General features: G+C 43.9%; 65 protein-coding genes (2 of these 65 running past the window's edge). 42 read left to right on the forward strand and 23 right to left on the reverse strand.

Annotated elements, in window-relative coordinates; all coding sequences use genetic code 11:
* Positions 1-512: the 5' end (the start) of an FIST C-terminal domain-containing protein gene (locus tag V7O63_RS08265; protein ID WP_340817967.1), read on the reverse strand. 628 nt of this gene lie to the left of the window's left edge; only the first 512 of its 1,140 coding nucleotides appear in the window; its start codon is at positions 510-512; the stop codon falls past the left edge of the window.
* Between the two features lie 234 nt (positions 513-746).
* Here V7O63_RS08265 and V7O63_RS08270 point away from each other — a divergent pair, with 234 nt between their 5' ends.
* The 11 genes from V7O63_RS08270 (at position 747) to ftsY (ending at position 7,103) form a co-directional block, all read left to right on the forward strand.
* Positions 747-1,106 carry a hypothetical protein gene (locus V7O63_RS08270; RefSeq protein ID WP_340817968.1) on the forward strand — a complete coding sequence of 120 codons (360 nt, stop codon included), beginning with the start codon at positions 747-749 and terminating at the stop codon, positions 1,104-1,106.
* Positions 1,107-1,151: 45 nt separating this feature from the next.
* Positions 1,152-2,423 (forward strand): adenylosuccinate synthase, encoded by a 1,272-nt coding sequence (locus V7O63_RS08275; RefSeq protein WP_340817969.1) that lies wholly within the window; start codon positions 1,152-1,154, stop codon positions 2,421-2,423.
* 159 nt (positions 2,424-2,582) lie between these two features.
* Positions 2,583-3,032, forward strand: a complete 450-nt coding sequence (locus V7O63_RS08280; protein ID WP_340817970.1) for a 30S ribosomal protein S19e — start codon at positions 2,583-2,585, stop codon at positions 3,030-3,032.
* Positions 3,033-3,104: 72 nt separating this feature from the next.
* Positions 3,105-3,467: a DNA-binding protein gene (locus tag V7O63_RS08285; RefSeq protein WP_340817971.1), complete on the forward strand. Its 363-nt coding sequence runs from the start codon at positions 3,105-3,107 to the stop codon at positions 3,465-3,467.
* An 8-nt stretch (positions 3,468-3,475) separates the two neighbouring features.
* Positions 3,476-4,087, forward strand: coding sequence for an alpha hydrolase (locus tag V7O63_RS08290; RefSeq protein ID WP_340817972.1), 612 nt, complete (start codon positions 3,476-3,478; stop codon positions 4,085-4,087).
* A gap of 30 nt (positions 4,088-4,117) precedes the next feature.
* On the forward strand, positions 4,118-4,273 hold the full coding sequence (locus V7O63_RS08295; RefSeq protein ID WP_340817973.1) for a 50S ribosomal protein L39e: 156 nt from the start codon (positions 4,118-4,120) through the stop codon (positions 4,271-4,273).
* A 13-nt stretch (positions 4,274-4,286) separates the two neighbouring features.
* The gene (locus V7O63_RS08300) at positions 4,287-4,553 is read left to right on the forward strand and encodes a 50S ribosomal protein L31e (RefSeq protein WP_340817974.1); all 267 of its coding nucleotides are present in this window, start codon (positions 4,287-4,289) and stop codon (positions 4,551-4,553) included.
* 38 nt (positions 4,554-4,591) lie between these two features.
* A complete protein-coding gene (locus V7O63_RS08305; protein ID WP_340817975.1) occupies positions 4,592-5,248 on the forward strand; it encodes a translation initiation factor IF-6 in 657 nt (218 codons plus the stop codon).
* Positions 5,249-5,271: 23 nt separating this feature from the next.
* The gene (gene rpl18a / locus V7O63_RS08310; RefSeq protein ID WP_340817976.1) at positions 5,272-5,448 is read left to right on the forward strand and encodes a 50S ribosomal protein L18Ae; all 177 of its coding nucleotides are present in this window, start codon (positions 5,272-5,274) and stop codon (positions 5,446-5,448) included.
* A 3-nt stretch (positions 5,449-5,451) separates the two neighbouring features.
* Complete coding sequence (gene pfdA, locus V7O63_RS08315) at positions 5,452-5,892, forward strand: prefoldin subunit alpha (RefSeq protein WP_340817977.1); 441 nt, start codon at positions 5,452-5,454, stop codon at positions 5,890-5,892.
* A gap of 62 nt (positions 5,893-5,954) precedes the next feature.
* Positions 5,955-7,103, forward strand: coding sequence for a signal recognition particle-docking protein FtsY (gene ftsY, locus V7O63_RS08320; protein WP_340817978.1), 1,149 nt, complete (start codon positions 5,955-5,957; stop codon positions 7,101-7,103).
* Between the two features lie 51 nt (positions 7,104-7,154).
* Here ftsY and trpA read toward each other — a convergent pair whose 3' ends face one another.
* The 4 genes from trpA to V7O63_RS08340 all read right to left on the reverse strand — a co-directional run bounded on the left by trpA (position 7,155) and on the right by V7O63_RS08340 (position 10,735).
* A complete protein-coding gene (trpA, locus tag V7O63_RS08325) occupies positions 7,155-7,934 on the reverse strand; it encodes a tryptophan synthase subunit alpha (protein ID WP_340817979.1) in 780 nt (259 codons plus the stop codon).
* Complete coding sequence (gene trpB / locus V7O63_RS08330) at positions 7,931-9,145, reverse strand: tryptophan synthase subunit beta (protein WP_340817980.1); 1,215 nt, start codon at positions 9,143-9,145, stop codon at positions 7,931-7,933. Before trpB ends, trpA begins: the two co-directional genes overlap by 4 nt.
* Positions 9,146-9,168: 23 nt before the next feature.
* Positions 9,169-9,963 (reverse strand): indole-3-glycerol-phosphate synthase, encoded by a 795-nt coding sequence (locus V7O63_RS08335; protein WP_340817981.1) that lies wholly within the window; start codon positions 9,961-9,963, stop codon positions 9,169-9,171.
* Positions 9,964-10,063: 100 nt separating this feature from the next.
* The gene (locus V7O63_RS08340; protein WP_340817982.1) at positions 10,064-10,735 is read right to left on the reverse strand and encodes a hypothetical protein; all 672 of its coding nucleotides are present in this window, start codon (positions 10,733-10,735) and stop codon (positions 10,064-10,066) included.
* A 319-nt stretch (positions 10,736-11,054) separates the two neighbouring features.
* Between V7O63_RS08340 and V7O63_RS08345 the strand changes: the two genes are divergently transcribed.
* Together V7O63_RS08345 and V7O63_RS08350 are read left to right on the forward strand one after the other, a co-directional pair.
* Positions 11,055-11,861 (forward strand): archaellin/type IV pilin N-terminal domain-containing protein, encoded by an 807-nt coding sequence (locus V7O63_RS08345; protein ID WP_340817983.1) that lies wholly within the window; start codon positions 11,055-11,057, stop codon positions 11,859-11,861.
* Positions 11,862-11,912: 51 nt separating this feature from the next.
* Positions 11,913-12,695, forward strand: coding sequence for an archaellin/type IV pilin N-terminal domain-containing protein (locus V7O63_RS08350; RefSeq protein WP_340817984.1), 783 nt, complete (start codon positions 11,913-11,915; stop codon positions 12,693-12,695).
* 486 nt (positions 12,696-13,181) lie between these two features.
* On the opposite strand, the gene V7O63_RS08355 is transcribed toward V7O63_RS08350, so the two are convergent.
* Complete coding sequence (locus tag V7O63_RS08355) at positions 13,182-13,544, reverse strand: hypothetical protein (RefSeq protein ID WP_340817985.1); 363 nt, start codon at positions 13,542-13,544, stop codon at positions 13,182-13,184.
* Entirely contained in the window at positions 13,537-14,337 is an 801-nt protein-coding gene (locus tag V7O63_RS08360) for a hypothetical protein (RefSeq protein ID WP_340817986.1), read from the reverse strand. Before V7O63_RS08360 ends, V7O63_RS08355 begins: the two co-directional genes overlap by 8 nt.
* Before the next feature lie 166 nt (positions 14,338-14,503).
* On the opposite strand from V7O63_RS08360, the gene V7O63_RS08365 reads away from it, so the two are divergent.
* The 15 genes from V7O63_RS08365 to V7O63_RS08435 all read left to right on the forward strand — a co-directional run bounded on the left by V7O63_RS08365 (position 14,504) and on the right by V7O63_RS08435 (position 29,340).
* A complete protein-coding gene (locus V7O63_RS08365) occupies positions 14,504-15,310 on the forward strand; it encodes an archaellin/type IV pilin N-terminal domain-containing protein (protein ID WP_340817988.1) in 807 nt (268 codons plus the stop codon).
* Positions 15,311-15,362: 52 nt separating this feature from the next.
* Positions 15,363-16,142 (forward strand): archaellin/type IV pilin N-terminal domain-containing protein, encoded by a 780-nt coding sequence (locus V7O63_RS08370; RefSeq protein ID WP_340817989.1) that lies wholly within the window; start codon positions 15,363-15,365, stop codon positions 16,140-16,142.
* Positions 16,143-16,206: 64 nt separating this feature from the next.
* A complete protein-coding gene (locus V7O63_RS08375; RefSeq protein ID WP_340817991.1) occupies positions 16,207-16,896 on the forward strand; it encodes a hypothetical protein in 690 nt (229 codons plus the stop codon).
* A 132-nt stretch (positions 16,897-17,028) separates the two neighbouring features.
* Entirely contained in the window at positions 17,029-17,982 is a 954-nt protein-coding gene (locus V7O63_RS08380) for a hypothetical protein (protein ID WP_340817992.1), read from the forward strand.
* Positions 17,983-18,073: 91 nt separating this feature from the next.
* The gene (locus V7O63_RS08385) at positions 18,074-20,095 is read left to right on the forward strand and encodes a histone deacetylase (RefSeq protein WP_340817993.1); all 2,022 of its coding nucleotides are present in this window, start codon (positions 18,074-18,076) and stop codon (positions 20,093-20,095) included.
* Positions 20,092-21,168: a histone deacetylase gene (locus V7O63_RS08390; RefSeq protein ID WP_340817994.1), complete on the forward strand. Its 1,077-nt coding sequence runs from the start codon at positions 20,092-20,094 to the stop codon at positions 21,166-21,168. The genes V7O63_RS08385 and V7O63_RS08390 overlap by 4 nt, the downstream gene beginning before the upstream one ends.
* A gap of 30 nt (positions 21,169-21,198) precedes the next feature.
* Positions 21,199-22,101 (forward strand): hypothetical protein, encoded by a 903-nt coding sequence (locus V7O63_RS08395; protein ID WP_340817995.1) that lies wholly within the window; start codon positions 21,199-21,201, stop codon positions 22,099-22,101.
* A gap of 271 nt (positions 22,102-22,372) precedes the next feature.
* Positions 22,373-22,903, forward strand: a complete 531-nt coding sequence (locus V7O63_RS08400; RefSeq protein WP_340817996.1) for a hypothetical protein — start codon at positions 22,373-22,375, stop codon at positions 22,901-22,903.
* A 33-nt stretch (positions 22,904-22,936) separates the two neighbouring features.
* Positions 22,937-23,854, forward strand: coding sequence for a hypothetical protein (locus V7O63_RS08405; protein ID WP_340817997.1), 918 nt, complete (start codon positions 22,937-22,939; stop codon positions 23,852-23,854).
* Between the two features lie 8 nt (positions 23,855-23,862).
* On the forward strand, positions 23,863-24,228 hold the full coding sequence (locus tag V7O63_RS08410) for a hypothetical protein (RefSeq protein WP_340817998.1): 366 nt from the start codon (positions 23,863-23,865) through the stop codon (positions 24,226-24,228).
* Positions 24,225-25,322, forward strand: coding sequence for an ATPase domain-containing protein (locus V7O63_RS08415; RefSeq protein WP_340817999.1), 1,098 nt, complete (start codon positions 24,225-24,227; stop codon positions 25,320-25,322). The genes V7O63_RS08410 and V7O63_RS08415 overlap by 4 nt, the downstream gene beginning before the upstream one ends.
* Before the next feature lie 18 nt (positions 25,323-25,340).
* On the forward strand, positions 25,341-26,111 hold the full coding sequence (locus tag V7O63_RS08420; protein WP_340818000.1) for a hypothetical protein: 771 nt from the start codon (positions 25,341-25,343) through the stop codon (positions 26,109-26,111).
* A gap of 12 nt (positions 26,112-26,123) precedes the next feature.
* The gene (locus V7O63_RS08425; RefSeq protein WP_340818001.1) at positions 26,124-27,956 is read left to right on the forward strand and encodes a hypothetical protein; all 1,833 of its coding nucleotides are present in this window, start codon (positions 26,124-26,126) and stop codon (positions 27,954-27,956) included.
* A gap of 17 nt (positions 27,957-27,973) precedes the next feature.
* The gene (locus V7O63_RS08430; protein WP_340818002.1) at positions 27,974-28,735 is read left to right on the forward strand and encodes a GNAT family N-acetyltransferase; all 762 of its coding nucleotides are present in this window, start codon (positions 27,974-27,976) and stop codon (positions 28,733-28,735) included.
* A gap of 23 nt (positions 28,736-28,758) precedes the next feature.
* Complete coding sequence (locus V7O63_RS08435) at positions 28,759-29,340, forward strand: hypothetical protein (protein WP_340818003.1); 582 nt, start codon at positions 28,759-28,761, stop codon at positions 29,338-29,340.
* Positions 29,341-29,378: 38 nt separating this feature from the next.
* Here the strand turns inward: V7O63_RS08435 and V7O63_RS08440 are convergent, their stop codons facing one another.
* Positions 29,379-30,056 (reverse strand): ATPase domain-containing protein, encoded by a 678-nt coding sequence (locus V7O63_RS08440; protein WP_340818004.1) that lies wholly within the window; start codon positions 30,054-30,056, stop codon positions 29,379-29,381.
* Positions 30,057-30,228: 172 nt separating this feature from the next.
* Between V7O63_RS08440 and V7O63_RS08445 the strand changes: the two genes are divergently transcribed.
* Together V7O63_RS08445 and V7O63_RS08450 are read left to right on the forward strand one after the other, a co-directional pair.
* Positions 30,229-30,642 (forward strand): helix-turn-helix domain-containing protein, encoded by a 414-nt coding sequence (locus V7O63_RS08445; protein ID WP_340818005.1) that lies wholly within the window; start codon positions 30,229-30,231, stop codon positions 30,640-30,642.
* A 5-nt stretch (positions 30,643-30,647) separates the two neighbouring features.
* Positions 30,648-31,373: a MinD/ParA family protein gene (locus V7O63_RS08450; RefSeq protein WP_340818006.1), complete on the forward strand. Its 726-nt coding sequence runs from the start codon at positions 30,648-30,650 to the stop codon at positions 31,371-31,373.
* 35 nt (positions 31,374-31,408) lie between these two features.
* On the opposite strand, the gene V7O63_RS08455 is transcribed toward V7O63_RS08450, so the two are convergent.
* Positions 31,409-32,089, reverse strand: a complete 681-nt coding sequence (locus tag V7O63_RS08455; protein ID WP_340818007.1) for a hypothetical protein — start codon at positions 32,087-32,089, stop codon at positions 31,409-31,411.
* A 210-nt stretch (positions 32,090-32,299) separates the two neighbouring features.
* Here V7O63_RS08455 and V7O63_RS08460 point away from each other — a divergent pair, with 210 nt between their 5' ends.
* Both V7O63_RS08460 and V7O63_RS08465 read left to right on the forward strand, forming a co-directional pair.
* The gene (locus V7O63_RS08460; RefSeq protein WP_340818008.1) at positions 32,300-32,425 is read left to right on the forward strand and encodes a hypothetical protein; all 126 of its coding nucleotides are present in this window, start codon (positions 32,300-32,302) and stop codon (positions 32,423-32,425) included.
* Positions 32,422-32,634 (forward strand): hypothetical protein, encoded by a 213-nt coding sequence (locus tag V7O63_RS08465; RefSeq protein WP_340818009.1) that lies wholly within the window; start codon positions 32,422-32,424, stop codon positions 32,632-32,634. Before V7O63_RS08460 ends, V7O63_RS08465 begins: the two co-directional genes overlap by 4 nt.
* A gap of 25 nt (positions 32,635-32,659) precedes the next feature.
* Here the strand turns inward: V7O63_RS08465 and V7O63_RS08470 are convergent, their stop codons facing one another.
* Entirely contained in the window at positions 32,660-33,040 is a 381-nt protein-coding gene (locus tag V7O63_RS08470) for a transcriptional regulator protein (protein WP_091933948.1), read from the reverse strand.
* A 107-nt stretch (positions 33,041-33,147) separates the two neighbouring features.
* Positions 33,148-34,302 (reverse strand): DUF2117 domain-containing protein, encoded by a 1,155-nt coding sequence (locus V7O63_RS08475; RefSeq protein ID WP_340820827.1) that lies wholly within the window; start codon positions 34,300-34,302, stop codon positions 33,148-33,150.
* A 72-nt stretch (positions 34,303-34,374) separates the two neighbouring features.
* On the opposite strand from V7O63_RS08475, the gene V7O63_RS08480 reads away from it, so the two are divergent.
* Positions 34,375-35,070 carry a metal-dependent hydrolase gene (locus V7O63_RS08480; protein ID WP_340820828.1) on the forward strand — a complete coding sequence of 232 codons (696 nt, stop codon included), beginning with the start codon at positions 34,375-34,377 and terminating at the stop codon, positions 35,068-35,070.
* A gap of 444 nt (positions 35,071-35,514) precedes the next feature.
* Entirely contained in the window at positions 35,515-36,816 is a 1,302-nt protein-coding gene (locus V7O63_RS08485; protein ID WP_340818010.1) for a HAMP domain-containing sensor histidine kinase, read from the forward strand.
* Between the two features lie 86 nt (positions 36,817-36,902).
* Here V7O63_RS08485 and V7O63_RS08490 read toward each other — a convergent pair whose 3' ends face one another.
* The 6 genes from V7O63_RS08490 to V7O63_RS08515 all read right to left on the reverse strand — a co-directional run bounded on the left by V7O63_RS08490 (position 36,903) and on the right by V7O63_RS08515 (position 42,321).
* Complete coding sequence (locus tag V7O63_RS08490) at positions 36,903-38,489, reverse strand: sodium:solute symporter family protein (RefSeq protein ID WP_340818012.1); 1,587 nt, start codon at positions 38,487-38,489, stop codon at positions 36,903-36,905.
* On the reverse strand, positions 38,489-38,614 hold the full coding sequence (locus V7O63_RS08495; protein WP_340818013.1) for a symporter small accessory protein: 126 nt from the start codon (positions 38,612-38,614) through the stop codon (positions 38,489-38,491). The genes V7O63_RS08490 and V7O63_RS08495 overlap by 1 nt, the downstream gene beginning before the upstream one ends.
* A gap of 195 nt (positions 38,615-38,809) precedes the next feature.
* Positions 38,810-39,298 carry a GyrI-like domain-containing protein gene (locus V7O63_RS08500; protein WP_340818014.1) on the reverse strand — a complete coding sequence of 163 codons (489 nt, stop codon included), beginning with the start codon at positions 39,296-39,298 and terminating at the stop codon, positions 38,810-38,812.
* A 156-nt stretch (positions 39,299-39,454) separates the two neighbouring features.
* Positions 39,455-41,044, reverse strand: a complete 1,590-nt coding sequence (locus V7O63_RS08505; RefSeq protein ID WP_340818015.1) for a sodium:solute symporter family protein — start codon at positions 41,042-41,044, stop codon at positions 39,455-39,457.
* Complete coding sequence (locus tag V7O63_RS08510) at positions 41,044-41,160, reverse strand: symporter small accessory protein (protein WP_340818016.1); 117 nt, start codon at positions 41,158-41,160, stop codon at positions 41,044-41,046. Before V7O63_RS08510 ends, V7O63_RS08505 begins: the two co-directional genes overlap by 1 nt.
* A gap of 297 nt (positions 41,161-41,457) precedes the next feature.
* A complete protein-coding gene (locus tag V7O63_RS08515) occupies positions 41,458-42,321 on the reverse strand; it encodes a class I SAM-dependent methyltransferase (RefSeq protein ID WP_340818017.1) in 864 nt (287 codons plus the stop codon).
* Between the two features lie 132 nt (positions 42,322-42,453).
* Between V7O63_RS08515 and V7O63_RS08520 the strand changes: the two genes are divergently transcribed.
* From V7O63_RS08520 to V7O63_RS08540, 5 genes are read left to right on the forward strand one after another with little or no spacing between them, the layout of a single operon-like run.
* Positions 42,454-43,491: a permease gene (locus tag V7O63_RS08520; RefSeq protein ID WP_340818018.1), complete on the forward strand. Its 1,038-nt coding sequence runs from the start codon at positions 42,454-42,456 to the stop codon at positions 43,489-43,491.
* Positions 43,492-43,524: 33 nt separating this feature from the next.
* On the forward strand, positions 43,525-44,214 hold the full coding sequence (locus V7O63_RS08525) for a metallophosphoesterase family protein (protein ID WP_340818019.1): 690 nt from the start codon (positions 43,525-43,527) through the stop codon (positions 44,212-44,214).
* A gap of 44 nt (positions 44,215-44,258) precedes the next feature.
* Positions 44,259-44,441 carry a 4Fe-4S dicluster domain-containing protein gene (locus V7O63_RS08530; RefSeq protein WP_340818020.1) on the forward strand — a complete coding sequence of 61 codons (183 nt, stop codon included), beginning with the start codon at positions 44,259-44,261 and terminating at the stop codon, positions 44,439-44,441.
* A gap of 40 nt (positions 44,442-44,481) precedes the next feature.
* Positions 44,482-44,715: a thioredoxin family protein gene (locus V7O63_RS08535; RefSeq protein ID WP_340820829.1), complete on the forward strand. Its 234-nt coding sequence runs from the start codon at positions 44,482-44,484 to the stop codon at positions 44,713-44,715.
* 29 nt (positions 44,716-44,744) lie between these two features.
* Positions 44,745-45,119 (forward strand): putative zinc-binding protein, encoded by a 375-nt coding sequence (locus tag V7O63_RS08540; protein ID WP_340818021.1) that lies wholly within the window; start codon positions 44,745-44,747, stop codon positions 45,117-45,119.
* Between the two features lie 10 nt (positions 45,120-45,129).
* On the opposite strand, the gene V7O63_RS08545 is transcribed toward V7O63_RS08540, so the two are convergent.
* Positions 45,130-45,618, reverse strand: a complete 489-nt coding sequence (locus tag V7O63_RS08545) for a metallophosphoesterase (protein ID WP_340818022.1) — start codon at positions 45,616-45,618, stop codon at positions 45,130-45,132.
* Between the two features lie 125 nt (positions 45,619-45,743).
* Entirely contained in the window at positions 45,744-47,012 is a 1,269-nt protein-coding gene (locus V7O63_RS08550) for a PGF-pre-PGF domain-containing protein (RefSeq protein ID WP_340818023.1), read from the reverse strand.
* Positions 47,013-47,617: 605 nt separating this feature from the next.
* On the opposite strand from V7O63_RS08550, the gene V7O63_RS08555 reads away from it, so the two are divergent.
* Complete coding sequence (locus V7O63_RS08555) at positions 47,618-49,669, forward strand: ATP-binding protein (RefSeq protein ID WP_340818024.1); 2,052 nt, start codon at positions 47,618-47,620, stop codon at positions 49,667-49,669.
* A 406-nt stretch (positions 49,670-50,075) separates the two neighbouring features.
* On the opposite strand, the gene V7O63_RS08560 is transcribed toward V7O63_RS08555, so the two are convergent.
* From V7O63_RS08560 to V7O63_RS08575, 4 genes are all read right to left on the reverse strand, one after another.
* On the reverse strand, positions 50,076-50,528 hold the full coding sequence (locus V7O63_RS08560; protein ID WP_340818025.1) for a hypothetical protein: 453 nt from the start codon (positions 50,526-50,528) through the stop codon (positions 50,076-50,078).
* Positions 50,525-52,654, reverse strand: a complete 2,130-nt coding sequence (locus tag V7O63_RS08565; protein WP_340818026.1) for a hypothetical protein — start codon at positions 52,652-52,654, stop codon at positions 50,525-50,527. Before V7O63_RS08565 ends, V7O63_RS08560 begins: the two co-directional genes overlap by 4 nt.
* Before the next feature lie 234 nt (positions 52,655-52,888).
* A complete protein-coding gene (locus V7O63_RS08570; protein ID WP_340818028.1) occupies positions 52,889-53,596 on the reverse strand; it encodes a type 1 glutamine amidotransferase in 708 nt (235 codons plus the stop codon).
* A 418-nt stretch (positions 53,597-54,014) separates the two neighbouring features.
* Positions 54,015-54,542 (reverse strand): O-acetyl-ADP-ribose deacetylase, encoded by a 528-nt coding sequence (locus tag V7O63_RS08575; protein ID WP_340818029.1) that lies wholly within the window; start codon positions 54,540-54,542, stop codon positions 54,015-54,017.
* A gap of 139 nt (positions 54,543-54,681) precedes the next feature.
* Between V7O63_RS08575 and V7O63_RS08580 the strand changes: the two genes are divergently transcribed.
* Together V7O63_RS08580 and V7O63_RS08585 are read left to right on the forward strand one after the other, a co-directional pair.
* Complete coding sequence (locus V7O63_RS08580) at positions 54,682-56,217, forward strand: aminoacyl-histidine dipeptidase (RefSeq protein WP_340818030.1); 1,536 nt, start codon at positions 54,682-54,684, stop codon at positions 56,215-56,217.
* A gap of 31 nt (positions 56,218-56,248) precedes the next feature.
* Positions 56,249-56,555, forward strand: partial view of a DUF523 and DUF1722 domain-containing protein gene (locus V7O63_RS08585; RefSeq protein WP_340818031.1) — the 5' end (the start) only. 662 nt of this gene lie beyond the right edge of the window; only the first 307 of its 969 coding nucleotides appear in the window; its start codon is at positions 56,249-56,251; its stop codon lies beyond the right edge, outside the window.

Raw genomic sequence — 56,555 nt, forward strand, 5'->3', positions numbered from 1 at the left:
TCTTCAAAGATCCCCTGAGGGGTGAACATGGGTCCTGTTGACCCTCCTTCCAGGGATCCGGCACCGCACCCCAGGTACTCTATCGAATCAGCGAACATGTTAAAGAGAGAAGAAAGGAATTCAGGGATTTTCGAGGCCGTATAATCCACTATTATAAATGTGGTCAGCTTCTTACCATCAAGTGTCCTGAAAGAGTATGCAAGTTCTTCAAATTCAGCCGGTAATCTGCTGATATCCTTTATCAGAAATGGCTTTTCAATGATGGGAAGTGTGTTTATTATCGCTCCTGAGTGATGTCTTTCGGAACCGTGTATGATCCCCGGGAAAACAGCCCCAAAGAAATCTATTTTCCTTTTATTCAACTCGCTGATCAGAAGTGGTATGTCAGGCAGTTCCTGTTCGGCAAAAAGGATAATGACTGTTTCATTTTTCTGAACTTCAAGCCTCTCAATGGCATCGACAATATCTGGTACATTTGGAGTGGATATGTACATAAGTTTCTCCATGATCATTATCTGATTTGTTATTCTGATAGGTATCAACAATGATATTCAAGATCGGTCTGGAATGGTTAATGGTATATATTTGATTATAATTCAATTTTATATATAATATTGCATTATTAATAGTTGAAAATTGAACGCAACGATGAAACCTGCCTGTTGTTCTATAATATCATTCATAAGTTGACCGTAGTGTTACCAAGTTGCACAAGATAATTATATAATTGAATTATATATTCTAGTGTGTTACGACCTAAAGAAAGAACAAAGGCCAACATATACGGTATCAAAGGGATGCACAATGTACATTCCTGGCAGGGACTTGCCATACATTTCAAGAACAGTTCCCGTGTGGTGAAATGTGAGGGTTACCAGGATTGCAGCTCTGAGAAGAGATCACGTGCATGCTACTATTCTGTAAAACGACCTGATGCCATCTATATGCTCCAGTCCGAGTTCAATGTCAGTATCACTATTGCTGAAAAACTGATAGATACTCTGGTTGATATGGGTGTCACAAAGGCTCTTCGCTGCCGAAGGGCAGATTCCTCTGGTTTCTTTGATGAGGGTGCCCGCATGCTGGCGTTCGAAGAGGACCTTTGAGGGCCAATCAAAACTTTATTAAGCCAACAGAATAATCCTGCACCCATGTTTACGATAATCACAGGTGCGCAGTTTGGCGATGAAGGCAAAGGCAAGATAGTTGACCTCATGTCCGGTGAATATGATCTGGTAGTTCGTTTCCAGGGTGGGAACAATGCAGGACACACCGTAAAGGTAGGTGAGGACGTATACAAGCTCCACCTTATCCCTTCAGGTTTTCTTTTAGATTCAAGGGTACTGATAGGTCCGGGTACCGTTGTAGATCCGGGAGTACTGGCAGAAGAGATCGATATGCTGGCTGAGGGTGGTATCGAGCTTGATGCAAAGAGGGTTGGTGTCGATGCCAAGGCCAGTGTAATAATGCCATATCACATTGAACTGGATGGTCTGAGAGAGGCCAAGAGGACCGAGAAGATCGGTACGACAAAGCGTGGTATCGGATTCGCATATATCGATAAGGTTGCCAGGGATGAGATCCGCATGGCAGACATCACTGACAGGGAAAGGTTCCTGAAGAGACTTGAAGAGCTTGCACCTTCAAAGGAAGCGGCAATAAAGGAGCTTGGCGGCGACCCATCTATCGTCATGGATGAAGCACTGATAGACAAATATGTGAAGTTCGGTGAACGCTTTGCATCTTATATCACTGATGTATCATATGAAGTGAACAGGGCACTTGACGAGGGTAAGAACGTCCTTGCAGAAGGAGCTCAGGGAACACACCTTGATGTAATCCACGGGACACAGAAGTTCGTGACATCCTCCTGTACCATTGCAGGTTCAGCATGTGCTAATATCGGTGTAGGTCCTACAAGGGTCGACAGTGTGCTGGCGATTGTCAAGGCATATATCACACGTGTGGGAGAAGGCCCGCTTCCAACAGAGCTTTTCGATGATGTCGGAAAACAGATACAGGAAGTTGGTGGCGAGGTAGGTACGACCACAGGCAGGTCAAGAAGGTGTGGATGGTTCGATCTTCCGTTGCTCAGGAAAGCAATCTACCTTAATGGTTACACATCCATCGCGCTTACAAAGATCGATGTCCTGTCCAATCTTGACCCTGTAAGGGTATGTGTGGCATACGAACTCGATGGCCAGACAATTGATTATCCTCCAGAGGACACATCCGCACTTGCAAGGTGTAAACCGGTCTATGAGGACCTTCCCGGGTGGGATGATGACCTCACCGGTGTGAAAGAGTTCGATGATCTCCCTCAGGCAGCAAAGGACTATATCACCTATCTTGAGGAAAAGATGGGTGTTCCTGTTGAATACGTCTCAGTTGGACCTGCAAGGGAACAGACCTTCAGGAAATAGGGTGGATTACAGGGCAGATGAGCAAAAACTGCCGAAACACGTATATACTACTCAATAGTTTAAACATCACAAATCCAGCTGAACTAATCACCAGATGCAATTGAGTCCTGCAGATGGTGGGTATCTTAACAGATATTGTAATTCAGGAGAATATTATTAATGACAACTGTATATGACGTTCCTGCAGCCGAATTAATTGCAAAGGTCGCAGAAAAGTTGAAAGAGAATGATAAAGTCAACCCGCCTGAGTGGGCAACATATGTAAAGACTGGCGTACACAAGGAACTTCCACCTATCGAAAAGGACTGGTGGTATACAAGATGTGCCGCAGTACTCAGAACAGTCTGCATGCAGGGCCCTATCGGTGTTGAGAGACTTAGATCCGTCTATGGCGGAAAGAAGGACAGAGGAGCAGCGCCTGGTGTAAAGGCAAAGGGCAGCGGAGCAATAGCAAGGACAGCCCTTCAGCAGCTTGAGGAAGCAGGTCTTGTACGTGCTCTTAAGAGCGGTCGTGTAGTGTCCCCACAGGGACAGTCCATGCTTGACAATGTTGCATACCAGGTAAAGCAGGATCTTGTGGAAACAATTCCAGGTCTTGCTAAGTACTGAGTATAGATTCCGTGTTCGGTAACTCCTATAAGGGAACATTGCTTACACTTCTGTAAAGTACAGGTGATTTTCATGGCTGATGACCTTGAAGAAATAAGAAGAAGACGGCTTGCGCAAATGCAGCAGCAGCAACAGGCAGCTCAACAACAGATGGGCGGTGCCGATATGCAGGCAGCAATGCAGCAGGAACAGGCGCAGGCTGAGATGGAAGCAAAGAAGCAGGCTCTGATGCGTCAGATCCTCACCCCGGAAGCACGTGAAAGGCTGACAAATCTACGTATGTCTCGCAAGGAACTCGTAGAGCAGCTTGAGGCTCAGTTGATCATGCTTGCACAAAGCGGCAGGCTCCAGACAAAGATCGATGATGAGAAACTCAAACAGCTTCTGGTGCAGATGCAACCTAAGAAGAGGGAGCCGACAATAAAGCGTATGTGAGCACTCTCATGCAGGTGTCAGTCCTATTCAGCGGTGGAAAGGATAGTTCCCTTTCTGCGATATTGCTGGAGCCTTTCTTTGAGATCGAACTTGTGACATGCAGCTTTTCGTTACTTCCTGTAGGGGAGGTGGCATCTGGAGTTGCAGAATGTCTTGGTTTTCCACATCGTGTGGTAGAACCTGATATTTCGATCATTGAAAAGGCATATGACATGATCATGCAGGATGGTTTTCCGAAGAATGCTATCAACTTCATTCACAAAAGTGTGATCGAGCATCTTGCTGCTGATGAGAAGGTAAGTTCTATTGCGGATGGTATCCGACGTGATGATCGGGTCCCTGTACTGGAACATTCTCAGATAAGGAGCATAGAGGACCGTTTCGGGGTTCATTATATATGTCCCCTTAAAGGATTCGGGCGTGCTGCGGTCAATGAGCTTGTGAAGGAGCATCTGGTCATTGAGGAAGGCCTGAGCGAGAATGTCCTCAAAGCGGACTATGAGACCGAGCTTCGGGAGCTTATCACTCAACGCAACGGACCGGAAAAGGTCAGGGAGATCTTTCCCACACATGTACAATCACATGTTATCGAACGCAGGAAAGTTCAAAATTCAATTTAACGATATCAATCATAGTATAAGGTGAGACAAGTGAGCCACAATACCAAAGGACAGAAAACAAGGCTGGCCAAGGCACACAGGCAGAACCACAGGGTTCCTACCTGGGTCATCATTAAAACTAACCGCAAGGTTACAAGCCATCCAAAGAGAAGACACTGGAGAAGAAGCAGTCTCGATGTGAAATAAGCAGGTGATCATAATGGCAGACGATATAGTAAAAGAGCAGATATATACGATTCCTCTCCGTGAAGTGAAGGAAGCTCCTCGCTGGAAGAGATCCAAGCACGCTCTGAAAGTTATCAGGTCATACCTTACAAAGCACATGAAGGCAGAACCTGATATGATCAAGATAGACAAGACGATCAACGAAAAGATATGGGAACGCGGTGCAGAGAAGCCACCTTTGTCCATCCGTGTAAGGGCTGCAAAGTTCGATGATGGTGAAGTTCAGGCAGAGCTTGCATAAGTTCCTGATCAAAGATCCAGTCTATAGATCGTAAAAAAATGATACGAACTATCAATATCCAGGACAGCCCCATTATTGGGGCTTTCGCAACGTGCACTGAAGACTTAGCACTTGTACCGCTTGGCACTTCGGACAAGATCTGCAGGGATCTTGGGGAATGGTTACAGGTCAATGTAGTGAAGACCCTCATCAATGGAAGTACTATTGTGGGTTCACTTTGTCGTGGGAATTCCAATGCATTGCTTGTTTCAATGGATTCAATTGTAAGGGGACAGGAAGATCTCGACATCCCTGTCGTAGAGGTTCCCGGAAAAATGAATGCCATGGGAAATATCATCCTCGCTAATGATTCAGCTGCGCTGGTACATCCTGATCTCAGTGACAGGTCCATCGAAGTTGTCGAAAAGGCTTTGAAGGTCGATGTCATGCGTGGTACTATCGGAGGTGCCAAGACCGTTGGAATGGCAGGCGTTGCTACCAACAAAGGTCTGCTTGTAAACCCGAGAGCAACAGCTTCGGAGCTTGAGGCTCTTGAGTCACTGTTCGACCTTCCTGTGGACATAGGTACAACGAACTATGGTACGCAGATGGTAGGTTCAGGTCTGCTGGCCAACTCCAAAGGTTACGTTGCAGGTTCACAGACAACAGGTCATGAACTGGGAAGAATAGAGGATGCACTGGATCTGATATTATAATATAATAGTTACAGGTGATTCAAATGAAGACATTTCAGGTCAAAGGCACATTCAAGGCCGGAATAGCATGGGAAAAGTTCACAAAGGTCATTGAGAGCCAGAACGAGAAGAATGCACTTGAAAAGGTGTACTCACTTATTGGCAGTCAGCATGCCCTTAAAAGGAACTTGATCAAGATCGACAGTATCACAGAGGCATGATCCATGGCTGATATGAATGGACAGGACCCCCGGGTCCTTGCGAACCAGCACCGTGAGTTCCAGAAGCGCGCGGAGATGATACAGCAGCAGGTCGGCATGGTCCAGATCTCTATTGAGGATTGTAATCGTGCTCTGACCACCATTGAGGAGTTAAGCAATGTTTCTGAAGGCTCCGAGATGATGTTCCCGATCGGTTCCGGTTCATTTGTATATGCCAATATCAGCCACGCTGATAAGGTCGTGGTAGACGTCGGGGCCGGGATAAGTGTAGAAAGGCCGATCGCGGATGCAAAGGAGATCCTTGAGCGCCGCAAGGCAAGGCTTACATCAGCCCTGGAAAACATGAATAACGGTCTACTTCAGATAAGCCAGCAGATGCAGGCTATCGAATCTTTCCTTGCTCAGCAGCAACAGCAGATGCAGGGAATGACAGGTTCCCAGTGAACCTTTTTTTCTATTTTTAAATATCAATTCTCTATTTTCAACAAATTCGCGGGTTGTATCAAGTGTTCAATAAGCTTAAGGCAAAATTAACTGGCTTCAAGGAGAAGATAGGCAGTAAGATCGATGAGAAAGCGGTTGCTATAGAACCTGAAGAGGTCATTGATGTTCCTCATGAAGATACGCAACCACTGGCATCCGTTCCATCTGATCAGGATAGTCCTGAGGACACGCCTGTTCAGGCAAAGACTGAAGAGGCTATGCATGTGTCCGAACCTGTCATTGAAGAGACAGCAGCTCAGACAGATTCCCCGGACAAAAAGAAATTCGGTTTTGCTCAGAAAGCAAAGGCCCTTGTTTTTGAAAGGGAGTTCATTCTGGAAGAGGATGACCTTGAAGAACCACTGTGGGAGCTCGAGATGGCACTTCTTGAAAGCGATATCGCACTCTCTGTCTCAGAAGCTATCGTGGAGTCTGTCAAAAGCCAGCTTGTAGGTACAAGGCGTCGCATAGGCAGCAACACCGGGAATATCGTTGAAGATGCTTTGAAGAAAGCTATCTATGATGTAATGAGCGCCAATGTGTTCGATCTCGATGAATATGTGAAAGATGCTGAAAAACCGGTGCATATCGTTTTTATTGGTATCAATGGTACAGGCAAGACCACATCCATTGCCAAGCTCTCCAAGCGTTTCAAGGACCAGGGCATGTCCGTAGTGGTGGCTGCCGGTGACACATTCAGGGCAGGTGCAATAGATCAGCTTGCCATACATGCTGAAAAGATCGGTGTGAAGATCATCAAACATCAGGAGCAGGGTGATCCTGCTGCTGTGATATATGATGCTATCCAGCACGCAAAGGCAAACAATGCCGATGTGGTACTTTCAGACACCGCCGGAAGGATGCATACGAATGTCAACCTGATGGAACAATTGAAGAAGGTATGTCGTGTAGCTCCGCCGGACCTTATAATCTTCGTCGATGAGGCAGTTGCAGGTAACGATGCGGTTGAAAGGGCAGCTCAGTTCAATGATGCTGTGGCGATCAACGGATCGATACTGACAAAAACAGATGCTGATTCAAAGGGTGGTGCGGCAATATCAATTGCATACATCACAGGGAGACCTATCCTTTTCTTAGGAATGGGGCAGGGGTATGATGACCTGCGCAAGTTCGATCCACAATGGTTCGTGGACCAGTTATTCGCAGAATGAATCCCCAATCCTTTCTCTTTTAATTTTAATTTTTTTGTCTACTGAGCTCTCTTACTTGCAGCTCTCTTTAAGTTCGGATGCAAGCTTCTCGACCCTCTCATTGACATCCTCGTCTGAAGCAATGATGCTTACAAATGCAGAGCCGACAATTACCGCATCAGCACCTGCTTTGATGACCTCTGCAGCCTGCTTGCCATTGGATATTCCAAAACCGACGGCTTTTGGCACATCTGTGTGGATGCGGGAAAGTATCTTCTTTGTGGAATCAGCCACATCGACCCTCTCGCCTGTTACGCCAAGTCTTGATACGATGTAAACGAAACCTGATGTTCTGGAAAGGTTATTTTCCATTCTCGCATCTGTTGTAACAGGGGTGATGAGGAATATGAGATCGACACCGTTCTTCTGGCATGCGTCATACAGTTCATCAGACTCCTCTGCAGGAAGGTCTGGAACAATGATCCCTGTAATCCCTGCTTCTGCACAGTCCTTTGCGAACTTCTCCGTACCTCTCTTGTAGATAAGGTTATAATATGTCATGCAGACGAGCGGAACATCTGTGTCTTTGCTGATGGATGCAGCCATCTCAAAATAGATGTCCGGGGTCATACCAGCTTCAAGCGCCCTGGTGGATGCAGCCTCTATGGTGGGGCCGTCTGCAACAGGGTCTGAGAATGGAAGTCCCAGTTCTACTATATCTGCACCACCTTTCACAAGTGAATTGACTATATCCTTTGTAGCTTCTGCAGAAGGATCTCCTGCACATACGTACGCAATAAGTGCCTTCTCTTCCTTCAGTCCAAGTTCAGCGAATTTATCTGCTATTCTCACTGGCAGGCCTCCTTTTCTTTTTTTGTTTCTCCTTCTTCCTTCAATTTGAATACTGTCTCAAGGTCTTTGTCGCCTCTTCCTGAAATGTTGATGACTACAAGGTTTCCGAGTTCTCCTGTCTTTGCCATCTTCATTACATATGCTACAGCATGTGATGATTCAAGTGCAGGAATAATGCCTTCAAGGCGGCTTAGCTCATAGAATGCTTCGAGTGCCTCTTCGTCATTTACGCTGCATGGTGTTATCCTGCCGATATCCGCAAGATGTGCCAGTTCCGGACCCACGCCTGAATAATCAAGGCCTGCAGAAACGGAACTTGATTCAAGTATCTGTCCGTACCTGTCCTGTAATATCATTGTGTGTGCACCCTGAAGTATGCCTTCTTCGCCAGCACAGAGTGAGGATGAGTGCAATGCTTCCTTTTCGGTTGTCTTCATCCCTTTGCCACCTGCTTCCACAGGGAAGAGCTTGACTTCCTTATCCTCGACGAAAGGATGGAATATGCCCATTGCATTACTACCGCCACCTGCACAGGCGACAATAGAATCCGGATATCTTCCTTCCTTCTCTATGATCTGTTCCTTGACCTCCTTCCCAATCACACTCTGGAAGTCACGGACTATCATGGGGTATGGGTGTGGTCCTACAACAGAACCTATGAGGTAGTGAGTGTTCTCAACGTTGGTGACCCAGTCTCTCAGTGCTTCATTGATCGCATCTTTAAGGGTCCTTGAACCGGACTCGACCGCATTTACTTTTGAGCCCATGAGTTCCATTCTGTAGACGTTCATGTGCTGACGTTCCACATCCTTTGCTCCCATGTATACTTCGGAAATAAATCCCATATTGGCAGCAGCCATGGCAGTTGCTGTACCGTGTTGTCCCGCACCGGTCTCAGCAATGAGGCGCTCTTTTCCCATGTATTTTGCCAGAAGTGCCTGTCCCAGGGTGTTGTTCAGTTTGTGGGCACCTCCGTGGACAAGGTCCTCTCTTTTAAGGTAGATCTTAATTCCGTACTTCTTGCTCAGGTTCTTTGCAAAATAAAGTGGTGTCTCCCTTCCTGCGAATTCCTTCATGAAATAATCCAGTTCCTCAAGGAATTCCGGATCATTCTTGTATTTGTCGTAGGCTTCTTCAAGCTCTGTAAGTGCAGGCATCAGTACTTCAGGAACGAATTGCCCTCCGAACTTACCATACATCGATCTTTTCATTATCTTCCTCCATCTCCTTAGTATTATAATTGGTCAAGCGCATCAACCAGTTCTTTTGTCTTGGCGTATATCTCTCCGCTCTTGATTATCGAGGTGCCTACAAGCACAGCATCAGCACCTGCTTCTATCACCTTTCTTATATCATCTGTAGTATGCATACCACTTTCACTTATTATAATGTGTTCTGTTCCATTATCATTGTCGAACTGTTTTATTCCTGGTATGAGTTCAATTGTGGTGTCAAGGTCTATCTCCAGAGTGCTGAGGTCCCTGTTATTGATACCTATCAGTCTTGCTTTTGTTACAAGGGCTTTTTCAAGTTCCTCTTTGTTGTGTACCTCAACAAGTGGTTCGAATCCTTTTGATATGGCCAGCTCTACCATTTCCTCAAGCCCCGTTCCAAGTATTCCGGCTATCAGTAAGATGAGGTCACTTTCGACTTCTTCGAACTGCAGTCTGTCAATGATGAAATCCTTGCGTAGTACGGGTATAGAAATATTGTTCCTTGCAGCTTTCAGGTTATCTGTTGATCCATGGAAGAACTCTGGTTCAGTAAGTACGGATATTGCAATTGCACCTGCTCTCTCCATTTCACTTGCTATCATTGCAGCATCTTCAGGTGATATGTCCCTTAACTTCTTCCCCGGAGATGCCGGTTTAACCTCGGAGATAACAGCAACTTTGTTCCGGGACCTTTTTGCCTTAATTGCAGCGAAGATGTCTCTTTTCTCAGTCTTTCTTTTCAGAGTGATCCCTGCCGGTATTTGCAGGACTCTCTTTTCAGTGGAATTGACTATATTATTTATAACTGAATGCATTTAATAACCACGTATGTTCTGTAATGTACAAAAATGTACATAAATGTCAATGTATTTAAAAATATCGGTGTGGTCCGGAGTGCTGCATATTTCGTTCCACTCAGGACAAAGGCCTGAGTTCAAGATCAGGATCTTCACTCCTGTCCTTCAAAAATAGATCTATGTTATGGTCTATGGTCTCAAGGTGGAGTCCTTTCATCTGTCCCTGGATGCCCAGTCTTTCCTGCACTGTGGTTGGTGGGAAGTAAGCAAGATATGCGAGTACCGTACCTATGAGAACGAACAGTCGTGCAAACATCTGCATTGCATCCACTATTGCTATCATGTCTGTAAGCATGAAATCAAAGACAAAAGATATTGCTACAAGTGGAAGTGCGGTTCTGTAGCGTATCCTCTTTGGCATTCTTTGAAGGAATATGAGCAACAAAAGACCAAGTATCATTGAAGTGGGTATGACAAAGAGTCCCATAAGGTACAGGTTTATGGCAGCATCACTATTGATCATAAAGATGGATCCCCACTCTGTAACTATGGGTCCTACTATCCCGCTACTGTAAAGGAATGCAAGATATAGTCCTCCTACAAAAGTGAACACCAGTGAAGTATATTCTCCTATCTTCGTGCTTCCTGTGATCACATAGATTATAAAGAATACCAGTGGTACGGAAATAAAGGCAAATGGGACTGCTGCGATGAAGTATAATATAGCATCCATTTCCTGGTTACCTGAATAGGCGGCAAACATCCTGATCGTTGTAGGCAGGTAGGTCATGGCTACAATTATCCAGAAAACAATAAGTGAAAAAAGAGCAGGTCTGCTATTCTCTTTGTATCGATCCTTATTTCTGGATAGTACCCAGGCAAATGCTAGGGATGATAGTGTGATTGCGAAACATATTGTGCCATTTAACAGGAGTCCTGGATTCATCTATGTCCTTTTATCCTATTAGATCTATTTTATTTATATATTTTCATTGTGTATTTGTTACTTGTTTGTTGTTTGACATTTCCAACCAAATGGTATATATATTATTCATTACTATAATAGTAATATATCCAAAAATAGTAGGATATAACGAGGAGGATCGTACATGAAAGCAAACAAAGTATTACACATGAAAAAAGACACCAGAGCTCAGGTGGGTATTGGTACTCTTATCATATTCATCGCAATGGTTCTAGTCGCAGCAGTCGCTGCTGCCGTATTGATTCAGACTTCCGGTACCCTTCAGCAGAAGGCACAATCCACCGGTAAGCAGGCAACTCAGGAAGTTTCATCCAACCTGATGGTCAAGACCATCGAAGGTGTCCGTGCTAAGAACTCATCAACAGAGATGTCTGACACAGTTGACCTTCTTAAGCTCAAAGTAGGCCTTAATGTCGGCAGTTCTCCTGTAGATGTCAATCAGGTAGTTGTTTCTATTACTGATGGTACAACAGCAAACAACCTTGTTTATGCAGGTAACACAAAATCCTATGCATCAGCTGGTGCTTCAAATGGAAGTATGGGTTACTTTGGAGACAGTGCATCAGATAATCTGGTGACTCTTTTGACAAACCAGACAACAATTGTTAGTGATACACTCGTAAACTCTCAGAAATATTATACAGTTGAGAAGATACGTGATGAAGATGCATCTTTCTCTCAGGCTAATCCTGTAATGAATACTGGTGATCTTATTACTTTGTATATTGCTACAACAGCAGACACAGCCGTAAATTATCAATCAGTAGGATCATCTAATGTTTCAGCAGGACTTGATGATTCCGGACTTAATCTTGTTCCGAGGACAACAGTTAATATCGTCCTGACCCCTGAATCCGGTGCAGCAACCACTGCAGACTTCGTAGCTCCTTCATCCTATGGTGTAAAGGAGACTGTACAGCTATATCCATAATGAATCATTAATGTGCAATTCCATTTGCACATTTTTAAGAGGTGTTAATATATGAAAGCAAACAAAACTTCATTCAATATGGATACAAAAGCTCAGGTTGGTATCGGTACCCTTATTATTTTCATTGCAATGGTACTTGTTGCTGCTGTTGCTGCAGCGGTTCTTATACAGACTTCAGGAACACTTCAGCAGAAGGCACAGTCAACTGGTAAACAGGCAACCCAGGAAGTATCTTCCAATCTGATGGTAAAGTCGATAGAAGGTGTAAGGGCCAAAGATAATGCTACAAGTATGGCTGACAATGTTTCCCTTCTTAAGATGAAGGTTGGCCTTAATGTAGGTAGTTCTCCTGTAGATATGAATCAGGTGGTAATCTCCATTACTGATGGTACTACTACTAATAACCTGATCTATGCAAACAATGAACAGACCTATAGTTCTGCAATGGCGAACTTTAGTAGTAGCAATAATGCATCAGCAAATCTGGATGAGCTTTTAACGGATACTCAGTCTACTCCTGGGGATAATGCAAAATATTTCTTTACTGTAGAGAAGATCCGTGATGAAGATGGTTCATTCACGCAGGGCGAACCTGTTATGAACACTGGGGATCTTATTATCATCTATATATCTACTGTGACAACAGGTGATACTGCATATGATCTGGTAGGCTCTTTGGATGTCAGTGCTGCTATGAAGGAGACTGGTCTTTTAATAAGCCCAAGGACCTCTGTAAGTCTGGTGCTCACTCCAGAGGCTGGAGCAGCAACAAGTGCAGACTTTGTCACTCCATCTTCCTATGGAACAGTGGAAACAATACAGCTCTATCCATAAGGTGATTGATTCACCTTATCTTTTTTATTTATTCTGTGACTTTTTGTTCTATTCTAACTAATGCCACATCTTTTCATATATTGACCATTATAGTGTTGGTCATTGCTTACTTCAAAGCCAAACTTCCAATTGTTTACTGCTTTGTATTTTTGTGAAGTTTAAAAGTGGATTTGTCCTATAACATTCCTGCTACTGATCATTTCTCTTTAGGGGGCAGGGTATTATTCACTCAGAAATGTTAGTTATTACTTCGATAAGAGTTATCGTTCACCAATATGTTGTTTCGAGTAAGTATTTCTTCCAATGGCCTAATAAACTCTCTGAAACGTGACTGGCTATATTGTTGCAGTCTAAAGATGTCTGGTTTATGCAGTTATTTCAGTGATGCCTCTTCTGGTTATCTTTCTTAGCACTTTAAAAAGGATATGTGTAGGGGGTAGTCTCACATATTGTGGGAAGTGAATGCTGGGTATAAAATAGGATTATCTATGGCATTCTTTCGATAATCTCATCCATTCTCTTTGTCTTTTTATAGAATGCATTGCTGTCCTTGAGGAAATTATATGCGGTCACTCCTTTGTCTGTGATAGCATATCCGCCTCGTTTGACCTTCTCTACAAGTCCTTCAAGCTGGAACACTGTTTTCATTTTGCTGCCAATGCTTCCTTTGTCAGCAAACTGGTCAGTGTACTTCCTGATCTCTGAGAATTCTGTGATCTTTCCTTCATTCTTCCCAAGTACTCTCAGTATGATCCTGTATTGCATATCTCCTGGTCCCTGGTGTATTCCCAGGGATTGGTAGAACTCAGCAACCTTTTGCTCGTACTCTACATCAATATCTTCAGACATCGATATCATCCTCACTCTCGATATCGTCATCGATGTCATCTTCAAGTTCATATAATTCGTAAGAGTATTTTTTTATCCCCAATTTTTCCTGAAGGGTCAATGGTGGGAAGTAAGCAAGGAATGCCTGTACTGTCCCTATCAATACAAATATCCTTGCTGCAAGCTGCATGGCGTCCACCAGGGTTATCATGTCCGTGAGCATGAAATCAAAAACAAAGGAGATTGCTACAAGTGGTAATGCGGTTCTGTATCTCAATCGTTTAGGCATGCGTTGAAGGAATATGAGGAATAGGAGTCCTATTATCATTGCTGTAGGTATGACAAAGAGTCCTATCAGGTAGATATTAATTGCAACATCACTATTGATCATGAATATTGATGAGAATGTCGATACTTCCGGCCCTATCACTCCCTGTGTGTAAAGAAACACAAGGTATGAAACACCGAAGAGAACAAAGAGCATTGATGTATATGCGCTTATCTTTTTGTCGCCTACGATAACATACATTATAAAGAATACAAGTGGCACTGTCACAAATGAGAATGGTATGATAGAGAGGTTATACATCATAAAATCAAGTGTTGGCATATCCAAATATGCAGCGATCATTCTCACTGTTGTGGGGAGATATGTAAGCCCTACAAGTGACCATAGGATCACAAGTGCCCAGAGCGCAGGTTTACTTTTGTCTGAATGCTCATGCTCACTACGGGCAAGTACCCATGCAAAAGCAAATGATGATATTGTGATTGCAAAACATATGGTTGCATTCAGTAGTAATCCTGCTGTCATCTAATCCCTCTCGTGCATATTTTATTTATACATTGTTAATATATAATACTTGCCGGTCTTTGGTTATCAAAGTTTGCTGTTTGATATTTCCAACCAATTATTATATATATCAGCACATGTTATATAAAAACATCCATATAATTTGGATTTTATAGGAGGATCTTACATGAAAGCAAACAAAGTCCTACATATGAAAAAAGACACCACGGCTCAGGTGGGTATTGGTACCCTTATCATATTCATCGCCATGGTTCTTGTTGCAGCAGTCGCTGCTGCCGTATTGATTCAGACTTCCGGTACACTTCAGCAGAAGGCTCAGTCCACAGGTAAGCAGGCAACTCAGGAAGTATCATCCAACCTGATGGTAAAGACCATCGAAGGTGTCCGTGCTAAGAACTCATCAACAGAGATGTCTGACACAGTTGACCTTCTTAAGCTTAAAGTTGGCCTTAATGTTGGCAGTTCTCCTGTAGATGTCAATCAGGTAGTTGTTTCTATTACTGATGGTACAACTGCAAACAACCTCGTTTATGCAGGCAACACTAAATCCTATGCATCAGCTGGTGCTTCAAATGGAAGCATGGGTTACTTTGGAGACAGTGCAGCAGATAATCTGGTGACTCTTTTGACAAACCAGACTACAATTGTTACTGATACACTCACAAACTCTCAGAAATACTATACAGTAGAGAAGATACGTGATGAAGATGCCTCATTCTCTCAGGCTAATCCTGTTATGAACACTGGTGACCTTATTACATTGTATATTGCTACAACAGCCGATACAGCTGTAAATTATCAGTCAGTAGGATCGTCCAACGTTTCTGCAGGACTTGATGATTCCGGACTTAATCTTGTTCCAAGGACAACAGTCAATATTGTCCTGACCCCAGAATCAGGTGCAGCAACAACAGCAGACTTCGTAGCTCCTTCATCTTATGGTGTAAAGGAGACCGTACAGCTATATCCATAAGCATATCATTGATGTGCTTTTGCACATCATTTGATATCTTCAGGAGATCTATATGATGTCTGTTCCTGATATCTTTTCAAAGAATGATGTAGCTCAGGTCGGCATAGGTACTCTTATCATATTCATTGCCATGGTGCTGATCGCAGCAGTGGCGGCCTCTGTACTGATACAGACTTCCGGTACGCTTCAGCAGCAGGCACAATCCACAGGTAAACAGGCAACTCAGGAAGTTTCCTCAAACCTTGTGGTAAAAAGCATTGAAGGTGTTCGTGGAAAGACTTCGGGCAACCTTTCAGGCAACGTGTCCTTGCTAAAGATCAAAGTGGGCTTGAATGTTGGTAGTTCTGCGGTCGACCTGAATCAACTTGTTATCAGTATCACTGATGGGGTCAATACCAATGATCTTCTATACGGGTATAATGATAAGACCTATGGTAGTGCTATGGACAATTTCTCATCGTCCGCTTCCTATGATGTGAATCTCGCCTATCTCCTGAATGGTACTCAAAGTGATCCCGGGACAAATGGCCAGTATTTCTTTACAGTTCAGAAGATACGTGATGAAGATGGTTCATTCTCTCAGGGCAATCCTATTATGACTACCGGTGACCTGGTGACTATCTATGTATCTGCTGTTTCAGATGGGGATCTTTCCTACAATGAGATCAATGGGATAAGTGTCAGTGGAGAGCAAAAGGATTCTAATCTGGATATAGGAACGCGTGCGACTGTTAGTATGGTCCTGACACCTGAAGCCGGGGCTACTACAATTGCAGAATTTGTAACACCATCATCATTTGGTACAAAGGAAACGATCGCATTATATCCATGATGCGGTTGTTTTTTATTCTTTTATTTCTTATTTGTTTCTTACTTATTTCGCATGAGGGAATTAGATGTCAAAAAGAAGTTTCTTTTTAATCGTTATCTGTTTGCAGCTATGCTTTGTACTGACTGCATCAGGTGAAGCTACTTTTTCAAATGATGTAGTTATTTCTGATGATTCTGTGAACTTTATAATACTTGAGAATTACTCAGGTGTAGATGCTGAAGTACTCCGAAGTGGACTGGATGTAAATGGTGACGGATCAGTGAATTCATCAGAAGTTGATGATTTTGTTGATCTGTTCCTTGATGGCAGGAAGTATCAGTATCTGGGTTATATTTTGCTCGATAATGATGAAATGGCTTTATCGTTAGGTTCTTTCAATATGGAATTCAATGATGCTGAAGGAAACGTTAATACTTCAGATATGTCAGTAAAGGTAAGTGTTGACTACAGAATGAACAATTCATTGACCAAAGGTGATCACAATCTTTGGGTTCTTGGTCATCCGTCCATTAGTGATATGAAAGTTACGCTTCCTGAGGGTGCACTGCTTCTTTCATATGATGGGATCGAAAGTCCGGTCATTGGTTCAGAGGGCAGAAAGGTTGTAATTGAAGGTTCAAGTGGTATTCGCTCTTTTATGGTAGATGATCGTCTTACATATGAGTATGCAGTTTCGATCGACTTCAGAATATCTCAATTTATCGCAGACCTGTCAGTCTTCGATAATTTCTTTTCTACACACCACTTTCTTTAAATTATAATCATTTTATACAATGGCAATGAATATAATTAAGTACTATTGTTGCATTATATAGCTTTATTAATATTAATTAAACATTACTTAATTACTATCTAGCCATAAACGCATTTCATTTCAGGTGTTCGAATGACTTCCAGATATTCATCAATAGTTCTTATATTCATGGTCATAGTTTCTGTATTAGGCAGTGGTTGTTCCAGTAGCTCTCCTGAGGAAGGAGCATCTGATATGGTGGTGACCTTTTTGAATGCTATCAATGATGGTGATTTTAACACTGCATATTATCATTATCAGGGGAAGGATTTTCTTGCTGTGGCAAGCGTTGAGATGATCTTCGACAATAAAGGAATTGAACCCGGTGGGATAAAGGATATCGAGATAACTGCTTTGAATGTTTCCGGGAACCTTGCAGTAGCAACTGCTGAGTGCAGTGTTTCTGCTTTTGACCAGATGGGTAATCTGGCAGATACTACAACTACAATTCCTGTCTACTTCAGATTGCAGAACAGTGACCTGGGCTGGATCGTTACAAGGGTCGCTTTCAATGAACCATTGACTATCGATGAGGCTGATCTTGTGGATATTGAGGTTGCCTCTACTCCTATAGATTCTATAGCTGACAATGCGCCGGTCATATCTGTGTTTGCATTTGCTCTGCTTGGTGCCGGTATCTACCTGGACCGTAAGGACAAGGCAAAGAAAAAGGAGGCCAGCAGAACAGTAGATGTTTCTGGTGCAACTCCGATACAGAAGGAGTCCATAGCTCAATACGTCAGGTTCGTTCCTGCTCAGGGTATAACTGTAGGAAAAGCTACGAGTGTTGATGTATGGGTCAAGAACTTTACCCAGGAGCCCTATGAGAACTTTGCGATAAAGGCAAAATTCGGTACTGCTCTTGAGGCAGATAAAGAGAACCTGTTCTTTGATACTATTGCTCCCGGTGAAACCGTGAAAAGGACATGGATAGTAAAGCCTAAAGTTGCTGGCTGGGCATCGATCGAAGAGCCTACTGTGGTTTTCGATTACATGGGTACAAAGTATATTGGTGTGCTTGATCCTGTGTGGCTCCAGGTTCAATGAATTTTAAGACGATGAATGGTATTTACGGCATTTACGATATTTATGAAATTAGCAGTATTTACGATATTTGCAGTATTCAAGGGCGATAAGGATGTCATCGGAGAATAGCGACAAGGATCCCTCATCAAAACCCTCATCTTCTGATCTGATGAAAAAGCTGAATGATGCTTTTTCTTCTTATCTGGATGGAGATGGGTCAACTGCCGGGCCAGATAGCATATCTGAAAAAGAATCCCTCCTGGAGCTTGTACGTTCAGAGATAGCTGAAAAACAGGCTCATATGGAAGGGAATTCCGATGAGGATGTTGTCGCAGAGGATCCGGTCACTGCTATTGAAGGAGTTATTGATCCTGAAAATGATCGACCGGCCATTTCAGAGATAAAAGATACTGAAGCCATTGTAGATATTGAGACATCGGAGGTATTGGAAACACCTGTAGTTCCGGATGCTCTGTCAGGTGTCTTTGATGATGTTCAGTATCAATCTGTGGATATCGAAGTAACCGAAGATGAAGGTCCGACCGAAGATGAAGATGAAGGACGTTATTCCGAAGTCATATCCGATATTCTGAAAAAGAAACCTAAAACAACATCTGCTCCTGCTTCAGTTACTAAAAATGAGCATTTGTCTGATATTCTCTCCGGGACCGAGGACGAACCATCGGTTGAAGAAAAGGTTCCCGATCCTGATATCAAATTGAAAGGAACTGGAAATGACTTTGTGCCTGTTGAGATGCCAGCAAAAGAAGATGAAGGAACACCTGTCATGATCAAACCTGAGTTCAGGAAAACTCTTTTGAAGGACGACAGTTCGAGACCTGTTCCATCTTTCGTAGATAATACTCCAAAAGATAAGCCAAAAGTATCTGTTGTCAAAAAAAGTGAACCTGCTGAAAAGGTCGAAAAGCCAGATATCCGCCGGCCTTCTTCAGTTCCTTCTTCTGAACCATTACCTGAACCTATTCAAAAGAAAGATGTTCGATCTGTTCAAACTTCTCAGGAGAAGGCCGAAGAAGTCGTATTTGATACACCTGATATTGCTTTCCTTTACAACAAGGACCACACAAGCCATGATGCTGCTTCCCTTTCCATGAACACTCATGAGAAACCTGAACGTATTATCAAGGCCATGTGGTATCTGGAAAAGAGTAAGGTCTTTGAGGATGGTACATGCACGCTTCTCAATGACTTCGAGATGGCGGATGAATCCGATCTTTTGAGGGTGCATGATGAATCCTATATCTCTTTCGTTCGCAACTATGCGAGTTCAGGAGGGGGTTTCCTTGGTGACAGCACTTATATGACACCAACTTCCTATGATATTGCCAAGATGGCAGCGGGTGCAGCTATAAAGGCCGGCGATCTGCTGGTAGATAAGGAATATTCCCATGCATTCGTGCTGGCACGTCCGCCGGGGCACCATGCCAGTTCCCAGAAGTATGGAGGTTTCTGTCTTTTCAATAATGCAGCAGTTCTTGCAAGATACCTGCAAAAGTGCAGGAACGTCAGGAAAGTTTTGATACTTGACTGGGACGCCCATGCAGGCGATGGTACGATGGAGATCTTCTATGAGGACCCTACAGTTATGTTCCTGTCAACTCACCGTGATCCTCACGGGTTCTATCCACGTAAAGGCTTCAGTACACAGATCGGGGAGAATGCAGGTAAAGGGTACACTCTGAATGTCGAGATGCCTGAAGGTTCCGGCAATGAGGAATACATGCTGGCCTTTGATGAGGCCATCATACCCATGATACGTCATTTCTCACCTGATTTCCTGATAGTGAGCTGCGGTTTTGATGCATACTATAAAGAAAAGAACATCGGCCTGGCTCTTGATTCTGAAGGTTATCATCAGTTGACCACAAAGGTGCGCTCGGTATTCGATGGTCCGATGGTCTTCCTTATGGAAGGTGGTTATCACGATTCCAATGGCCAGTTGTGCCATAGTGTCCTTAATTCCCTTCACGGCAAACCAAATCCTGTAAGTGACCGTCAGGAGATGTCAAGTTATAAGGTGACCCAGCAAAAACAGATATTCGAGCAAACGAAGAAAAAAGTAGAGGAATCGAAAAAGCATAGTCCGGTACTTTCTTCACAGGTGTCCCAATGATCAATGTTGGCCTTACGTTCAATGAGAATCACCATCTTCATGATTCAAAGCTGAATGGTTTTCCATGTCCTGAGAATCCATCAAGGTTGAAGGGTATTCTGGACTATCTTGAAAGCAGTGATCTGGTCGATGGTGAAAGGTGTTGTTTCTATAGTTCTGAACCTGCTTCGTTAAAGGATATACTGCGTGTTCATGATGTAAGATATATCGATCATCTGAAAGCATGCACAAAGGATAGTGCGCTAAGCCCGGGAAATGATGTATACGTTTGTCCTTCATCGCTGGATGTAGCTTTACAGGCATTGGGATGCGTTCTGAATTCCGGGGATCTGGTAGCCAGGGGGAAGTGCACTCATTCTTTTGCGCTGGTGCGTCCGCCTGGTCATCATGCGGCTTCTGAGGCTTCAAGTGGATTCTGTCTTTTCAATAATTCCGGTATACTTGCCAGATATCTCCAGAAGACATACGGGCTTGAGAGGATCGCAATATTCAATATCGATGCCCATGCATCAGATGGGACCTATTCGGTGTTCGAAGATGATCCCGATGTGCTTTGCATATCTGTTCATCAGGATCAGTCGACCCTGTATCCTCATAAGGGTTTCATCCGTGATATTGGAGTAAGGCCTGCACTTGGTCTTTGCATCAATATGGAAATGCCACCTGAAGCAAGCAATCCTGAATATGGGATATTCTATGATGAGATTGTGGAAAAGGTTCTGGAGAAGTTCAATCCTCAATTGGTCATACTTGAGTGTGGTTTTGATGCTTACCACAAGGAACCTTTGACCAGATTGAACCTGACAATTAATGGCTACTACAGAATAATATTTAAACTTGCAAGTAAATGGAACGTTGTATCGCTACTTGAAGGTGGCTATCATGATGACCTTGGTCTTCTGACATCCGTCGTCATTCGTGCATTGCTTGGAATGGATAACGTTAAGGATGATGTTGACCTGATCGATCTGCTTGCTTCAAGGCATGCAGGCACAAGGAAGGATTTCGACAAAAATCTCTCAAACCTGAAGATGAGGCTGGAGTCCTACTGGGGACCGTGGAACCATATTTAAGGTACTGCACTTTGATGAATAGATGGTAATATGTTCGAGCTTGGAAAAACAGAAGATGGGATAACTTTCTATAAACTTGAGCATGCCTTTGAGCTTGACAAGTTGAAGATAGGTGAGTTCAGCTATTTCAGAAAATATCTGGGCATGTCCGACTATCTGGCGAATTTCAGAAGCTGGCTTAAAAGACCTACGGTTGCTCTGGTTCTTGCTATGTCCGGGAACACGGTTGTAGGATGGTCCATGAATGAGAAATGGAGCTCTCCCTCAAAGGACGGCAGACCTGTCTATGTTCTTCGCGGTATCGAGGTCTCTCCGCAACTTGCCAGAAAGGGTATGGGTAAGTGCATGTTCTTCCTTATCTCAAAGGTCCTTATAGGTCATATTATAACCAAACCTGTGAACAGTACCGCAAAACTGTTCTTCGAATCCATGAATTTCGAAGAACCTGCGTACAGTTCTCCTGTACATCTCACTGACCATCCGGGTTATCTGATCCTTGAGGAAGGCAATAAGGGTTCAGTGTTCTGTGATAATGTTTCTTTGTTCAATGAGAATATCATGGCATGCAGGCAGAAGATGTTCCCAAAGGAGATGTGTGTTGAAGCTGCAAAGAATGATCTCGATCCAGTGGCATCAACAGCGAAATGTGACCTCGTGGATAATCCCGGAGATTCTGCAGGTGAAGTTACTGAAGAGGTAGGAGAGATCCTGCCTGAAACCCCTGAAGTCGAACCAGCTCCTGAAGATCCGGAGGAAGAGTTCATATTCGATGGTAAGTTCATCGGTGAACAGAAGATGATGTCCCCATGCAAGTGCGGTCATGCTGTGGTGAACAAATACCAGGTGACAGGTAAGAGGTCAGGTACTGCTTTTATCTGTACCGAATGTCATGTTGAGAGATATTTCCTGCCGCTGAAGCAAAAGAAGAAATGAAGTAGAGTTTCCTATCTTTTTTGTTTTATATCATTCATTTTTAATTTTAATTATATTTTCTGTATTTCAATCTGTTAATATTTTTGTACATGTTTTGCTTACGCAAAAGTTGCTAAAATCCTCTGATCAACAGAAGATTATTAATAGAGCCAATACAATATATGTCATAATTATAATACTTAATATATAATTTATTTGTACGGGGTCCTTCCATATGGCTCAAGAGCAGGGAATTGCAAAAGTAGATCTGACTTACATTTATAAAGCAGTAATGATGGGAACCTCCCTTTATTCAGATAACTGGGAGAAGGGTGTCCTCTATCTTACCAACCTCAACCTGTGGTTCTCAGAGGGTGGTGGATGGTTGACCATTCCATTGAAAAACGTCACGATGGTAGGGAGGGAAGTGACCGACCCGATCCGCATGAAAGCCCAGCGGACAATTGGTACTTCACACATCCTGTTGATAGACTATCTCCAGCCATCATCGGTAGTAGAAGGAGCAACAGCATCAGCCACAGCATTACTGGCAGGTAACGAAGCGATAATAAGCACGCTCAAAGCCTATCTGCAGCCTATGTGCGGCACACCACCTAAGAAACAATCCCTTTCTGACGTTGACAAGAAGCTCCTTTACATGCTGTCCACAGGAGTTAACGACCTGCAAAAGCTCGTTTTCTTCATCGGTGTAGATAACGAGACACTGGCAAACAGTTTCAAGAATCTGAGGGAACAGGGCCTGTGCGACACTTCAGGAACGCTTACAGAACAGGGTCACAAACAGATCAGGGAGATGATGTGAAATGGATATGATCATAAAGATGGAGGTATACGAATGACCGACCCGGGCCTTCCTCCATTTATGCAGAATTCAGGCGGTGGCGGACCACCTTCAATGTCCGAAGGTAGTTTCGGTCAGTCAATGGGTGCCTTTGGTGCTTTGCTGAAATTACAGCAGAACATCAGCGAAAGGTTCCCACGGTCCAAAGTACCGTGGAGCGAGACCAGAAAGTTCCTCAAAGCTATCAGCATCGATGGGATCAGGTCAACTTCTCTTTATAAATTCCACATGGACTTCTTCAAGGAGATCGGTCTTGGCAGCATGCAGCTGATCTCATATGCGCCGATGCATTACATCTACGCTGTTCCCAATAATCCGGTATGTAACTTCTATCCTGCACTCAACAACCAGAAGGTCTGTGTTGCCACTACGGATGCGCTTCACCGTTTCTTCAGGGAAGAACTCGAGCTTGAATGTTCGGTCGAGGAAACAGAGTGTATCAAGAACGGGGACCCTGTGTGCAAGTTCAAGGTCGACCTTCAGCCGATCTCTGCATATCAGGTAATGCTGGATAAGAATGACAAGATGATCCTTTCCGGTGTAAGACCACCTGTGGAGCAGGACGAGCTCATGGAACGTGTGAAGGCACTTACCGTTTACAAGCTTCTGGAAAAGGGTAAGCTCTCTGAGATAGGCAGTGCTTACATGCAGTTCGCAAGCAGTATGAATGTAGAGGAAAAGGTATTCGATCCGCCATGGAAGCTCAAGGAGGAACTATCCTCCATCGCTGAGACCCATAATACATTTGGTGGTGCTTTTGGTGAGATGGCCAATAAGATACAGGCAGAACAGTCTCCTGCACCGGCGGCCCCGAAACCAGCTGTCTCCGAAGAAACTAAGAAACTGCAGGAAGAGGCTAAAAAGACAGACAGCTTTGCCGAACTCCTTGCTAAAATGAAAAAGAATGAGTAGTGATACAAATGGCAGGTTACAGATCAGCTTCACACAATGATCATCTGGGAGAATTTATTGGTGAGTTCATAAGGGTGATCACATACAACTCTCATTACAGGGGCGAGTGCGTAAGGATCGATCCCAATAACAACAATGTGCTCTTAAAAGGTGTCGTTAAGAAGAACGAGACCGGATGGATGGATATCAGTGAAAGCATGGTAATAATGGGACATTCCATAGAATCAGTATACATAGAGAAGAGTTTTCCTTTTGACAGTAATGAATCCCTTGTGCTCTCTATCGAGGATGGTTCACTTCATCCAGGCTCAGAGCCGGAGATGCAGGGATCTGATATCATGGGTGACATGGAATTTCCGGAGGAATTTAAATGAGCGGCGAAAAAAGGATACCAACCGGCATTGCAGGTCTTGACAGGGTAATTGAAGGTGGTGTACGTGATAATACGACACTTCTTGTCGTAGGATCAAGTGGTACCGGTAAATCTACTTTTGCAATGCAATATCTTAATTATGGTCTTGAACACGGGGAGAATGGTCTGTACATTAGTATGGAAGAGCCTCCTGAACAGATCATGCGTGAAGCAAAGATGTTAGGATTCAATCTTGATAAATACTATAATAAAGAGTTATTCTTCTTTCACTCAAAGGGTAAGGATTTTGTAAAGCTCGTAGATGAGCAGTTGCCTGCACTTGTGGAAGCGAACAAGAACTATTCGGTGAAGACCCGTGTCATCATCGACCCGCTGACACCTCTGATATGGGCCATACAGGACAAACAGGAACAGCGTGAGATCATCACAAAGCTTTTCTATACATTGAAGCAGCTTGGGCCTGTTCTGATCACAACGGAAGAACATGCAGCTCCGGGTGAGACCATTGGTGAGGATGTACTCATCCCTATCTACATGTCAGATGGTGCGGTCCACCTGACATACAGGCCGATCGGAGGTGCGTTTAACAGGGCGCTTGAGATCGTTAAGATGCGTGCCACAAGACATGGTGAAGAGGTCTATCCTTACATATTCGTCCGTGGTGTGGGTGTTGTTGTTAGGACGACCCCGCTGGTATCTGCTGAGGATCTGCGCAAGTATGATGATGTGTTCGATAAGGCCATCAGGACCGCTGCAGATATCGGAGCCAGCGAGCGGATGCTGGAACGCCTTGTCTATGTCAAGGAGAACTGGTCCTATCCGTTCTCTCCAAAGGAAACCCTTCAGATATTCTTCGAATCCCAGGGTCTCAATGATGCTGTGACCAGAGAGGAGCTTGCGAAGAGAAGAGAGATCGAAGCTAGCTCTCCGGAGACCAATCTTGATATAGCTGAAATTACCGGTGGGACATTACAGGTAGAAGACGAAGTTGTCATGCCGGATTTCCAGGATGATGCGGTTGTTTCTGATCCGGAAGGCGAAGAAGGTCTTATTGAGATAGACAGCCTGAGCGAGCTGGAAGAACTGGTCCAATGATGCAAGAGGTGGATTGACGTGTCAGTTAAAAAAACAAAAGATGACCTTGAGGACGTTTCACTTTTGAAGTTCGCCCTGGTCGCACAACTGAAAAGGACACACCAATCCAGTGATGTGGATGTACTTCTGTTCGCGGGTGCTGACGGAAGGATCTACGCATCCTACATACCGGATAGTATAGGCCCTAAGATATTCGAACTTACAAATCTTATAAGCCACAACCTCCTGCATGTGAGCCAGCAGCTTGCAATGGGACTGAAACAGTCTGTGATCGAGTATGACTTTGGTACTGTTATCTTCTCTTCAGTTGGTCGTGGAGCACTTTTGATCTCTCTCTTTACAGGGGCTCCTGATCTTGCAGCTAACATGCACAGGATCGAAGTGACCCGGGATGTGGTGCAGCATATCTTCGAACAGAGGCCTATGTCGGCAGAGCAGCTTGCTGCTTACCCTGAGGATGTAGCTAAAGAACTGCGAATCCTTGCCAAGATAGTGTTCGATGAGATGTACACTCAGTCATCAGAATACAAGAAGAATATGGAGATCCTTGCGGATATCAAGGAAAAGATAACAAGTGTCATGGGCAGAGGTGAGGTCGAACAGGTGCTTGCAATGGCATTCAATGAGATCGCTTCGTCCCCCAAGTGGATGACAGAGGATCTGTGGCCACTTCTTCTTGAGATGATAATCAATGACCAGATCAGGCCATTGCATGGAGATTATGTAGCCGAGATATGTGAGTCCGAATGGATACCGGATATAAAACACAAACTTGAATCATTCGTATGAAGGTGATATGGAATGGATGATGAGATACAGGACCTGGGAACCATAGAACCGGAAGACCACATTGCATTTACAGAAGAAGCTCAACTCGAGGAGGCTGAGCCAGCGATCATCAATGATCAAGGCCATGATGTTCCTGGTAGTGAGCATGGGTATGATGCTGACATTGAAGGAGAGTATGGGCATGCTGATGATATTGAAGGTGAGTATGAGTCTGATATTGCCATCTCCGTTGACAATGATGATGCTGATCCCGGGGACGTAAAGGCCCTTGTACCTGTCACTGATGATCACTCGGGACCCGATAATTTTGAAGATAAGGCTCCAGAAGTAACAGATGGTATTATTTTGGTGGATGAAGATACTGACCTCTCATCCATTCAAGAAGAAGATGAGAAACTGGCCATTGAACTTGAATCTCGTGTAGTTGCCTTTGAGGAACGTCTCAATGAGATGAAGTCATGGGTGGAATCCAGCTTAGATGTGAATGGGAATCTGATATCTTCATTGGGCAATGAGATACAGGCACGTGCGGATGATACTGAATTCAGGCAACTGAAGACGGACTTCGATCATTTCTCCAAAAAACTGAGGCGTGTGGTCCAGGCAGAGGATTCCGTGAATGCCGAAGCCCTTGATGCGACAAAAGTACCGCCTGATGTTCTTGAGATAACCTATGCAAAGACACTGAACGATCTGTACAGCGCCATGCTTGAGATCTACGGGGACAGGGAATCATGTGATATGGTGGAGGATGCCCGGGAGAGCGTACGCCAGTTCAGTGCCGGAGTGGATTTCTTCAGGTTCGAGGACGAGACATTCATAGTAAAGGGACTTTCGGAGGCCATTGCAGCTAAGATAGTCTCTGTGAAACAGATACATGGTACATATATCGAGTTATTCAAAATGCTGTACCAGCATGTTCCTAATTACAATTCCCAGGATTTCCGTGCTTTTGTAGAAACAGGAAGCAGGGAATACACTATCGAGAAAGTGGTATCACACGAACATTGTCTTGACCAGATAAGATCCGATGTCGTTGAGTTCAGGGACGAGCTGTCCCATATAACAGAAAATGTCAGTTTCATGGCTGAACTGCAGAACAACCATATTGAGGATTTGGCAGGCAAAGGTGAGGAGCTCGATGAGGTAAGGGAACAGATGAAAGCAATAGCAAAGGCTGTTAACCTTCATACGAAGGCTATAAACAAGCTCAACAGGACACTCATGGAGCTTAAGGACCTTCCGGTTTCCGCAAATGCCCTCTCTGCCCCATCTGAGCCTGTGGAGGCCCCTGATATCTCAAAGATAGAGGAGATGGTTGGTTCCAGGGCAAGCAGGGAAGACCTGTCGGCAATCTCCGGTGAGATGGAATCCTTTAAGGCCAGCGTGGAAGAAATGTTCATTTCCATGCAGCAACAGCTTGAAGAGAGCATGCTCAATTCTCAGAAGCTGAAAGGACTTGAGGAGGAGATATCAGGTGTTCATGAGGAGATCCAGCATCTGCATGTCGCAGAAAAGTCCCAGTCCGTAAGGCCTGTTGATGTCCCTGTCGAAGATGGGATATCAGGTGTTCATGAAGATATGCCGCCTCTCTATGTGGCAGAAGAGACCCGGCCTGTAAAACTTACAGATGCCCCTATAGAGGATGTTATCACAGGTCAGCTTTCAGTACTTGGTTCTGCAACCCTTAAGCAACTTGAGAAACAGATAAATGAGCAGGGTTTCCCGATCGATCATGAAAAGCTCTCCCTTGTGATGTCATATCTGGAACAGGAACATCTTGTTAATACCACAAAGAAGGGCAGATACACTTTCTATTCAGTAACGGAACCTGTGAACGCTTAAGGTCCAGATGATAAATAATGTCAGTTGAAGGTTTGGATGTATTACACATGGCCGGAGCGATCAGTTATGGCGTTCTGGAAACAGATTCATCGGTGGACGATCTTAGTATTGATATTGGACGATCCAGCAATGTAGGATTCAATTATTTCCATAACAAGTTCGGCATGCCTTATGATTTCCTGCTTAAGAGCAGTATAAGTTCGGGTCATCATCTTTTCGTTGCGGTGAACGATACAAAACTTGTTGGTTTTGCAAGGTTCGAGAAGATATCTGATGCCACCGAGAGGACCTACAGGGGAAAAACGAATGTGGTTCATCATTCGGTTCACCTGTTAAGGAGCATAGAGGTTCATCCTTCCCACAGGCATGTAGGTATAGGACGCCTGTTATTTGCTATAGCTGTAAGGCATCTGAAGACCAATGTGATAACTATGCCGGATAACTCCGGAGCTGCACGTTTCTTTAAGGAGAAACTGAAGTTCACAGGACTGAATTCCGGTAGTAGTAATCTTTCTTCCAGATACAGGGGCCATCTGATCCTGCCGTATCCGCGTGCAAGGAATATGTTAAAGACGATGGCTGGCAGTTACCCGCGTATGGTGATGCCTGAGCTGATAGGCAGATACGAATCACTGAAATTCAAGACCAATATGGGTAAGTCGATAACAGAGAAAGATATCAGTGAGTTCCAGCTGTTATTTGATAACTCAAGGGAGTTGCTGGATAACAAATTGATAGATGAGATGGATTCGTTCCTCAAAGGATTTGAGTACAGGTAATTTATGATGATTCAGGTGATATCTTGGCAAATATGGATGTTCAACGGTTGCGTAAGGATCTATTGAAATATTACGGCAAGTACAATACGATGCCGGTGAGTACGTATGAGCTATCAGCGGATATGGATGCCGGTAATTGTGCCTCTGTGATAGATGATATTACTAGCTATCTTCTAAAGCCCATGGAAAAGAACATACGTCTTGAGCTGTCCCAGCTATTCAAGGAGTGTGAGAATCCCGAGATACCATATTTTGAGGTTGTGATGGATATCATGCAGTTCATGAACGAGTTCGTAGGTGATCCTCATACTGTTGAGCTTATCTTTGCAAGAGTGAACAACGAGGTTGCAAGAAAAAAGCTGGAGATCGAGGATAAGGTCTATTATTCGAACACGGACTGGACCTCGGATGTGGCGGAAGCAGCAATGCAGAAGCTCAGGGATTCAGGTACAGAACGTGATTACCAGTTCATGATCGATCAGCTTACAGAGGTCCTTTCTCATTTCACCAGTGAGGCAGGTACCAAGAATGTGCGTATGAAACTGAACAATATCATAAAGGTCCACAGCCAGCGTGAACTGAATTCACTGGACCTGCATCTTTGAGTATGTTCAGAAGGTGGTAAAGATGGGTGTTCTGAGTTTCACAGGACAATGCCATCCTCAGTTATCCTGAACTTGTGCTTACCCATAGTAAAATCGCTTCCTCTCTCTTTCAAGATCTCAAGATATCTGTAAGGTGTGTTGTCATGTTCTTCTGTGCCCAGCAGGATAACAGTGTCGAACATATAGGGCCAGAGGCTGGAGTCTATGTCAGAAGCAGGTATCTCACAGGTAGCCATCAGGAGTATGTCCTTTTCATCGAATTCCTGAAGCAGGTTCTGGACAAAGGATCTTAGCTCGGATCTGTGGAAAGGTCGCTCATCAAAGGTACTTTCGATGTCTTCCAATATGTTCATCGTATCTATAACAACCCTCGAGTATCTCTTTTTCAGGATATTCTCGTTCAGGTATTCAAATATGGCAAAATCTCCTTTTGCAACTATGTCAGAACTGATGGAATAGAGGTCCAGATTCTCCTTTACCTGTTCTTCATTGTAGAATGAGAAGGTTGACAAAGCCCTGATCATCTTATCCTCTGATTCAGAGAGCATTGAAATGTAAGCACATCTCTCTCCGTTTTTAGCAGCATTGAACAATGATTGCATGCAAAGATTGGTTTTGCCTGCTCCGCATGAGCCAGCTATCAGGACAGAAGATGGTTTTAAAAAACCTCCGTGGAGAAGATGGTCAAACTTTGCAACATATGATGGTGTTCTCATATCTTCCACTCTCTTTATCTACGTATTGATCTTTTATAAGTTTGTCGTGGATCAGAAAATATCGTGGAACTAAATTCATTCTATGCCGGATGAATTTAAGCAACCTTATATATTATCAGTTCAATTTAATTGATTATAATATCTAAAAACACTTTCCTGTATGTTGATGATCATGTCTGACCTGCATAATAATAGTAACAATGAGATATTGGAGTATCTGCGTGATATGAACGACCGGTTGAGATCACTGGAGTTACGCGTTATCGAACTTGAATCCCGTAATTCTCCCGATGTCAACGATAAGATGGCTGCTTTTCTGACAGTCCCTGATTCTATCCGCAAGTCCCTGTTCGCTGTATCCAAACTTACATCATGTACAGCGGACGAGGTGAGTGAGATAACAGGAAGGCATCGCTCTATCGAGAACAAGTACCTTAATGAACTTTACAGGGCCGGATGGCTTGAGAGGGAAAGGAGAGGTAAGAAGATCTATTACTCTCTGAGCAAAAAAGCGGATAATAAGAACAATGAGTATTGGTCCGCAGTTGAAGAGGTCGAGAACAAACTTGACCAGCTACTTGGGTGAGTTAAATGCTTCTGAGTTTCCATTCATATAAAGGTGGTACTGGCAAGACGACATTTGTCGGTAACCTCGGTGTCATGCTTTCGCAACAGGGCAAGAAGGTATGTATAATAGATACTGATGTCAACGGTCCGGGTCTTCACTCACTGTTCGATATCAGGTACGATATGACACTCATAGACTTCCTTCAGGGCCTGTGCAGTGCCGATGAGGTTGTTTACAGGTATGAGGGCTCTGATGTCTACATAATTCCTTCAAAGGCATGTGAGGAGGACATATCCGCCCTGTTCACAACTCCCGGTGAGGCGAAGGATAAGCTTCTGGACCTTATTAAAAAGACAGGAGAAAGACTTGACATCGATCACTTCCTGTTCGATTGCAGTCCCGGTATCAATAAGTCAAGCCTTCTTACAATGAACATAGCTGACAAGGCAACCATAGTGTCGACCATCGATATTCAGGATATAAGGGGAACCTATGTCCTGTCGAACATGGCCACAAAACTTGGAACTCATGCATCCCTCCTTTTCAACAGGATACCTCTTGACAAGAAGGATGAGATCAATGAGGTAGTTCTTGATTTCAGTGACAAGCTCGGTACGGAGCTTCTTGGACTTATCACTTATGATGAATCAGTTGCAAGGTCCTGGTCAAGGAAGATCCCTATGAAGGATGAACCTGACTGCAGCTACTGTACTCAATTGAAAGCAATAGCAGAATTACTGATAGGATAATCCTTGTCGAAGGACCGGATATGGACCTGATGACCTTACATTGAGGTCCTGTATTCTTCGAGGCTCTGGCCAACTATCCTGTCAAGTTCTTTTTTCTCTTCAGGTGTCAGGCTGAATATCTCTTTTATTTTGTTCATATCACTTTGCATGTAAGGCTCAAGGACCAGCCTGTCCTCATCGATGGTATATCTCAGGTCAATAGCCCCATCTTTTGCTTCTTTTATCCTCTTGCCTTTCTCAAGCATGAACAGGTTATTGAAAAATGGTATGAGATCGGTCCTTACAGACATGCATGTATATTCATCATTCATCGTTGTCAGCACCGTACTTTCGTACTTTTCACATTTGCGAAGCAGGACAGAAAGAAAATGAATGTACGGCCTGTTGTTCTCTAACTGCTCAAGGCTGGAGAGGTCAGAAAGGACCACAAGATGTTTTTCGCCGGATAACAATTTCCCGATCCTGATCATTGTAGTGGTGAAGTTCTTGAACAGGTGGAACGAGGTGACATTTCCTGTACCATCTTCATCCGGCAATTCATTTTCATTCCATATGATCTTGATAACAGGTACTGCATCTCTCTTTTCTATTTCTCTGGAGAGTGATCTGAGAAGGTCAGGTACTTCGGAGCCTTCAGTATAGGAAAGAACGGAACTTTCCCTGTCAAGTATATTGAGAAATTCCATAAGTGTCTGATCCTGGTCGTTGGGTGCCATTTTTATCTCTGCCGGATGAACTTATTATTTTTAATGTATTATAATATTAGTGTCTTGAATAGGATTTATATTTTTCTAAATAATCACGACCCGTGGCAAAGAGCATCAATGGTCTATGGGCGATAACGCTGTGCCTGTCAGTCTCATATTCCAATTTCCCGAAAAGGTTAATAACTATCGCAGCAGATTTTATTCGAGGTGTTTTTGTATATGTCAAAGTTCCATAAAAGAGACTACGAACGTAAGGGCGAAAAGAAACACGAAGAACTCGATGCAAAACTATTGCAGGAAAACCTCGAAGATCTCAAATCCATGGAAGGTGAGATCACAGATTGACCGTAAGTATCAATGTTGAACTTATCAATTCGGAGACGCCTGGTCAGAAACTGGACGTTCCGGATGGAAGCACTTATGAAAATGTACTGGACATTCTTGGTATCAACCAGGAAACTGTCCTTATTTTAAAAGAGAAAAAAGCTGTTCCAATAGATGGAATTGCGGTGCCCGGCAACTTGACTATCATGTACATAGCGTCACAGGGATAGGTACAGACCGGACACACTTAAATACTTACATCTTTTTTGTAATGTCTTTAAGCTTGGTGATGGCATCCATCGTAGTCTTGGTGTCTTCTATGATCTTCTGTTCATAGTGTTTGATGATGTCTTCAACAGGTGCTGAGAGCTTGTAGATCTTTGTAGGTCTGCCTTTGCCTACTGCCTTCTTGTTGTGGATATCGATCCAGCTTCTTTCACGCATGTGCCTCATGGCAACGCTGACCTCTGGCTGTCTCAGACCGGTACTCATCTCAATCTCCTGGGAAGAAGCTTCATCCACATTTGAAAGGTAGGTAAGTGTGGTTGCAACGTTCCTGGACATTCCAAGGCTCTTAAGTGCCTCAATGAACTTATAGTCTGTATCGTCTAGTATTTTTACTTCAAAGTCTTTCATAATCAAATAACCCCTTGATTTTGACAATAGCTCTTTCGAACTACAATTCATACTATGACATTATTATATTTAAAGTTATATATGCGCAAAATTAAAGCACTTAATAATTAATAATCTGTTCTAAATAATGTGTATTTTTTCGCTATAGTGAAAATTTTGTTCCTGAGAATGTCGAACGAATCTAGATAAACAGAAGACTTCCCATCAAATAGTTGCTCTCGTATCTCTTTTCCAATAACATCATCGGTTTCAGGTCTCAATCTTATCACAGTTGAGCCGGGGTATATGTGCTTCATATGTGAGAACCCGTCGATATCCCCATCTGTTATGCCAATGATGGGTATGCTCAGCCGATAAAGTATATCGCCTGCAATCTCAGTAGTATCATCACCGATCGTCACTGCAGCCTGTGCACCTTCCACAAGTTCGAAAGATCTCTCGGCCTCATGGTCGATAATTACAACCTTTATCCTGCCATCAGCATCAGGATGATGGTCATCTTCATCTGATGTATGCTTAAAAGCAGTATCCTTATTGCGAACAGAGAACTGATTCCCTCTTAATGGTCCGCTCTTCACCCAGCAGGTACGCAGGTCGACAGGTACCCGCCTTTCATAACCATGCAGTTTCTCAAGACCATGTTCCTTGACCCTTGCACCTTCTATATCCGTGATGAAGCCGTCCTTACTTATTATACGGATATCCTCCGACCTTGCGAATCCGACAATGATGCCGTTGATCATTATCTTCTCTCCCTGGTGCACTCCATAGACCTGTCGTATGACCCGGTGTCCATGGTCCTCAACGCTTATTGGTGTCACAAGTTCAGGTATGTCCGTTATCTCAAGTTCAAGTTTGTCGGCAAGGGTCTTTGCAAATTCAAGGGAATCGGTGTTCCATGGGATTATCCTGCCATCAGGCATCCCGGGTCTTTCTATATGTATAAGTGGTTTCACAGTGCGGCTATGGATCCTTGAGATCACTATATTGGCAAAAAGGACTCCGTTCTCTGTGGTCTTTCCATGGTTCAGTAGTATTACAGCATCCTTTGTCCTGAAGAACTCCTCTATGCAAATACTTGGTTTCAGGTTTTTTCTTATGTCTATGACATCCTCGAGGTGGGCATCAAGAACAGCTGTCTTACCAATGGTGCCTGCCATTACAGAATCGACATTTCCGGATTCTTCAAGTATTCCAATGACCTTTTTTGCCATGCCTGAGTCCACGATCTCAGGGCCATGGACGACCACACCTATTTCCATATTCAACTTTTAAGGTCCTTTTACAATTATATCTGCCGATAGACTATTATTTTGCAGATACAATTGAGCTGTATGGAAAAGGTCGAACTGACATGGCTGGGTCATTCCTGTTTTCAGATAGAGTTCTCTGGGATAACGGTCCTTATTGATCCGTTCATCACGGATAACCCGAAAGCAGAGGTCAAAGCCGATGAACTGGAACCGGATATTATCGCAGTCACACATGGGCACAGTGACCACTTCGGTGATACTGTAAGCATAGCGCAGAGGACGGGTTGTACTGTGGTCTGCATCCATGAGATCTCACAGTATCTCAGGCAGAAGGGAATAGTCACTTCCGGTATGAATATCGGAGGGAATATAGAGGTTGACGGTATCCGTTTCATCATGACCGATGCCAGACATTCGTCTTCTATCGATGAATCAGGCTGGAGTTTTGATGGTGGCAGAGCAGCAGGGTTCATTGTGAAGGCAGGGGACATTTCCATCTATCATGCAGGAGATACCGGTCTTTTTGGTGATATGGAACTCATCTCCCGTCTTTATAGTCCTGATGTTGCCATACTTCCGATCGGTGGAAGATATACCATGGATGCAAAGGATGCCGCACTTGCGGTTCAGATGTTGCGCCCTAAGATCGCAATACCCATGCATTACAATACATTTGATGTGATAGCCCAGGACCCACATATTTTTGCAGAGTGTACAAAATCAGTGCCTGACACTAATGTAATGATTCCGGAAATCGGGGACTCAATTATTTTATAAGGATTCGTATATAAAATAATTTCATCTTTATTTATATACAACGGATAGGTTTATATTTGATTATGTCGAACTTATCATAGGCAAAAGTCGAGTTATAATTATTTATCACATATATCCCCTCTTAGTTCTCGTCATACGGCTTTTGCCAGCTCTTAATACATCTTATAATTCATCGGTTTTGAGCTTTGCATCTATGTCCTTATTCCTGTTGTCCGAAGCCCGATATTATATAAAACTTTCTGTAATTATAACAAAATAATCTTATTGTTCATACTAATTTTTGTAGACACTTCCTTATTTTTATACCTGCTTACTTTTTTAATTAAGTGTGTAACTTAGTTTCTTATACCTTTTTATATTATGATGTTGTGTAGTCAGCAAAATAAATTGTAATTTAATAGTAGCTTTTTTATTGAAGAGTTTGCTATTCGTAAGGAGTCAGGCATGGAACACAGATCTTATGATATATTCAACGTCAATGAACTTCATGAGATACTGGACCGTTTCGATGGCGGTTTTGATCTGCCTTTCTCTTTTGTGGATCCGAATGGTGATGTATTCACATCGTCCGGATGGAGTGATATGGTCTCTATATTCCATTGTATTGAACGGATGAGAAAGGATACCAGTCTTAATGTCCATGCACGAAGCGCTCATTTCCCCGAGTATGGAAATGAATGCTCTGCATTCGAATTTAAAAATGGGCTTGTTGCTGCTGACCTTTTTCTTCCTGTTGAAGGCTCATATTTAACTGCAAGATTTGTATTCTTCTCTTTTGAGAATTCTGAGGAATGGTCATCGTTCACTCCGGATGAAATGATCCCTGTCACCCCTGATGTCTTTAATTATTCTTCTGAAAGGATACCCTGTTTCAGTAAAGATGATGCCAGTAAGAAGATAGGTCTTTTCAGGTGTCTTGCTGAACTCCTGATACATATGGGTTCACAGGATAGGAAACTGAATGAACAGGAGGCTCGCATGATCCTCTATGAAAAAGAGCTTGCTTCAAATAAGGAAGAAATGATGTCCCTTGAGAAGATGAAGGCCGATATTCTGTCAAGGTTCAGTCATGAGCTTAAAACCCCTCTGTCTATAATTAAAGGCTACAATGAACTTCTTTATGATGGATGTCTGGGTCAGACAACGGAGTCTCAGAAAAATGCCCTTGATACTTCGATCTTCAATATCAACAAGCTTGAAAGGATAATTGATTCACTTGTGTATGTCGGAATGGAACATTCCGATGGGCATTTCTATGAATACAATCCACTTAATATACTGGATGTTATTGAGGCAGCCAGTGTGAATATGGAAAGGTCGCTTGCGATAATGGATCAGATCCTTGAGATCGATGTCCCGGAGATCGTTCCTTTCATACACGGAGATAGTAAGAAATTATTACAGGCGCTGGTCCATTTGCTTGATAACGCTATCAAATTCTCTCCTGCGGGAAGTACTATCACGATCTCTGTGGCCGAATCAGATGACCGTTTATTGTTGAGTGTTCAGGACAGGGGTATAGGAATATTCGAGGACAAGATATGCCACATATTCGATGATTTCTATCAGGGAGATGGTACCCTTACAAGGAAATATCCCGGTGTTGGTCTCGGACTAAATATCTGCCAGCGTATCATCCAGCGTCATGATGGTAATATCCGTGTTGAGAGCAAGGTGGACGAAGGCTCGACGTTCCACATCGACCTGCCGATAAAAGAGCGTCTAACTGATAGTATGTACTCCTGATCTCCCGGTATAAATGGAGTACCTCAAAAGCAAAAAAATAGTTTCCGGGTATCGGATACCCGGTTGTTCTAAAGTAAATATATTACCTATTTCTTGAAACAGACATCAAGGTGTTCCTGAGGCGTTGGTTTCGTTGCAAGACTTACGACTATGGCAACCACGAATGCAAGTGGTGTGGCTACAAGTATCGGGTCCACAACGGTCCAGGTTCCTGTGAGGATGGTGTCAACACCAAAGATCGCCTTGCTTATTCCAAGTGGTACAGCTTCTGATTTGTGTACGAATGCAAGCCAGAACAGACTGCTGAATGTCCCGACAAGAAGACTTGCGATAGCACCTTCCTTTGTCATGCGTTTCCAGAACAGTGCACCGGTGTACATTGGCAGGAATGCTGCTGCACAGAGTCCGAAGAAGATCGCTGTTGCACGGGCAATGATACTGATAGGCAGTATGTACGCCAGTATTACACTTGCAAGGATGGTGAATGCGATAGCCGCTCTGGTAATGTTGATGGTCTGTCCGAGTTCTCCCTTCTTGATGAACTCACGATATAGATCGTGGCCTATGGATGTTCCCATTGTGTGGAACTGGGAGCTCAGGGTCGACATAGCTGCTGCAAGCAGTGTCAGCATGAACAGGATGACAAAGGTCTCAGGCATGGCGCTGTTGATGAACTCAGGCATGATAAGGTCGGTATTTCCTCCTGCAACCACGACTGATATCTGGCCCAGTGTTTCGTAGAAGTATGCGTTTGAGAGTGCACCTACCGTGAAGGCAACTCCTGTCATCATGAGGATGAATGGTCCGCCGACAAGTACTGCCCTGTTGAGTGCTGTGTCGTTCTTTACTGTCATGAACCTGACAGCAAGCTGAGGCTGAGCGACAACTCCTATTCCCACACCAAGGACCAGCGTTGATACCAGTGTCCACCATATGGGTGAGCCGAATGCAGGCATGGATGTCCAGCCCATATGTCCTCCAGCTACAAGACTATCCGGTACAAGGTCGTTCATGGCTGTGAGTGCCGAGTGGGCGGCGGAAACTCCTCCAAGTTTGATATAGGTGAACACGAGCAGGAAAGCCATTCCAATGAACATGAGGGTTCCTTGCAGAGCGTCAGTGTACATAACAGCGATAAGTCCGCCTGTGATAACATAAGCGGCTACAATAACTGTGAGAATAAGAACTGCAATGTCATAGTTTATATTGAGGGTAGATTCAAGGAACCTTGCTCCTCCGATAAGTACGATACCTGCATAAAGTGGCATGAATATGCCTATGAGTGCTCCTGAGAATCCCTGTATGAACCTTGACTGGAAACGCCTTCCAAGTAGTTCAGGGAATGTGACGGCATTTAGGTTAAGTCCCATACGGCGTGTCTTTGAACCGAATAAGACGAATGCGATGAATATCCCTACGAAGATGTTCATGAATGCAAGCCATAAAAGTCCCATACCAAGGGCACCGGCAGCACCGCCAAAACCGATTATGGCTGAGGTACTGATGAAGGTCGCACCGTAGGACAGTGCAAGGATATAAGGATGTATCTGCCTTCCGGCTACCATGTAGTCTTCGGTCTGTTTGGTTTTCTTGTATCCGAGCCATCCGAGATAGAAGATAACCATGAGATACACAAGTATTATTACTCCAAGAACAGGTGTGCTCAGTGCCATCAGTCCATCTCCTCTCCGTCGGAGTCACCGTTCCATTTAAGGGCTCCATATATTATGCAGCCAATGGCGCTTACGAAACACAGGATGTAAGCCAGCCATATCTGCGGGTCATCTATTCCAAGCATGTTTTCTCCTTCCTTTCAATCTTTACAATAAATAATGATAAAAGCTAACATGTCATTTGTTAGCATAACACTCTATTTAAAGTTTAGTAAATAAAACTGCATGCCTGTGGCTGGTATGTTGCCGGGGCTATTAAAAAAGGACAGTGTGTTTAAGTATCTATCAAAAAAATAAGACCAGTAAATGTTAGTTTCCCTTCATTTTACCGGCATGCATATATCGACTATATGATGCTTTAGAGGATGTTCCTCCGGATCATTCAAGTATACCTCATAACTTGCCCGAGACAGGTCCATCTCAAGTTTACTCTGCAGCACCCAGTCAACAACTTTCTCCCATACAGGGCCATACTCCTCAGCTCCCGTAAGTTCAGCACGCATTGTCACATACTTTCCACCGGGAAGCATTTTCTTTTTGATCTCTCCTTCAACTTCAACGTCATCTCCAATGGTCATGCATGCGTCCAGCTTCAACTCTTCAGGAGGTGTAACGCCCGGGTCATCATAATAGGCAGACATCCAGAGTGTATCCGGTCCCATCAATTGTTTTGGCCCTGCCCAGTTACCAAGTTTGCCAAACAGACCCGCAAACACTTCTGCATTTCCTATGTAGTTCCCGACAAATGATACATAGGCCACTGTTCGTTCTTCTAAATCCGTTATCGAAGGTTCTTTAATGATCTCCACACCTATCACCAATATTTATTCTCAAATCCTTTTTTGTCGTGTTTAGTATAAAGGTTCGTGGTATGTTGGGTGAAAGTAATGGGTATTTCTGATGAGAAAATAAAAAACCGGTCAATTGGTCTAAGTTGCCAATGACCGCTTCGAAAAGAATAGATATCAATTTCTCTTAAAACACTGTTCTATATGCTCCTTTGAAGCAGGTTCTGTCATCAGGCTCACGACTATCGCCACTACAAATGCAATTGGTGTAGCTACAAGTATCGGGTCCACGACGGTCCATGTTCCTGTGAGCAGGGTATCGACACCGAAGAGTGCCTGGCTGATTCCCAGTGCAGTTGCTTCCTTTGCATGAACGAATGTGAGCCAGAACAGACTTGCGAAGGTTCCAACTATCAAGCTTGCAGTTGCTCCCTGCCTTGTCATGCGTTTCCAGAAGATAGCTCCGGTGTACATTGGGAGGAATGCTGCTGCACAGAGTCCAAAGAATATCGCTGTTGCCCTTGCGATGATACCTGGCGGGAGAATATATGCCAGGACCACGCTTATCATGATAGTTGTTGCGATACCTGCCCTTGTGACACTGATCGTCTGTCCTATCTTTCCATTCATGACTCCCTGGCGGTAGAAGTCATGTCCAAAGGCGGTACCCATAGCATGGAACTGTGAGCTGAGCGTTGACATGGCTGCTGCCAGTAGTGTTAGCAGGAAGAACACAACGAAGTAATCCGGCATTGCACTGTTTATGTACTCGGGCATGATCTTGTCTATATTTCCACCTGCAACATCAAGGGAGATCATTCCCTGAGTGTCGAAGAAATAGACATTTGACAACGCACCTACGAGATATGCAACACCTGCCATCATGAAGATGAAAGGACCGCCTGAGAGAACCGCTCTCTTCAATGAGCGTGTGTTCTTCACTGTCATGAAGCGCACTGCAAGCTGTGGCTGTGCAAGAACCCCTACGCCAACTCCCAGTATTATAGTAGATACGAGCGTCCACCATACTGGTGAGCCGAATGCCGGCATTGTTGTCCATCCGGTATGTCCGATAGCTGCAAAGTTATCCGGGACAAGATATGCCATATTTGTGAGTGCCTGGTGGGCTTCTGTGACACCGCCAAGCTTTGAGTATGTCAGTACAAGAAGAATGCCCATTCCGATGAACATCAGTACTCCCTGCAATGCGTCAGTGTACATGACTGCAATAAGTCCGCCTGTTATCACATAGGCTGCAACTATCACTGCAAGTATGAGGATAGCGATATTGTATTCGATGTTCAGGGCTGTTTCCATGAAACGAGCTCCCCCTATCAGGACACTGCCTGCATAGAGTGGCATGAAAATGGTTATCAAAGCACCTGAGAATCCCTGAATGAACCTTGACTGGAACCTCCTTCCTATCAGTTCCGGGAATGTCACAGCCTTGAGGTTCACGCCCATACGCCTCGTCCTTGAACCAAATATGACAAAAGCGATGAAGATGCCTACAGCGATGTTCATGAATACGAGCCACAGTATCCCGAGACCAAAGGCCCCGGCATATCCTCCGAACCCGATGATCGCTGATGTACTGATAAATGCCGCACCATAGGAGAAGGCAAGTACGAAAGGATTGACCTTCCTTCCAGCCAGCATATAATCGTCATTATCCTTTGTCTGTTTATATCCCAGCCAGCCCAGGTAGAAGACCACCATCATATATGCCAGGACAGATATTCCAAGAAGTGGGGTGCTGACTGCCATCAGACATCCTCCTCGTCATCGTTCCAGTGTATAATGCCGTAGATGATACATCCTATGGCACTTACAAAACATAACACGTAAGCGACCCATATCTGTGGGTCTGTAATACCTAACATTTCTTCCTCTCCAGTAATTGATAAAGCCATCTGTTAGTTCAGTTCATAGATTAACTTTTCGATATTATTAAGGATCAGAAGCTTACTCTGGCTGCCATAAGTTATAAATAAAACAAATTCATAGTAGATTTAGTGTTAAAAACAATATATGTTTGTAACACTAATGTGCGAACGAAAAAGATAGGTAATTATCCAGACAGTTTACCACTCTGGAAAAGAGGACACAGCACATCTATTTTTATCGCGGGTGCGGACACACCCGCTCCTCCACTTTATTATCGTCTTTTGTTCAGATATTCAGTTAGGTCTTGCTGTTATGAAGACCGCACGGCTTATCTGCTGTGTCTCCACAGAGAATCCGGCATTCTCGAAGTGGTCTATCCAGTCCTGAATACCTCTTTCGATCCCATGATTGTGGTCAAGTGGTTCGACCGCAAGGACCTTCCCTGTGCCAGGTATCATTCTTCTGGCTTCTGAGAGTGCCTTTGGTATGTCATCAAGGTGATGTAGCATGAAGAAACATGTCACTGTATCAAAGCTCTCATCTTCGAAAGGCAGTTCATAGATGCTTGCAGCCTTGAACGATGTGTTCTCTATATCATAGGATATCGCATTCAATCGGCATTGCTCCATTGTCCTTTCAAGAAGGTCGATGCCCGTTACCTTTGCTTCCGGATTCATCCTTGCCATCTGTAGTGTCAGGCTGCCAACCCCGCATCCTGCATCGAGTATGGTACTGCCGTCTACATGTGGTAGTGCTACATCCATTGTCTGCTTCTTGAGGATCTCCATTCCGGCAGGAGGGAACTCAGCTTCTTTGCTGTCAAAGGATGTGTAAGGCATTACACCATAGACAGGTGCCCTGTTCTTTGCAAAGAGTCCCTTGAAGTAGATCTTGTTACCGTCGACCTTTATCAGTTCGACCACGGAGACACCTGTGTGCCTGCAGAACCTTTTGTTCCATTCATCTCTCTTCTCAGGGAATTCCATTTCCAGTGGGTCATGGACCACGATGTAATGTGAGTATTCCTCGAAAAGAAGTTCTTTGGGATCGACCTCATCAAGCTCGACTATGCTCACACTCTCCTTCCAGAGTGCAAGGAGCTGCATGGTCTCTTCATCTGCAAAATTGGATACCTTTCCGATGGGTTTGAATGACATACGCTGAAAATTGTACTTTTCAGATAAACCTTTACTGGTTTACTGCTGTTACAACGATAATTTAGAAGCACCGTATTTCAAAATCATTTGAAACCATAATGTATATATAGCATTTCAACATATTTTGAAACAATGACCTCTTACCTTGTTGATCTGGCTTACATAGGTATTGCATCAGTTCAGGAGTATCTTGCACTTCACGTACTCCTGTGCCTGATACCTGCCTTTTTCCTGGCAGGCGCAATAGCATCGCTCTTCTCAAAAGAGTCTGTCCTGAAGTTCTTCGGGGCTGACGCACCAAAATATGTTTCCTATACAGTTGCCGCTGTCTCCGGCTGTCTTCTGGCCGTATGCAGTTGTACCGTACTGCCTCTCTTTGCAGGAATCTACAAAAGGGGAGCAGGTATCGGTCCTGCAACAACGTTCCTGTTCTCGGCCCCGGCCATAAACATACTGGCCATAGTCTACACCGCCAAGATACTTGGTTATGATCTTGGTGTTGCAAGGGCAGTGATCGCCATAACCCTTTCAATTGTCATTGGTCTTGTAATGGCCTCAATATACGAAAGGAACAACGGTGAAAGAAAGAGCATTAAAACGTTCGGCGAGGAGAAACATGCACACACAGTATGGCTATTCCTTCTGCTCCTGGCGATCCTCGTAACACCTGAGATCTTCCCGACATGGAATCCCATGCTCTTCATAGAGATCCCGCTGATACTTATCACAATATATGTTTCCCTCAAGTGGTTCGACAGGGATGAGCTGGAAAGCTGGATGGGAGAGACATGGTTCCTTGTAAAGCAGATCACACCCCTGCTTCTGATAGGTGTGTTCTTTGCAGGCATCATTGTGGAACTCCTTCCGGCAGAATACGTTGTGGAATATGTAGGAGGTGCCACAGCAGGTTCCTACGTGATCGCATCCGTATCAGCAGCCCTGATGTACTTCTCCACACTCACAGAGGTTCCGATAATAAGTGCACTCACCCTTCTGGGTATGGGAAAAGGTCCGGCACTTGCAATGCTCCTTGCAGGTCCTGCTCTCAGTCTGCCAAATATGATCGTAATAAGCAGGATAATGGGTGTGCAGAAAGGTATGACATACATCTCACTGGTAGTTGTGATATCTGCCATATCAGGATATATCTTTGGTATGTATATTATCTGATAACAGATCACATAAAAAAGGTTCAACGATAACATGAAAATACTGCTGATATCCGATATTCATGGTAATAAGGAAGCACTGGATACGGTGCTTCAAGTCCCGCATGACATGGTCATCTGTCTCGGTGACCTTGCTGACTACGGTCCCTCTCCATCCGAGTGTATAGACCACATAATACAACAGGGTATCGAGACCGTTCTCGGTAACCATGATGCTGCCGTAGGCTCCGGTATCGATTGCGGGTGCGGCTACAAGTACAAGCACCTTTCGCAATCCACAAGGGATTACACCTGGGAGAACACCACAGAGGAGCAGATGGCTTTCCTTCGTCAGCTTCCATTCAATATCGAGAAAGAGATCGACGGCCTGAAGTTGTACTTCACCCACGGAAGTCCGCGTTCCAATTTTGAGTACATAAGGCCTGAGACAACAGAGGAAGAACTTGAGGAAATGGTATCGGATATCGATGCCGATGTGCTGTTCATAGGGCATTCTCATGTTCCCTTCGTAAGGACACATAAGGACATGCTGGTAATAAATCCCGGTTCGGTGGGTCAGCCAAGGGACGGGGACTGGCATGCGAGTTGTGCCGTGTTCGATACTACCAGCAAAGAGACCGAACTTTTACGTCTTGAATATGACATGTATCGTACCTGTACGAAGATCGAGATCAACATGCCCAATGCAGATGAACTGACAGCAATATTAAAGAGAGGGTACTGATATCATTCTGTATGATCAGTTTAAAGATCAGGAGTTTTTAGAAAATGGTATTTGTTGCAGTCTATGAGAAGAATTGTACAGGATGCGGTTCATGTGTTGATGCATGCCCTAATGATATACTTGAGCTTAAGGACGGGGTAACTTTCCCTGCAAGGATGGACTCATGTCAGTATTGTATGACCTGTGTCGGGTCATGTGATCACGGTGCTATAAAGGTATTCCCATAAAAGTATCAATTTGACATTGATCGATAAAGAGATGAACATAATGAAGATAGAGATATTAGGTACAGGTTGTGCTAAGTGCAACAAGGCAAAGAAGTTCGTAGAAGAGGCAGTTGCTCAGGCAGGTGTCGATGCTGAAATAGTGAAGGTAGAGGATATGGATTCCATTCTTTCATATGGCGTGCTTATCACTCCTGCTGTTGTCGTTGACGGTGATGTTAAGATAGTCGGCAGGGTACCGAAGGTCGATGAAGTCATTGAATGGATCACGCAATAAGGTCTTGAGGTCTTTCAGGAGTTCTATCCATGTCTGATAATGTAAAGTGTTCATGCGGTTCTGACGTTGTGGGAATATTCCCATGTGCCGGTGCCTCTAACGTAGGTCAGTTGAGCAATGCCATTGCAGTGGAATTACACAAGCAGGGTGTTGGTAATATGATGTGCACCGTGGGTATTGGTGGCAAAAGGACAGGTCTTCTCAGATCAGCAGAGGGCTGTGAGTCCATCATAGTCATCGACGGATGCCCTGTCAACTGTGCGAAAGCAACAATGGAGGAAGCAGGTATACCGATAGGGAAACACATACTTCTCACAGACCTGGATATCAAAAAGAACAAAGACCTTGATCTTGACCCAGAGCAGGTCAAGGAAGTCCTTTCAAAAGTAGAAGGGATGCTTTAAGCATCTTTGCTCATATTTCTACAATCTCTACACCAATTTCGGGATCAAGGAGTGCCACGGTTCGTTTACCTGTGAGAACTCCTGCGGTCTCACCCGGATTTATAAGCAGCGTTTCGTTAATCTTGGTTACACCTGCGTGATGCGTGTGTCCTCTGACTACTATATCAAAGTCTCCTGATTCTGCCAGTGCTTGCACCGGAGGTTCATAGATTCCATGGATAAGCGCAATTCTTTTCCCGTCTATTTCCAGGTCGCCAAAGTCACCACAGCATTCTGCACCTATCTCATCGAACTTCTGCTTCAACAGCAGCCTGTCACCATCATTGTTCCCGAATACGAAGTACATGTCAGCGGTCAGTTTGCTGAAAGCCGCTGCGGTAAATGGTGAGATTATATCTCCCGCATGAAGGACAGTTGTTACCTGTTTCTTATTGAAGAGTTCCACTGCAGCCTTTATTGCATCCATGTTGTCATGGGAGTCCGACATAATTCCTATCATTGTTCCATCTCTCCACTTTAAAGAAGGAGGGGACAGGATTTATTCTTTTTCAAGAGTCCTGTCCAGTGCTGTAATTGTAATTGTAATTGTAATTGTAATTGTAACCTGATCTGTCGGACCGTGTATCAGATAATGTTCCTGCGTCTGCAAAGTAAAAGGATGGACATGGAGACTAAAAGGTAAAGTGAACTGTTCTGTGCGAGTTTTAGTTCAGAAGTTTCAGTGGAGTTTGTTCCTGCTTCCTCAACTTCAGCTACTTCTTCCTCAGTTTTGATAGGTGCGTCTGTGTCCTCATTGACAGGTTCAGTTTCCTCTTCATCAATGACCGGAACATCGGCTGTGATCGCAAAGGGTGAGAATCCCGGAGTCTTTGCTTCGAATATGAAAAAGTCCTGATCCTCGCCTGTCAGTTCCGTCTCGAGAATATTCCACTTTCCGTCATGATACCTGTTCAGGTGGATGTTCCCTGTCCCAACGTCATTGGCCTGCATCCATTGTTTGAGCACGGTGAACGATATCCTTGTATCCTCCACGTTGCTCTCAGTGGCATATCCTTCTTTGCCAACCCAGATATTGATGTTGCGATATATGATCCCATCAGGTTTTTCGGAAACCGTGGTGGAGACATCATTGAGCACTTCGACCGTGCTTGTAATGAATCCGGAGTTCTTCAGTGATGTGTAACTGATGGATGCGATGGGATTAGAGCTGTCAGAAAAGTTATAAACAGCTCTTGTGTTTGCAGTCACATATATCTTTGATACTTCCTTGTGGGCGATGTTCTCGGCTTTCTCATCGGTGTCACCACCGCCTCCTCCTCCGCCACCACTGCTGGTGGATTCAGTAATTTCTTCGGTTGAATTGGAGGATTCCCTGTTCTGGACAGTGACCTGTGCATCGTTGACGGTTATAGCTATGGGATTTCCTGAACAGTCACTCAGTATCACATTTGAAAGTCCGATCGTACAGTCTCCCATGTCTTCCTGAGCTGTGAATGAGACGATGGCAAAATTTCCCGCAGTGCTTATCTCGGCCTTTCCCAGGGTCACTGCAAAAAGGCCATTGATCGTCCCCACTGAATTATCAACGGTCCCACCAATGAAAATAGATGACGCCCCTTCCTGCTCGAAGAACTCACTTCCATCAACAATGTCTGCCTGGACAAGTTCGCTGTCGTAGGATATGTCCAGCTGTGCGCCAGCTACCGGACATTCCGGTTCTACATATATGTAGATATCGAATTCTTCGCCGGGACATACTTCCTGACTTGAAGGAAGTACACTTACCTCTGAAACCGCTGCTGTAACCGGAATACAGGAATATATCAGTGCCAGAAGCACTAATAGCAGTAAACCTTTCTTTCCTTTATCTGAAAAAATCCTAACTTCGCACATCCACACACCTGATAATTATTTATTTCAAAATAGTATATACTCATATATATTTATATTTTATTATTTTAATTGATGGAACTATACGAAGGTACCTGCTTATTCCGATCATCCCTTTCCAGATTTACAATGGGTCCGGAAGTGACTTCAAAAATGACGTCATCAAAATCTGATAAGTTATATAGTTCTGCAGGCAGAAGTAACTTTGATACATGGGTTTGTTGTATCACATCATTCCTGTTTAAATTGAATATCCTATGTCTTCATTAACTGCCTGCACACGTTGTTTTTTATACTAACAGGCACATAGGGATATTTATAAAAAACACAGGTATATTATCACGCGTAAATGCTTATGCGGATTTGGTATGGAGTGATCCATATATCAGTTGGTCAGAGCTGGATAAAACTGATCCTGAAAACGGCTGAGAATTTTGATCATGGATAAAAATGCTATCAATAAGAAAACAGAGAATATTTCGTCAATTTCCGGTAAACACGGATCAACGAATCTTATTCTGTGGAAATTGTTGATCCCACTATTATTAACGGCAGTTATTCTGATAAGTTCTTTTTCTATGATACTCTGGTGGCAGCAAAGCCAGCAAATGGAAAACTCCATCCATGATACGCTTTCTTTTGTTTCAGAAGAGTATAACCGTTCACTGGATGCACAATCTGTTAATCTGGGTAAAGAGATCGACTGGATACTCTTAACAGGAAAATATGAGGAAGGATTGACAGAGAAAGATCCTCAGAAATTACTCTTAACCTATCATAGTCAGTATGATCGATTGAATTCAGTCTACAAGATAACACATTTTTATTTCCATGACGAGAACCGTGTGAACATTTTACGTCTCCACAGTCCTGAGAAGAGTGGAGGTATCATTGAACGCTTTACTATCCTTGAGGCTGAAAGGACCGGAGAATCCTCCAGTGGAGTTGAGCTTGGTACGCTTGGCACTTTTACATTACGCACGGTTGAGCCTATATACAACAATGGGACTCTGATCGGCTATATAGAATTAGGCAAGGAAATAGAAGATGTCCTTGAATCGATATCATATCGTTCTGGAGCGGAAATTGCTGTTTTCATATACAAGGACGAACTGGATCAGGATGGCTGGGAACATGGAATGGAAATGCTTGGGAGGGATGGTGATCAGGAACATTATTCCTGGGAACACTATCATGACCAGGTTCTGATCTATAGTACATCAGACTTACCTGCTGAAGTTGATGACCTGATCCATGATCCATTGGCTTTGAACGAAAAAAGTATGCAGCATTTGCATAGTAAAGTTAGGACTGACAGCAAAGTATGGAGTGCTACATCTTTCCCGTTGAATGATGTTTCTGGTAGTGAAGTAGGCTTTATGCTTGTGATGGAGGATATCACTGATGAAACAAATATCCTGACCACAAGTCTGAAACTCATAATTGGTTTTTCACTTCTGATATTCGGTATCCTTTTCGTATTTTATTATTATATCCTGGATAAGACTGACAGGGAAATACTTGCAAATGAGAAAAAGATCCTGAACAGCGAGGAAAAGTTCAGGAATATATTCGAAGGTGCTATCGAAGGGATAAGTGTTTCTGATATCGATACTGGAAGGTTCAAGCATGTGAACTCATCTTTCTGCAACATGCTGGGCTACACAGAGGAAGAATTGACCGAAATGAGAACCCATGATATACACCCGGATACCGATCTAAGATCGATCCTGTCAAAACAGTGGCTGGTAACAGAGGATGAAAGTATCCTTTTATCGAACATCCCCTGTTTCAGGAAGGATGGATCGACAATGTATGTGGATCTGAGTATCTTTAATGCTAATATTGACGGCAGGAAGAGTATTGTAGGTTTCTATACCGACATCACAGTCCTTAAGAAAATAGATAATGAGGTGCGGAATGCCAACCTTGCAAGGCTCGCAGCAGAGGAGGCTAACCGTGTGAAAAGTGAATTCCTCGCAAATATGAGTCATGAATTGAGGACACCCCTGAACTCCATAATTGGTTTTTCCAGTATGCTTGATACAGAGACCTTTGGAGAGCTCAATGAGAAGCAATCCAGATACGTTAAAAATATCAATGCCAGTGGCAACCACCTTCTTAAAATTATCAATGATATACTTGATATTTCCAGAGTGGAGGCAGGGGAAATGGAACTGCACTATGAGGATGTGGATATAGTTTCTTTATTCGATGAAGTTAAGGATACGTTGATACCACAGGCTTCTGAAAAGAACATTATGCTGGAATATGGTGTTGATGAACATGTTTCGAGTATCTATGCTGACAAACTAAAAATAAAGCAGATCCTCTATAATCTTGTTAACAATGCTATCAAGTTCACAAGCAGTGGAGGAAAAGTCAATTTTGATGCTGCTATCAGGGGCGACCGTATATGTGTTTCTGTGACCGACACAGGAATCGGTATATCTGAAGATGATCAAAGAGAACTGTTCAAACCTTTCAGACAACTTGACTCTTTTTCAATAAAGGAACATGGTGGTACAGGCCTTGGACTCTTCCTGGTGAAAAAGTTCGTTGAACTTCACAAGGGTGAGGTTTTGGTTACCAGTGAATTAGGTAAAGGAAGCGTATTCACTTTCTGCATCCCACTCGAAAAGACAGTTATTCTGAAGTAACAGATTGCACAGGACAGGAATAACCGAAGATAGTGATCTATCAGTTTTGCTGCCTTGCACTTCTTGATCATATGCAGGCACTAAAATCCAGGCTACTCGTATCGAGTTCTTCCTTGCATGATCCAGTGAAACATTCCCTGCAGAGATCTTTACCCTTTAAGCGTATGAGCTTATCGCTTTCCTTTTTGCAAATATCACATTTTTGCATTATAAATCCCCATATGAGTGGATACTTACAGACTTAAAAAGTTATTGAAGGAAACTAAAGACGTTCTCCTTCAATATTTCCATAGACAATGTTGTTCTACAAAGAATATCTAAGTTAAGTGATTCACCAAAGAGGAAGATCTCCCTGGTGTTCCACACTACTCTGATCCCGGGGCCCTGATCATTGAGCACTCCGGAATTACATTACTGCCTTTACATCCACCTTTGTCTTGAACTCATCAAGGGTTATAGTCTCATCCAGGTAATCCTGAATATCAGATGTTTGCACAGTAACCTCGAAAAGCTCTTCCGTTCCATCGTACATTTCGATGATGACCTCATCAGTATCAGGTGCTGTCTCGGCTGCAACTCCCATGATATAGAACCAGATAAAGAGTGCATCGGTATCTGATCTCACTGGTGGCTGGTCATATTTGACAAGTACATGCTCTTCAGTTACTTCCACCACAGCATCATCTATCCCCTGGAATGCAAGGGATTCGTAGATCGACATGCTTGCAGCCCTGTCAACATCATAACTATCTGATACCATTGAATCCCATTCATCAGTAGATGAGCTGTCATCGTCCCCGCCTGAGAACAGGAGGAACAACAATACTATTCCTATTATTGCGATCGTTCTTTTTTTCATAGGTCGTATTCCTCCCCGTTATTGTAGGTTATTTTAGGATTGCTACGCTTGACCACCTGGCAGTTGTCCCATTTCCATGGTTTCCAGCTGCTTCCGGAGTCTTTCAGGGCAATATCACCAACAGGATTCTCGTCTTCATCCATTGGTACGTAATAGGTTCCACTTTTTGTTGTGACCTTCTTCCAGTGGTCCGGGCTGATCTCATGCTCTTTTCCATTTTCATCGGTATAAGGCAAAGAATAAGATGGTCCATCCTGGGTTTGTGTCATTTTTCCATAAGAATCCAGGAATGCGTTAGGTGTGGAAGTTCCGATCGGACCGTTCGTTATAACTCCCTGTCTTGCATCGCTGTTCTTTATAGCATCATCAAGTTCAGGCATGACCATGACCGTCTTTTCAGCTACTTCTAATCCGGTTTTTATAAGGCTGCCAACCACAGGTATTTTGTCTGCAACTTCCTGACCAACCTTTACAGTTCCATACAAAGCTTTTGCAGCGGTACCTGATGATCCTTTCATTTCACTGAGCTTCTTTGTATCTTTGTAGGCACCAACGTACTTGTCCACTTCTTCTTTTATACTATTGACCTTGTCTGCTTTCTCAAAGTACTTTGATATCTTTGAGTCTCCATAAGTCTCTGAAAAGAAAGAAGCTGCTTCGTGTCCGGTCTTCAGTGTCTCCATGCTTTCCTTTCTGCTCTTGTCAAATGCATCGAGATATGGTGTTTCACTGAGTTTTTCAGCGACCTTTTCCTTTCCCTCATAATCAGGTCCGCTACCTACAGTTACTGAGCCGTCGTCTTCAAAGTTAAAACCATCTCTGAAGACCTCTTTGATAATAGCTTTATTAGCTTCGACGTCCTGCTCTTCGCTTGTATCTATTTCATCAAGTTTGTCTATGTCTTCGGAGCTTTCATCCCTTAACATATCGAGGATCACAGCTTCCTGCTCCATCAGTTCCACGAATTCCTCGGGAAGGATATAGTTCATCTGTATGTTCTGGATATCTTCAATATCCTGCCTGTCAATGTCCTCAACATCGAGTTCTCCTTCATATTCGATAAGACCTTCTTCAAAGAGTTGATCATACTTTGCGAAGAGTCCATCGATCTCAGCAAGTACTTCTTCAAATTCATTGTCGTTGAACTCATCATCCCATTCGGTGGATTCAGTTCCATCTGATCCTGCTTCATCATCCGTAACTATTGGAATGTCATCAGAAACAGTGTCCTGCTGGGAATCGCTTTCGATATCTCCTATTGAAGTTCCTGTAGGAGTATCCTGTGTGCCTGTATCCGCTGTTACCCCGTCACCAATGGCACCACTTGCTTCTGACTGTTCCACAAGAGTGGTAAATATGACTTCAGCTACCGGTTGTATATCAGAGAGACCAATATTGTAACCATCTATAGTTACCAGCACCACGTTCCCATATGGTGTCGGAGCACTGAAAGTGATATCACTGCTGACAGTCCAGTCCGGATTTTCGGACATTATCATCATCTTATCCATGTCCCAATAGTCAATGCTCTGCATTTCAGGTTCCAGGTCTGTCTCTGAAAAATAGATAAGACCAAGATGCTCACTATCACCGACATACCAGACCCCGTCATCATTGATATCAGCATTTACCTCTCTTGCAGCACCAAGGACCACTTCATAGATGTCTGCCTCGCTGTGTTCTATGACCTCAGGAACCGTATTGCTTGCAGTTTCAGAAAAAACTCCGCTGGCTTCCGCTTCTTCTACAAGTCTGATAAAGATGTTATCAACTACCGGTTCGATCTCAGACAGAGGAAGTTCATAGCCTTCAAAGGTAACATAGACCTGTTCCCCTCCCGGGGTTGGAGCCATAAATGAAGCGGAGCTCATTAGAAATCCATTCTGGTCAGTATTCTCCACTTTCCACATAACATCAGGATTATCTACATACCAGTAATCCCGATCTTTCATTTCAGGCTTTAGCACCCCGTTTTCCCAGAAGCCCACGACTCCTACATGGTCCTCGTCCTCAACATACCATGTAAGGTCTTCAGTAAAACCGGGTTTTACCTCTTTCCCGGCTTCGTAGATTATTTTTTTCACTTCGTCATGGTTGTACTCTGCTGCTGCTATGGGCGCAGACATCAGGACAACAATTAATATACTCACTAATAATATATCCAGCCTCATATATTGAGACAGTATATTTTATGGCATAAATATGTTTTTGATATGTAGCGACGCTGATATGTGCACAGATGCAAACTACGGGTGTTATTGTTATGGCTTTAGTCAACAGGGAACAGGCACATTCCCTCAGTTCCTATAAGATACATTTTCCGTGTCACAAGGAAATACCCGTTATCCTTGCCGTTCACCTCAGAGCAGTCCTGCCATCTTCAGGAAATTGGTGAACAGTTTCCTTCCTGTGTTGCAATATTCCTCTGAGAACAGTTCGAAGTCCTTTTGCAGCTCGTCCCTGTCCATCTCCATGAGCTCAGGGTCATTGTCCAGCCATAATGTGAACATCTCCGGTGTCAGTTCGAAATGTCCCTGTATACCATATGCATGCTCACCAACCTTCACTATCTGGTGTCTGCAGTATTTCCCGGTTGCCAGCAACTGCATATCCTCTGTAAGGGTTACGGTCTCACCGTGCAGGTGGAATATCTTCAAAGGACCTTCAATGCCATTGAACAGAGGGTCACCTGTGTGCTTATTTTCAATATCGATGGAATAAGGTTTTCCATCCTCTCCCCTGAAGCCTATTTCTTTGATATCGTTCGGAAGTACGGAACCACCATATGTTTTTACAAGTGCCTGCATTCCAAGACAGATTCCAAGATAGGGTATTCCAGAATCGATAGCCCGACCTATCATCTCAAGTTCCTTTGTCATCTTCTCTGTGGTATCGTTGGCGCTGTCAGGTCCGCCGAATACCATGAGGGCTGAATATCCTTCCGGTTCAGGGAACTCTTCCCCGGTTTCAAGGTCTATTATATCGTGATGTATATCGTTCTCATCGAGTATCTTCTGAAGCAGACCGGGTCCTTCTCTTGATATGTTCTTAACAATAAGCAGGCTCATAGTTTCTAATATTCACTATCATGATAAATGATCTTTGAAGAAGGTGTATAAATGATGTTGAATTATGGAGGCTCTCTCTGGATGATTAGGAAAAAGATGGACCTTAAAGGCAGGATTACCCTACGTTTTTGAAAGTGAGGGGGTCACTTCCACGTTTAGTACCACCTGGGAATCTGCAATCTAAGGCCTTTCTCCGGCAAATCACGGTACCACCAACCAAACATACCGCTTTACTGATCATGCCACATGGATCGATAGGAACAGAACCATGTTCTAATTTTTTAGGCTTCAGTTATTATTTGCCAACAGTTGCTACTAACTTCTGACATTTAAGTGTTCCGATATGTAAAAATATTGTAATGGTTATCATTATGATGCTGTTCTATACTACTGAACAGAAGTTTTGTCAAACCAATATCTAGGCATGAATGATGTCATCCAATGCCTTCGAATAGTAATGATAGGCACTTTCATTGAAGCATATAAGACGAATATCCTCAAGTTCGCTCCCTGCTTCGATATGTTCGATAATGGTTCCAACTGCAATTCCCGAGGCCTTTTCAACGGGAAATGCATAGGCACCTATACTTATACCTGGAAATGCGATGCTTGTGATCCCGTGTTCCTCTGCAAGGCTGAGTGAGTTCATGTACGCACTCATAAGGAGTTTTTCTTCCATGAAGTCCCCTCCTTTCCATATGGGTCCAACTGTATGGATGACCCATTTTGCAGGTAGCAGGTATCCTTTTGTTATCTTTGCCTCACCGGTGTGACATCCTCCAAGAGTGCGACATTCCTCAAGAAGCTGCGGCCCTGCAGCATAATGGATGGCTCCGTCAACTCCCCCTCCTCCAAGCAGGGAATTGTTTGCAGCGTTCACAATAGCATCAACTTCCTGTTCAACTATGTCTCCCATGCTCACGCTTATAATGTCTGAAATATCCATATGATCCCTTCCGGTCCGTTGTCTAAAAGTATGATCGTCAGTATCGTTCTTATCTCTGTTGTATGAGATAATTTATAGAGAAGCGATACAATACTATAGATATACATTTCAGGAATAAGTTGGATCAGGCAGGCATACCATGGACGATATCACAGAGAGGATACTGACACTTTTCAGGGAGATAAGCAGCATACCCCGATGCTCCGGCAACGAGGAAAAGATAGCCATGTGGCTTAAAGAATGGGCACTTTCCCATGGCTTCAGTGTGAAGTTCGATAGTGTGAACAATATCGTGATAGGAGTGCCCGGTTCAAAGAAGTATAAGAACCTGCCAGCGATAGTCATTCAGGGTCATATGGACATGGTGGGGGAGAAGACACGGGAGAGCAGCCATGATTTCAGCACAGACCCGATAGTGCCTGTTATCGATGGTGACTGGATGGTAGCACAGGGGACAACCCTCGGTGCGGATAATGGGATTGCTATCGCTATTGCCCTTGCACTGGCAGAGGACAAAAGTCTGGAGCATCCTCCGCTTGAGCTTCTTTTTACCGTGGATGAGGAAACAGGACTTACAGGCGCCAATGCCCTGATGCCTGACTTCGTCACAGGACGTATACTCCTGAATGTGGACTCTGAAGATGAAGGTGTTTTCACCGTTGGCTGTGCAGGGGGTCTGAATACGACTATAAGGTTGCCATTGGTCTATTCTCCGATACCTGAGGATTCCATGACCTTTGAACTGGTGGTGGATGGTCTTGCAGGAGGTCACTCCGGTGTGGATATCCACGAGAACAGGGCAAATGCCAACAAAATGCTTGCAGGTGCTCTGCAGGTTCTTGCAGATGTGATGGGTATCATGATAATTGATATCAAAGGAGGTTCTGCACACAATGCAATTCCCAGGCATGCGGAAGCCATTGTAGTGGTACCTGCTGAGAATGAAGAAAAGGCGGTTTCACTTGTATCCGATCTTGAAGGCAGAATGATCACGGAGTATTCCGAAATCGAAGATTCGGTCACTATCACTATGGAAGAGATTGAAACGACCACAGATAAAGATGCAATAGATAGTGGGTCCACTATCAAGGTCATTGGGGTCTTACAATCACTTCCCCATGGTGTTGCTTCAATGTCACCTTCAACGCCGGGACTGGTTGAGACCTCGAACAACCTTGCCACTGTGGGAACAGAGGATGGTGAACTGGTGATTGTTTCAAGCCAGCGCAGTTCCTTTGATAAAGGTCTTGCTGATATCACTGCAAGGGTCGTTTCAGTTTCTGAAGAATATGGGGCCACATATTCCCACGGTTCAGGTTATCCTCCATGGCAGCCTGATATGGCTTCTCCTTTGCTTCAGCAATGCAGCGATATATACTCTCAGGTGTTCGGGGAGTATGCTAAGATAGAGGTCATACATGCCGGTCTGGAATGCGCTGTGATCGGTTCGAAGTTCGATGATATGGACATGATATCCTTCGGTCCGACAATAAAGAACCCGCATTCTCCTGACGAGAGATTGTACATACCATCTGTCAGGAAGATATGGGACTTCATGGTTGCTTTGCTTGCTTCCTATGACAATAAGAGGATGTTCGATAGGCCGGGTGGAAAGGACCAGAACAATAAGGATAACGGGAATAAGAAGAAAGGCAGGAAAGGAAGAAAGGCATGATTATTAATCTATCAGGTACAATATTACTTCCATGAGACAGTTCCCTAGACCAAAGGTCCTTGTAAGCAGATGTCTTGAATTCGATAATATCCGGCATGATGGTCATATTGTCCGCTCTGATATTGTTCGTGCTCTGATGCCTTTGGCGGACCTGATGCCGGTATGCCCTGAGGTTGAGATAGGTCTTGGTGTTCCGCGGGACCCTTTGAGGATCGTCAGGGTCAATGGTGAGGATAGGCTTATAATGCCTTCAACTGGTGAAGATCTCACGGACGCGATGCTTGGTTTTACAAAAGATTTCCTTGATGATCTGGGAAATATTGATGGGTGCATATTCA

Source organism: Methanolobus sp. WCC4 (genome assembly GCF_038022665.1).
Lineage (GTDB): Archaea > Halobacteriota > Methanosarcinia > Methanosarcinales > Methanosarcinaceae > Methanolobus.

Excerpts from the sequence above, each read along its gene's own strand:
- V7O63_RS08275 (WP_340817969.1), top strand. The coding sequence starts at position 1,152 with ATGTTTACGATAATCACAGGTGCGCAGTTTGGCGATGAAGGCAAAGGC.
- V7O63_RS08280 (WP_340817970.1), top strand. The coding sequence starts at position 2,583 with ATGACAACTGTATATGACGTTCCTGCAGCCGAATTAATTGCAAAGGTC.
- V7O63_RS08285 (WP_340817971.1), top strand. The coding sequence starts at position 3,105 with ATGGCTGATGACCTTGAAGAAATAAGAAGAAGACGGCTTGCGCAAATG.
- V7O63_RS08290 (WP_340817972.1), top strand. The coding sequence starts at position 3,476 with ATGCAGGTGTCAGTCCTATTCAGCGGTGGAAAGGATAGTTCCCTTTCT.
- V7O63_RS08300 (WP_340817974.1), top strand. The coding sequence starts at position 4,287 with ATGGCAGACGATATAGTAAAAGAGCAGATATATACGATTCCTCTCCGT.
- V7O63_RS08305 (WP_340817975.1), top strand. The coding sequence starts at position 4,592 with ATGATACGAACTATCAATATCCAGGACAGCCCCATTATTGGGGCTTTC.
- rpl18a (WP_340817976.1), top strand. The coding sequence starts at position 5,272 with ATGAAGACATTTCAGGTCAAAGGCACATTCAAGGCCGGAATAGCATGG.
- pfdA (WP_340817977.1), top strand. The coding sequence starts at position 5,452 with ATGGCTGATATGAATGGACAGGACCCCCGGGTCCTTGCGAACCAGCAC.
- trpB (WP_340817980.1), bottom strand. The coding sequence starts at position 9,145 with ATGAAAAGATCGATGTATGGTAAGTTCGGAGGGCAATTCGTTCCTGAA.
- V7O63_RS08335 (WP_340817981.1), bottom strand. The coding sequence starts at position 9,963 with ATGCATTCAGTTATAAATAATATAGTCAATTCCACTGAAAAGAGAGTC.
- V7O63_RS08340 (WP_340817982.1), bottom strand. The coding sequence starts at position 10,735 with ATGACCTACCTGCCTACAACGATCAGGATGTTTGCCGCCTATTCAGGT.
- V7O63_RS08345 (WP_340817983.1), top strand. The coding sequence starts at position 11,055 with ATGAAAGCAAACAAAGTATTACACATGAAAAAAGACACCAGAGCTCAG.
- V7O63_RS08350 (WP_340817984.1), top strand. The coding sequence starts at position 11,913 with ATGAAAGCAAACAAAACTTCATTCAATATGGATACAAAAGCTCAGGTT.
- V7O63_RS08355 (WP_340817985.1), bottom strand. The coding sequence starts at position 13,544 with ATGTCTGAAGATATTGATGTAGAGTACGAGCAAAAGGTTGCTGAGTTC.
- V7O63_RS08360 (WP_340817986.1), bottom strand. The coding sequence starts at position 14,337 with ATGACAGCAGGATTACTACTGAATGCAACCATATGTTTTGCAATCACA.
- V7O63_RS08365 (WP_340817988.1), top strand. The coding sequence starts at position 14,504 with ATGAAAGCAAACAAAGTCCTACATATGAAAAAAGACACCACGGCTCAG.
- V7O63_RS08370 (WP_340817989.1), top strand. The coding sequence starts at position 15,363 with ATGATGTCTGTTCCTGATATCTTTTCAAAGAATGATGTAGCTCAGGTC.
- V7O63_RS08375 (WP_340817991.1), top strand. The coding sequence starts at position 16,207 with ATGTCAAAAAGAAGTTTCTTTTTAATCGTTATCTGTTTGCAGCTATGC.
- V7O63_RS08380 (WP_340817992.1), top strand. The coding sequence starts at position 17,029 with ATGACTTCCAGATATTCATCAATAGTTCTTATATTCATGGTCATAGTT.
- V7O63_RS08385 (WP_340817993.1), top strand. The coding sequence starts at position 18,074 with ATGTCATCGGAGAATAGCGACAAGGATCCCTCATCAAAACCCTCATCT.
- V7O63_RS08390 (WP_340817994.1), top strand. The coding sequence starts at position 20,092 with ATGATCAATGTTGGCCTTACGTTCAATGAGAATCACCATCTTCATGAT.
- V7O63_RS08395 (WP_340817995.1), top strand. The coding sequence starts at position 21,199 with ATGTTCGAGCTTGGAAAAACAGAAGATGGGATAACTTTCTATAAACTT.
- V7O63_RS08400 (WP_340817996.1), top strand. The coding sequence starts at position 22,373 with ATGATGGGAACCTCCCTTTATTCAGATAACTGGGAGAAGGGTGTCCTC.
- V7O63_RS08405 (WP_340817997.1), top strand. The coding sequence starts at position 22,937 with ATGACCGACCCGGGCCTTCCTCCATTTATGCAGAATTCAGGCGGTGGC.
- V7O63_RS08410 (WP_340817998.1), top strand. The coding sequence starts at position 23,863 with ATGGCAGGTTACAGATCAGCTTCACACAATGATCATCTGGGAGAATTT.
- V7O63_RS08415 (WP_340817999.1), top strand. The coding sequence starts at position 24,225 with ATGAGCGGCGAAAAAAGGATACCAACCGGCATTGCAGGTCTTGACAGG.
- V7O63_RS08425 (WP_340818001.1), top strand. The coding sequence starts at position 26,124 with ATGGATGATGAGATACAGGACCTGGGAACCATAGAACCGGAAGACCAC.
- V7O63_RS08430 (WP_340818002.1), top strand. The coding sequence starts at position 27,974 with ATGTCAGTTGAAGGTTTGGATGTATTACACATGGCCGGAGCGATCAGT.
- V7O63_RS08440 (WP_340818004.1), bottom strand. The coding sequence starts at position 30,056 with ATGAGAACACCATCATATGTTGCAAAGTTTGACCATCTTCTCCACGGA.
- V7O63_RS08445 (WP_340818005.1), top strand. The coding sequence starts at position 30,229 with ATGTCTGACCTGCATAATAATAGTAACAATGAGATATTGGAGTATCTG.
- V7O63_RS08450 (WP_340818006.1), top strand. The coding sequence starts at position 30,648 with ATGCTTCTGAGTTTCCATTCATATAAAGGTGGTACTGGCAAGACGACA.
- V7O63_RS08455 (WP_340818007.1), bottom strand. The coding sequence starts at position 32,089 with ATGGCACCCAACGACCAGGATCAGACACTTATGGAATTTCTCAATATA.
- V7O63_RS08460 (WP_340818008.1), top strand. The coding sequence starts at position 32,300 with ATGTCAAAGTTCCATAAAAGAGACTACGAACGTAAGGGCGAAAAGAAA.
- V7O63_RS08470 (WP_091933948.1), bottom strand. The coding sequence starts at position 33,040 with ATGAAAGACTTTGAAGTAAAAATACTAGACGATACAGACTATAAGTTC.
- V7O63_RS08475 (WP_340820827.1), bottom strand. The coding sequence starts at position 34,302 with ATGGAAATAGGTGTGGTCGTCCATGGCCCTGAGATCGTGGACTCAGGC.
- V7O63_RS08480 (WP_340820828.1), top strand. The coding sequence starts at position 34,375 with ATGGAAAAGGTCGAACTGACATGGCTGGGTCATTCCTGTTTTCAGATA.
- V7O63_RS08485 (WP_340818010.1), top strand. The coding sequence starts at position 35,515 with ATGGAACACAGATCTTATGATATATTCAACGTCAATGAACTTCATGAG.
- V7O63_RS08490 (WP_340818012.1), bottom strand. The coding sequence starts at position 38,489 with ATGGCACTGAGCACACCTGTTCTTGGAGTAATAATACTTGTGTATCTC.
- V7O63_RS08495 (WP_340818013.1), bottom strand. The coding sequence starts at position 38,614 with ATGCTTGGAATAGATGACCCGCAGATATGGCTGGCTTACATCCTGTGT.
- V7O63_RS08505 (WP_340818015.1), bottom strand. The coding sequence starts at position 41,044 with ATGGCAGTCAGCACCCCACTTCTTGGAATATCTGTCCTGGCATATATG.
- V7O63_RS08510 (WP_340818016.1), bottom strand. The coding sequence starts at position 41,160 with ATGTTAGGTATTACAGACCCACAGATATGGGTCGCTTACGTGTTATGT.
- V7O63_RS08515 (WP_340818017.1), bottom strand. The coding sequence starts at position 42,321 with ATGTCATTCAAACCCATCGGAAAGGTATCCAATTTTGCAGATGAAGAG.
- V7O63_RS08520 (WP_340818018.1), top strand. The coding sequence starts at position 42,454 with ATGACCTCTTACCTTGTTGATCTGGCTTACATAGGTATTGCATCAGTT.
- V7O63_RS08525 (WP_340818019.1), top strand. The coding sequence starts at position 43,525 with ATGAAAATACTGCTGATATCCGATATTCATGGTAATAAGGAAGCACTG.
- V7O63_RS08530 (WP_340818020.1), top strand. The coding sequence starts at position 44,259 with ATGGTATTTGTTGCAGTCTATGAGAAGAATTGTACAGGATGCGGTTCA.
- V7O63_RS08535 (WP_340820829.1), top strand. The coding sequence starts at position 44,482 with ATGAAGATAGAGATATTAGGTACAGGTTGTGCTAAGTGCAACAAGGCA.
- V7O63_RS08540 (WP_340818021.1), top strand. The coding sequence starts at position 44,745 with ATGTCTGATAATGTAAAGTGTTCATGCGGTTCTGACGTTGTGGGAATA.
- V7O63_RS08545 (WP_340818022.1), bottom strand. The coding sequence starts at position 45,618 with ATGATAGGAATTATGTCGGACTCCCATGACAACATGGATGCAATAAAG.
- V7O63_RS08550 (WP_340818023.1), bottom strand. The coding sequence starts at position 47,012 with ATGTGCGAAGTTAGGATTTTTTCAGATAAAGGAAAGAAAGGTTTACTG.
- V7O63_RS08555 (WP_340818024.1), top strand. The coding sequence starts at position 47,618 with ATGGAAAACTCCATCCATGATACGCTTTCTTTTGTTTCAGAAGAGTAT.
- V7O63_RS08560 (WP_340818025.1), bottom strand. The coding sequence starts at position 50,528 with ATGAAAAAAAGAACGATCGCAATAATAGGAATAGTATTGTTGTTCCTC.
- V7O63_RS08565 (WP_340818026.1), bottom strand. The coding sequence starts at position 52,654 with ATGTCTGCGCCCATAGCAGCAGCAGAGTACAACCATGACGAAGTGAAA.
- V7O63_RS08570 (WP_340818028.1), bottom strand. The coding sequence starts at position 53,596 with ATGAGCCTGCTTATTGTTAAGAACATATCAAGAGAAGGACCCGGTCTG.
- V7O63_RS08575 (WP_340818029.1), bottom strand. The coding sequence starts at position 54,542 with ATGGATATTTCAGACATTATAAGCGTGAGCATGGGAGACATAGTTGAA.
- V7O63_RS08580 (WP_340818030.1), top strand. The coding sequence starts at position 54,682 with ATGGACGATATCACAGAGAGGATACTGACACTTTTCAGGGAGATAAGC.